Raw genomic sequence first — 57,671 nt, 5'->3', positions numbered from 1 at the left:
GTAAATGGTCTATAAATAATCGGTTCAAGAAAACACACCGCTATAAGTGATACTGTATTTTTTCTTGTAGTGTATTCGTCGTAGGTAAGTTTTTCAAAAATAACTGCAAATAAAGTCTGAAATACCCCGTACAGATATGCCATTATAAATACCAGGGCAACCATATATGTAAGGTCATAGTATAAAAGAAGAAGTATAAATATTATATATCCAAAACCTTCTATTACAGGTCCACACATTTCGACGAAAAACTGCTGCGGAAATGATAGCATTCCTATTTTTCCGTACCTTGGGTTCAGAAGCATCTGTCTGTGTTTCCATAGAGATTCTATAAGTCCTTTGTGCCATCTCTTTCTCTGAGTTCTCAGGTCTCTGTATGATGACGGAAGCTGAGTCCAGCACACAGCATCTGAAGCCATACCTATATAGTATTTTATACCGTTGTCTCTGTAATATTCCTGCATTCTGACAACAAGTTCCATATCTTCACCGAGACCTTTTTTATATCCGCCACTTATTATTACTGCATCTTTTTTAAACATTCCAAATGCACCTGAAATTATAAGCGTACTGTTGTTGTCATTCCATGTAAATCTGTTTGTAAGAAATGCTCTCAGATATTCCAGCACCTGAACTTTTTCTATAAATTTTTTAGGAAGTCTTTTTTCTATTACTTTGCCGTCCGATATCACACATCCATTTGCAGCTTTGACCATTCCGCCAATAGCAATTGTCTCTTTTCTCCTTGCAAAATGTCTTGATATTTTTTTCAGTGCATTTTCTTCAAGAATACAGTCAGCATCAATACAGCATATATAAGGATATCTGCTTATATTTATTGCCGCGTTCAAAGAATCCGCCTTTCCTCCGTTTTCCTTATCTATTACCGTTATTTTATTTGAGTTAAGATCTGTATATATCCGCCTTATCTCCTCACATTCCAACTGATGATTATATGTTATAGGAAGTTTTGAAAGTCCAAAATGTGAAACTACCTTCTCACACGTATCATCACTGGAACCGTCATTCACTACAATTATTTCGTATTCATCATAATCAAGTCTTGTAAGAGAGGTTATGCTGTCTATTATTGTTTCTGATTCGTTATAAGCAGGAACAAGTATTGACACCGCTGACAATGATTCACTTTCAAGATCTATATTTGAATTTACAACTTTCATATCTGTCTTGAGTCTGAAAAACGCATTGACTATTATTGCACAGTAACTTATAACTATCACAAAAAAGTATATGAATATTATTGTACTTACATACATTGCTATTTTTATTATAAGATTCAATTTTGCCCCTCCCTTCTATATATTTATATTCAGACGAAGATTCGCCATTTCGCCTGCAGAAGATATATTATCGTGTTCAAATTCATCTTTCAGATAATCTCTTCCTTCTTCGCCATAACTTAGAATTGCAACTGCTGCATTGTATTTCACATCCCAGTCCTCACTGTGAAGAAGTATCTTTAGAAGATTAAATCCTTTTTTAGATTTATATACAGCAAGTCTATTAGCTATATGTGCCTGAAGTATAGGATCCCTTTTTTCTATTACCAGAGATTCTATATGATTAAATGCATTTTTACTTTTTGACATAAGAAAAGAGTCTACAATGCCTATTTCAAGCTCTGTATTGTATCTCGTTATCTCCTTTATCTTCTCTATCTGCCGTTCTGAAAGCTTATTTCCATCTATACTGTAAAGCATAACTGATTTTGAAGTATCCGACTGTTTTCTGTTTATAATGTCTATGATAACATCATTTTCTATTTCAAGAATTTTTATCATCTCTATTTTTCTATCGTCGCTGAATCCGGCTCCTAGAATCGTATCTATTATTTCCATAGTATATTTTTTCTTTTTAAGAAGTGCAATTGTATAATACATACTGAAATATCTCTCATCAAAATCATCAGAATTCCAGTATTCCTTCAGAATATCGTACGCACCGTCTATATTTGATATTCCTATATTTTTTATAGCGAGTATTTTATTGTCGTTTTTTTTCAGATTTTCCTTAAGAACCGAGTCCAGTCCCAGACTTTCTATAATTTCGCCACAGTCTATTTTCCCATTTTCCGAATAATCAAGTATTATATTCAAGACTGTATTTTTACTAAGCCTACTTGCCATCAGATTTTTTATTCTATCTGATTTTCCATTTATATAGTCCATTACATCAGGCTTTAATTTTTCATATTCCTCATTTTCCATTCTTCTATTTCTCTTTTTTATATTTACTGTTATATAAAACACTACTAGCATAAATAATATAGCCACAATAAGTACAACTATATTTATAATTATTATATTTGTTAAAATCTTCCCCTCCATGTTATTTCCTCCCGATAACTGTTCTGTTATATACATTTTAACACTTAAGTTTATAAATAGATACAAAAATAAAGTACCGGCATATACCGGTACTTTATTTATTCTATATTATTCTTCTTCTATATTTTTCTTAAGTAATCCAAGTACAAACATTCCTACAACAGAACCTATAACAATTGCTGCCATATATCCAAGAGGATTTGTTATTGTAGGTATTACGAATACTCCACCATGAGGAGCTCTAAGTCCGCATCCAAAGAACATTGATAATGCACCTGCAACTGCAGAACCTGCTACACAAGAAGGTATAACTCTTAGTGGATCCTGAGCCGCAAATGGTATTGCACCCTCTGTTATGAATGAAAGTCCCATTATATAGTTTGTAACACCAGACTGTCTTTCTCTCTTTGTGAATTTCTTTTTGAATACTGTTGTACAAAGTGCTATTGCTAGAGGAGGAACCATTCCACCTGCCATTACTGCTGCCATGAATTCAAACTGTCCACTTGCAAGAGATGCAGTTCCGAATACATATGCCGCTTTATTTATAGGACCACCCATATCTATAGCCATCATTCCTCCAAGAAGTGCTCCAAGAAGCATTTTACTGCTTGATCCAAGTCCGTTAAGGAATTCAAATATAGCGTTGTTTATATATGCAACAGGAGGATTTACAACAAATGTTATTATTGCACCTATTAAAAGTATTCCAAAGAAAGGATAAAGAAGTACAGGTTTTAAACCTTCAAGACTCTGAGGAAGTTTATCAAATACCTTTTTCATTCCAAGTACAAGATATCCTGCTATAAATCCTGCAACAAGTGCACCAAGGAAGCCTGAACCGCCGTTATTGGCAAGCATACCACCGACAAAACCTACAGCAAGAGCCGGTCTATCAGCTATACTCATAGCTATATATCCAGCAAGTATCGGAAGCATAAATCCAAATGCTGTTCCACCTACAGTTTTAAGGAATGCTGCAAAAGGTGTATTCATACCGAAGTTAGAAGGATCTATTGTATAATCATCAAATAGGAAAGCAAGTGCTATAAGTATACCTCCACCTATTACGAACGGAAGCATGTGAGATACACCGTTCATAAGATGCTTGTATATCTGTCTTCCTATACTTTCATTTTCTGTAGATGTATCAGAAGCTTCACCGCCACCTACATGGTGATATACTGATGCAGTTCCATCTGTTGCCTTTTTAAGAAGTTCTTCTGTTTTGTGTATTCCGTCCGCAACCTTTGTCTGTATCATTTTTTTGCCGTCAAATCTAGCCATTTCAACATTTTTATCTGCTGCTATTATTATACATTCAGCATTTTCTATTTCTTCTTTTGTAAGAACATTTTTAGCTCCACCAGATCCGTTTGTCTCTACTTTTATGCTTATTCCCATTTCAGCTGCTTTGTTTTCAAGTGCTTCAGCTGCCATAAATGTATGAGCTATTCCTGTTGGGCATGCAGTTACTGCAAGAACTCTATATCCATTTTCAGATACTTTTTCTTCTGTATTTTTACTTTCAAGTTTTTCATTTTCTTTTTTATCCACTATATCAAGAAACTCTTCCACAGATTCAGCTGCTATAAGTCTGTCTCTGAAATCAGTGTCCATAAGCATTGCTGAAAGTCTTGCAAGTACATCAAGATGTACGTTGTTTCCACCTTCTGGAGCAGCTATCATAAAGAATAGTTTTGATGGCTGTCCATCCATAGAGTCATAATCAACACCATCTTTTAAAACCATCGCTGCAAGACCTGCTTTTTTAACAGCTTCTGTCTTTGCATGAGGTATTGCTATATTATCACCTATACCTGTTGTACATATTTCTTCTCTTGCAAGAATTGCTTTTTTGTATTCTTCTCTATCGTTAAGATTGCCCGCTTTTTCCATAAGATCTACAAGCTTGTCTATAGCACCAGATTTATCTGATACTTCAGGATTTATTTCTATACCTTTTACACTAAGTAAGTCTGTTATTTTCATTGTGTCCTCCATTTTTACCCTTTATTTTATCTATCCAAAATTCCTGATACTTTTTATTTTATCTGTTCCAGAAGTTCCATTACCTTTTCTTCTGTTGCAAGTCCCTCAGAAAATGCAGATGCACTTCCTGTGGCAACACCCATTTTAAATCCATCTTTCAGGTTTCCTGTCTTCAGATAACCACATATAAATCCGGCAACCAGTGAGTCTCCTGCTCCTACAGAGTTTTTGACTTCACCTTTTGGTACATCACTTATTTCTACATTTCCATCTGAATCAACAAGAACTGCACCATCTCCTGCCATTGATATTATTACGTTTTCAGCACCCATCTCTCTAAGCTTCTTCGCATATGTTACTATGTCATCCATTCCATTTAGATCAACTCCAAAAAGCTCAGCAAGCTCGTGATGATTCGGCTTTATCATAAATGGTTTATATTTCAGTACATTGAGTAAAAGTTTTCCTGTAGTGTCTACTATACTCTTTACTCCTTTAGCCTGAATATATTCCATTATTCTTTCGTATATATCCTCTGGTAGAGTTGAAGGTATACTTCCTGCAAGAACAAGAATATCTCCTTCTTTTAGGTTATCCAGCTTTTTGTATAATTCATTCAGCGCATCTTTAGAGATTTCCGGACCTCTTCCATTTATTTCACTTTCAACACCTGCCTTTACTTTTACATTGATTCTAGACATTCCGTTTTCAAGTTTTATAAAATCTGTACTGCATCCAGCTTCTCTTACTCTTCTTTCTATTTCTTCTCCGGTAAATCCGGCTATATATCCAAGAGCTATGTTGTCTATTCCCAGATTTCTAAGGACTATAGATACATTTATACCTTTTCCTCCCGCATATACATCCTCTGACTTTGTCCTGTTTACACACCCAGGATTGAAATCATCCATTTTCACAATATAATCCAAAGCCGGATTAAATGTTATTGTATAAATCAATTCTACATATCCCCTTTCATATTTTTATAATTTAGAACTGTTTTTTATTTATATTTAATTTTTGTGATAAGGTTTTCACATTTCTTTCTTAAACATATAATATTCCATTTTCTTTCATATGTCAATATATTTCTTTCATAATCTGTCATTTTCTTTTATATTTTTCCATAAAATTCCATTTTATACCGTAATTTTCGCATAAAACCTTATTGTCAAGCCAGTAAATCAGATAAGTAATATATTCCATAATCTTTCATTATATGCCAAAAGGTGTTTCATATATTCATGAAACACCTTTCAAAATCTGCAATATGTATAATTGTTTTTAATAGTTTATCTGTATTCTATGGAATTTTTTATACAGCAATCTTCTATACTTCAATTATTTTTATCTTTTCATATGATTTATATTCTTCTTTATCAGTTGTAATTACTTTTGCATCAGAAGTTTCTGCAAAACAGACCGAGCTTATTTTTGAAAATTTTGATTTATCAGCAAGCACAAAAGCTTCTTTTGATCTTTTTATTGCTTCCTCTTTTACAAGTGCCTCTCTTATATCCGGTGTTGTAAACCCTCTATACTCGTCTATACCATTGGTTCCAAAAAATCCCTTTGTAAAATTATATTTTTTGAGAGAGTTTACAGCTTCAACACCTATAATAGCTTCAGTCAACGGCTTTAATTCTCCACCGATTATATATGTTGTAAATCCTCTTTCTATAAGTTTTTTTGCATGAACTATTCCATTTGTTACAAATACCGCTTTTCTTTCATTTATAAAATTTATCATAAGTTCTGTAGTTGTTCCAGCATCTATATATACAAAATCTTCGGCATCTATAAGTCCAGCTGCTGCCCTTGCTATTTTTAATTTATCATCCATATGAAGACTCTGTCTTATTTCTACTTTCTCATCTTTTGTGTTTATCGGATCTGAATCTATTTTTACAGCTCCACCATGAACCTTTTTCAAAAGTCCTGCCTCATGCAGATAGTTAAGGTCTCTTCTTATTGTAGACTCTGATGTTTTCAGATAATCTACAAGTTCGCTCTGGTATACTACAGAATCAATATTCAGTTTTTCAAGTATAAGCTTATGTCTTTCCTCAGCCAGCATTAAATCACGTCCTTATCTGATTTATAATATTTATTTATATCATAGCATATATTATATGAAATCTTATATTTTTTATTGATATAACAACAATATTCCATATATATCATATATATTCAAATATAACATATCTAATATCTTTTATGGTATAATATTCTGTATATCTCAGGAAAGGACTAATGTTTATGACTACAATCAAAGATAAAATCATTTCAAATTTTGATTCATTTTCAAAAAACGAAAAAAATATAGCAACATTCATAATAGAAAACTACGATACTATATCACACTACAATGGAAATGATATAGCCCTTAAATCAGGTACAAGCAAGGCTACCCTTGTAAGATTCAGTCAGAAGATAGGCTACAAAGGATTTATAGAACTTAAACGAGAAATAAACGATGAACAGTTATCTTCCATAAGACATAGTCCATACGAAACTTTTTTATCAACTCCGGGAAAAGATTTTCTGTTTAATAACCTGATAAATGATATAAACAGTTTCGAAAAAAGACTTTCTCTTTCCAAAGTAAAGACTATAGTCGAATATATTGCATCTGCATCAACTGTATATCTTATTGGTTTTGGTACTGATTCAATAGCTATGAAATATCTTTATAACTATTTACCAATCTGCGGGATAAACTGTGTTTATACTGACGATCAGGGTGTTAGTCTCAGAGAAAAAATCCTTCCCATGACAGAAAAAGATCTTGTTATAATGTCCAACTTTTCTGATATGGAAGATGACGATTATATGGTTGCACGCTATGCTAAAAAAGTCGGAGCAAAATTTGTATCGATGACAAATTCCGATATAGTCGGTAAATCAGTGGAAGCGGATGTGTATATAATAACAAGAGAAACAGCTGAAACTTTTTATAATTCACCTATTTTATCTATTCTTCTATGCAATATAATACTGTCAGAGCTAAGACATACTTATCCGGATAAAATAGAATCTGAACTGAAAAAATACAACGATGCTATAAATTTCATGAAAAATAAACTATAATCATATATCCTGTATTTTGTATTAAATAAAACTTCAATATATATTTTATAGGATTTAAAAAAATAAAACCAGCAAAAGCTGGTTTTATTTTAATGTATATAGTTTTCTTTTTATACATTTATTTTGCATATAAGCTATAAACTATTTGTCTTTTATATGGATATCCATACTTCCAGACCTGAATCCCTCAAGGTCCAGAGTTATATAATCATATCCAAGTTTTTTCAGATATTCTGTAATTTCATCTTTTTTATCTATAACAAGGTTCATATCCTTCTTATCGACTTCTATTCTGGCAATGTTTCCATGTACGCGTATTCTTACGTTATAAAATCCATTTTCTCTGAGCCATATTTCACCATCTTCAACTTTTCTTATACTTTCATAGTCAAGTTTTACTCCATATGGAAATCTCGTAGCCATACATGGTGTAGAAGGTCTTTCTGATACAGATATCCCGAATTCCGCTGCAAATTTTCTTACTTCTTCTTTTGTAAATCCGGCTTCAGCAAGCGGACTTTTTATTCCAAGTTCCCTGATTGCACGTATTCCAGGTCTGTACATTCCCAGATCATCAGAATTTGTACCCTCTGCAACAGTATATATTCCCTCGTCATTTGCAAGCTGTATTATTTTATTGAATATACTCTTTTTACAGCGATAACATCTATCTACGGGATTATTTTCTATTCCTGCTTCCTGAAGTTCGTCAATTGTAACTATTCTGTGTTCAGCTCCCATTTCATCTGCAACACGCGATGCTATTTCTATATCTTTTACTGGATGTATTTTTGTATTTGCAGTTACAGCGCATACTCTGTTTCCACTTTTTTTAGATGCTTCAGAAAAAAGCTTTAGAAGAAGACTACTGTCAACACCCCCGGAAAAAGCTACAACAACATCATTTTCAGATATTCTCTCTATTATTTCCATGAGATTTCTTTTTTTATCATTGTAGTTCATCTTACTTGCACTCCTCAAGAATCTGGCGATATACATCCTGCCAAGTTCTTCCTGTTTCTCTACATATTTTCACTATACAATCGTGCTCAGGATAAACTCTATCACCTGATGGAAGAGAACATACTTTGACCTGAACTTTTCCCATAGAAGTATCTCTCATTTCTATTCTTCTTTTTAGTATTCTTCTGTCCATATGCTGAACTCTGATTCCTATACTTGTAGTTTCCTCAAATATTATATTCCGAAGTTCATCTATTTTTTCTTCTTTGCAGACTACATTAAGCTGATATCCAGGTCTGTTTTTCTTCATAAATACAGGAGAATAGTGTACATCTCTAGCTCCTGATTCCATAAGTCTCTGCATTACATATCCAAGTGCCTCACCTGAGCAATCATCTATATTAGATTCCATTTTTACTATTTTGTCGCTTTCATTTTCTTCCGCATCCTCTATTATCATGGCTCTAAGAAGACTTGCTCTTTCATAATTTCTCTTTCCTGCACCTATACCTGTTTTTACTACTCTGAATTTTTCCGGAAGTTTTTTGTCAGTGCATATAGCTGCAGCTATTGCAGCACCTGTAGGAGTTACAAACTCTCCTTTTATTCCTGTTATACTAAGTGTAAGATTTTCCGCATCTATTATATTAAGTACTGCTGGAACTGGAACAGGTAAAACTCCGTGCTGACATCTTACAGTTCCTATCCCTTCATAAAGTGCCGGAACTACAGCTTCTTCTATTCCAAGATTATCTATACATACGGCAGCTGCTGCAATATCTACTATTGAATCTACTGCTCCAACCTCGTGGAAATGTACTTCTGTTTTTGGCTTTCCATGGGCCTTTGCTTCTGCATCTGCAAGTATATCAAATATTCTTATAGCTATCTTCTTGGCATTATCTGTAAGTCCACTATTATTTATTATTTCCTGTATCTGTATAAGTCCCACATGTTCGTGGTGATGTTCATGACTGTGTTCATGGCTATGTTCATGGTCATGATGGTGTGAGTGGTCATGAGTATGGCTGTGATCATGATGATGTGAATGATCGTGATGATGTTCATGTTCTCCGTGGTGATGTGAGTGATCATGAGAGTGGTCATGATTATGTTCCCCATGTAGATAATCCATATCGTGGTCGTGATTATCCTGCTCAAGTATTACAGAGAAATCACATGCATCAAGCCCCGACTTCACAACTCTATCTATTTTTATCTGGAATTTTCCCTTTATCATTTCAAGGCTATTAAGTGATTTTTCAAGTACTTCTCTATCAGCACCAAGATCAAGAAGCGATGCTACAAACATATCCCCGCTTATTCCAGCATAACATTCAAGATATAATTTCTTTTTACTCATGTTCTCCAACCCCCATTTTATTTATCTGTGAAGCTATATATCCTGCTCCATATCCATTATCTATATTTACAGTAGCAATTCCGTTTGCACATGAATTCAGCATTGTAAGAAGTGCTGAAATTCCATTCATACTAGCTCCGTATCCTACAGATGTAGGAACTGCTATTACAGGCTTGTCTACTAATCCTCCTATTACGCTTGCAAGTGCTCCCTCCATACCGGCAACCGCTATAACACAGTTACAATCCTGTATCATCTCAAGTCTTGATAAAAGTCTATGAAGTCCACTTACACCTACATCATATAATCTTTCGACATTGTTTCCGAAAAATTCAGCTGTCTGAGCAGCCTCTTCAGCAACCGGTATATCAGCTGTACCTGCTGTACAAACAGCTATTTTCCCTACACGTTTTTTGTCCTTTTTCTCTATTTTTAGTATTCTCGAAAGAGGATCGTACTCAACATCAGGTATAGCTGCCTTCACAATTTCAGCCTGCTCTTTTGAAGCTCTTGTTCCTAAAACCTCGCCCTCTGAATTATACAGATTCTCGTAAATTTTAAGCAGATGACTATCGGCCTTTCCACTGCAGAATACAACCTCAGCACATCCAGAACGGAGTTTTCTATGGGTATCAAGTTTTGCATATCCCAGCTCCTTAAACGGTTTTCTTCTGAAAAATTTCTCAGCTTCCTCAACTGAAACCTCTCCGTTTTTTACTTTTTTAAGCATTTCTTTAGTATCCATATCAAACCCTCCGATTTATATCTCTTAAATCTATTATTCTAGTACATATTCTTTCTGCAAGATGCATATTATGTGTTATTATTAGCATCCCATAATCTTTTTCATCAGCTATTTCAATCAATGCCTTCCAAATCTGAGCCTGTGAAATAACATCCAGCATTGTCGTAATTTCATCACATATCAGAAATTTTGTATCCGGACTCAAAACCCTTGCAATGCAGAATCTCTGAAGTTCTCCCCCAGAAAGTTCTGCCGGCCATCTTTTCAGCCATTCTTTTTCTATTCCTAATTTTTCAAGCATTTTATCGTCCGGATTCCAGCATTCATTTAATACTTTCTCCATTTTCCATCTTGGATTTACGGAAAGCTCCGGATGCTGATGAATCATCTGAACTGGGCAGAATCCATTTTTATTGATTTCTTTTCCATCGATCAATATTTTTCCACAAGTCGGATTTTCATATCCTGCAATAATTTTTGCAAGTGTACTTTTTCCGTATCCAGATGGAGCGATTATACCTACCCTTTCCCCGGATTCTATTTTCATGTTTATATCCTTTAGAATCCACGGTGATTTATCGTTATATCTGAAGCTTATATTTTCTATCTTAAGTTGCATTTATACATCTCACCTTTCCGCTTCTGAGACTTCTTATAGGTATTTCTCCACAGCATTTATCTGTCGCCTTAGGACATCTATTTGCAAATGAGCATCCATCTTTTACGATACCTGCATAAGGCTGCACACCTTCTATCGCTCTAAACTCGTTTTGTGGAAGAGCCGATATAAATGCCCTGCTGTACGGATGTCTTAATTCTATTCCACCATTTATAAAATCTCTGGTATCTGCTATTTCTATTATAGTTCCAGCATAGAACACAGCTATTTTATCAGCTACATTAAGCGCAAGATCTATATCATGTGTTATAAGAAGAACTCCAGCTCCATTGTCAGCCATTTCTCTGAAATGATTTAATGTCTCCATTGCCATTTCCACGCTAAGACCTGGTGTAGGTTCGTCCGCAATTATAAGCTCCGGAGATTCCATCATTGCCGATGAAACAAGAACTCTTCTTGCCATTCCTCCAGAAAGCTGAAATGGATACATCTCTTCAACATTTTTATCCAAGTGATATTTTCCAAACAAATCTTCCTGCCTTTTCTTTGTCGAATATACCCCCTGAACCTGTTTACCTACTTTCATAACAGGATCCAGATAATCAACTGACTGAGGTACAAAAGATATCTTTCTTCCAAGAAGCTCACTTCTTTTTATTTCATCGAGTTTCTCACCACGATATGTTATATTCCCACTCATATGTGCATTTTTAGGAAGAAGTCCCATAACTGCATGAGCGAGTATACTTTTTCCTGAACCACTCGAACCGACTACAGCCACCACTTCTCCTGAATTTACCTCAAGAGAAAGAGAATGTACAACTTCAAGATTTTCTTTTTTAAAAAATCCCTTATACATACTGAAAGATACAGAAAGATTATCGACCTTTAAAATATTTTTTTCATTCATAATGATCACCTTATTCATTTCCACTATATGGATTCAAAAGTTTTTTTAGATTTTCTCCGATTACATCAAATAATAATACAGCTATAAGAAGCATTAAACCTGGGAATAACGCAAGCCACCACTTTCCTGTTGCAATATGATTCATCGCCTCAGAAAGAATTACTCCTATTGCCGGCATTTCAGACGGCATTCCAAATCCAAGAAAAGTAATCGCTGCTTCATGCATAATTGCATGTGGAAACAAAAGTACCAATCCTATGAAATATGCAGGAATAACATGTGGAAGAATATGCTGTATAGCCACCTGATATTTTGTTTTTCCCATTTTATATGCTGCTTTTACATACTGTGATGAACGAATCTGCATTACCTCTGCTCTTACTATTCTTGTAAGCGATGGCCAATGTGTCAGTGCAACCGCAACAGTAACCCCTTTTATTCCCTTCCCCATCATAAATGATATAAGGATAAGAAGTACTATATGTGGAAGTCCCATGCACAAATCAACACACCAGTTTACAAATTTATCAACCCATCCACCGAATACTGCCGATGCTATCCCGGCTATAAGAGCGATTATCGAACTGACTATTGAAGCAAGAACTCCTATAATAAGGCTGTTTGATAGACCTTTTATAGTTCTATAAAACATATCTCTTCCTAAAAAATCAGTTCCAAACAGATGCCCCAAACCCGGTGGAAGAAACTTATTGCTGTAATTTACTTCATAACATGATGCGTCCATAGATAATCCCCATATAAATATTCCAAACAGATATACAACGGCTACTGTACTGAGGATAACTGTATTTATTCTTCTATTCATAAACTTTTCCCTATTCACGATTATCCCCCTCTCTTATTACAGGGTTGAACACACCATATAAAATATTTGCTATAACATTTCCTGCAAAAACGAATAACGCACTGAAAACCGATATACCAAGCAACAACGGAACATCCGCATTTGTTGCCGCAGCGGTTATAGCTGTTCCTATACCCGGATATGCAAACACAGTTTCTGCAAGTGCCATTCCACCAAACAATTCACTAAACGATGAGAACTGAACTGTTACTGCCGGTAGAAGTACATTTTTTAAAACATGTCTTTTTATAATCTGCTTCTGATTTTCTCCTCTTACCTTTGCGTATAGTATAAAGTTGCTGTTCATAGTCTCTATAACTTTCCGTCTTGTATATAGAACAACCTCACTTATACTTACAATAGTCAATGTAAGTACAGGAAGTATCAGATGATGTATTCTGCTCCATATACTTACCTCTGATGCAAGTGTACCCGCTGGTACTGCCATTCCTATAGGGAACCATCCAAGCTGTACTGCAAATACAGAAAGTACAAGAAGACCTATCCAGAATACCGGTGCTGATTTTACTCCGAGACAGAAAACTTTTGTAGCTCTGTCAAACAGACTTCCTTCCTTTATACCGCAGATTACTCCCAGTATAAATCCGATAACACCCGAAAGTATCCACGAAAGAGCCATAAGCACTATAGAGTATGAAAATCTTGTTTTTATAACTTCGCTGACAGGTTTTTTGTATGTAATAGACATTCCAAGATCCCCTTTGAGTGCATGCTCTCCCCAAGTTATAAAACGTTCAGGAAGAGGATCGTTAAGCCCCCATTCATCCGCTATTTCCTGTCTGGCCTCTTCTGAAATTGTAGAGTTTGTTCCTATATATGAAACCAGTGGATCTATAGGTGCCTTTACAATCAGCACAAAAGACATAATACTCACTGCAATCAGAAGCATCATCATCCTTATACATTCACTGATTATTTTTTTCCAATTTTTCATAATAACTCTCCAGTTTATTTCAATTTCCAATCTGCCATATTACATATAACAGGTGTTCCATGTCCATGTGGATGTGGTATCTGAGTATCAAGTGATATATCCAGATTGTCAGATACAAAATAGCAGTGCTGTATATTTACTATAAATAGATTTGTATAGTCCTCATCAGATATTTTCTGAACTTCTTTCCATGCTTCAACTGCTTTTTCCTGAGAATTTGAAGATATTGCCTCATCAATCTTTGCATCTACATCCACATTGTCATAACCTACTACATTATCATAGCCACCACTTAAGAATAAATCTGATTTATAAAGAGATGATAATACTGTAGGAGAATACTGTCCCCATCCCCATAATATAGCTGAAGTATTCTGAAGTGTAGTTATCTCGTCCCATGTAGCTGTTTTTACTGTTATTTCTATTCCAAGTTTTTTTGCATTTTCTGCAACTGCAACAGCAAGATTGTATCTATCTGTATCTCCCGCTGTACTATAAAGTTCAAATGCACATTTCTGACCGTTCTTTTCTCTTATGCCTGTCTCTTCTGACATTTTCCATCCTGCCTCATCGAGAAGTTTTTCGGCTTCTTCAACCTGATTATCCTCATATGTATCAGTATTTGCCCATATAAGATTATCTGTAAAATTAACTGCAGGCAGCCCTATTCCATTAGATGAATTTTCTATTATTTCTTTTCTGTTCAGTCCTATCGAAAGCGCTTTCCTTACAGCTATATCAGATGTAACATTGTTACCTACTGTTACTGTTTTTCCTGAAGAATCCTTCATTTCTGATACTTTTCTTACTGGAAGGCTTATATTTCTTACATCCATTGTTTCTAGTTTTTCAAGATGCATTCCTGATATTTCTTCATTTGCATAATTTGTTCCAACCATAACCACATCAAGATCTCCGGCTTTTGCTGCTGCAAATGCAGAATCAGGCTCCATATTTACTATAGTAACTTTTGAAACATCCGGCTTTTCTCCAGAGTACTTATCATTTTCTGAAAGTATAATCTGCTGATTGCTGTCATATTGAACCACTTTATACGCACCTGTCCCTATAGGTTCAGTATCAAATTTCCGGCTGTCGTATGAGTCAGAAGGAACTATCTGAAGCATTGCCGTAGTATCTAAAAATGGAGAATATGGTTTTTCAAGTTTAAACTCAACAGTATTCTCATCTATCGCCTTTACTGATTCAAGATATGTTAAATCAACTTTCTCATTGTCAGCCTGATTTTTGTGTACAGTTTCATATGTAAATACTACATCTTCCGCGTCAAAATCACTTCCGTCACTGAATTTTATTCCTTCATTCAAGTTGAATGTATATGTTAAAGCATCATCGCTTACTTTCCAATCCTTAGCTAAATCTCCTATATAATTTGAATCACTTCCAACTTTAAGAAGTGCGTTATTTATAAAAGGATACCCATACGAAAGTCCTCCTTTTATCGGATCCAGACTTTCTTCAAAAATTGAACTTCCTATATATATTTTTATTCCATCTTCTTTTGAATCACTTTTTTTCTTTTGACTGCATCCGCCAAGAGCCATAGGAAGCAGTGCAATTACACATAATAAACTCACAATTCTCTTTTTCATATTTTCCTCTCTTTCAATAAAAAAAGCATACGGACTCTCCTTCTGGAGTGTCATATGCCTTCTGACATCGATCCTATTTTACATATTAACTTATTAAATATGCTTTTTATATTACTTTTTAATATTAAATCAATATTATTGAAAGCTTCATGCTTAAATTTATGACTCTTATTTTTTCAGCTTTCTAGCTGTTAAAACACTTTTTTAGTTCTTCTATTGCTGCCGAAATGAAAAAGGTCATTTTCTGATTCTCCACGCCAACAATAACATTGTTGCAGTGATTTACAGGGATAAGCAGTTTTTTTGCACTGCTCTGTCCTATAGCTTCTGCCATCTTTGGTGTTATTTCCCCGTACATTGAATCTGCTATTACAATTCCAACCGGCCCTATTATAATATCTGCTTTTCTACAGCCTACTACAACAGCATTTTCACCAGTTGCCGCACAGTCAGCTCCAGCTTTCAACATATTTGTTGTAGATACTGAGTTTGTTCCGACTGCCGTTATATTAACATTTTTAAAGTTTTTATTGATTTCCAGCACCAGCTGTTTTCCTATACCGCCACCCTGCGCATCTATAATTAATATCTCCATATTTTTTCCTCATTTCTGAATTAGTAATTATCTTATACTAGGATAGCAGAAAATTTTTTCTCTTTCAAGTACAGGCAAATCATATCGGCGATATGATAATCGCCGATATTTTATCTGCCTTATCATACTAATTAATTAGCTTGCAATTTTTTCTGGTTTCTTTTTCTTAAGGAATGATAATTGAGTCTCAGCTATTATTATAGCAAGGAACATCAATGTAAATCCTAGGATAGAACGTGGTGTGAATGTTTCATTAAAGAATATAGCTCCGAATACAAGTCCGAATATGTTTTCAAAGCTAAGTATGATAGAAACACTTGTAGGATCTTCTGTTTTCTGTGCAATTGTCTGTAATAAGAAACATATTCCAGAACATACTATACCAAGATATAATACTCCTCCAACTGCACTCATATTCCACTGTATTGAACCTGGATCTTCCATTGTTAGTGTGAATACCCATGCAAGAACTGCACATACAGCGAACTCAAGTATTGTTATTAATACAGGATCCTTGTCATTACCCCATTTTGCGATTGCTATAATCTGTGAAGCCCAGAATACTGAACTGATTATTGATATACTGTCACCATAGCTTATACTTAGACTTCCGGCTATAGAAACAAGTATTATACCAGTAGCACACATTACAGCTGCAATTATATGGTAAATCTTTGGTCTTTCCTTTAAGAAAAGCCATCCAAGAAATGGTACAAATACACAGTATGCTGAAGATAGGAAATGACTCTTTCCTGGCATTTCAAGCATAACTCCAAGAGTCTGTGTAAAATATGCCATAAACAGACATACACCTATAAAGATACCACTCTTGATATATTCCTTATCTATCATCTTAAGTTTCTTTATATTAACTAGTCCTAATACCAATGCTGCAATCGTAAAACGCCATGCAAGAAGAGAACCCGCAGGAAGTATATCAGTTGATCCTTTTATAACAACCATAGAACTTCCCCATGCAACGGCTACAAATAATAATGCTAATTTTCCAGATACACTCTTTTTCATAACAGTCTCTCCATTTACCGTATTAAACTGATTTAAAAGATTCAGAATACTATTTTATTACATCAAGTCCTTTAGCAACACGAGTAATAAAGTCCTGAACGTTAGTTACCATAGTTGTAGCTGATAAACTTCCTCTATCTAGAAGTTTGTTTACAACGAATTCGTCAGCATCAACTGTGTATAGATATACAGGACGTATTGTTCCATCTTTTAATACACGGAATGATGGTGTCATATTTCCTACTGCTATTGTATGAAGCATTGTTGCAAGACATATAACAGTAGTTGCATCCTTAACTATATTTCTCATTGCATTCGCTGCTTCATAAACATTTCCATATACTTCTGGAAGTGGTCCGTCGTCACGGATAGATCCTGCAAGTACTATTGGAACATTATTGTTTACACAGCTGCATATTATACCATCGTTTAGGTTATAGTCTTTCATAAACTGTGGTATAGATCCGCTTCTTCTAACCTTATTTAAAACATCAAGGTGGTTGTAATGTCCATTAGGCTGTGATTTCTGAGTATATATATCCTGTCCAAGAGCAGTGTGTAATAAAGCTCCCTCAAGGTCATGAGTTGCAAGTGCATTTCCTGCTAGAAGACCATGTGCATATCCATTCTCAACAAGTGCCTGCATAGCAGCTCTTGCAGTAGCGTCGAATGCAAAAGCAGGTCCCATTACCCATACTATTTTTCCACCGTTTTCTTTTTCATATTTTAATAACTCGAAAAGTTTGTCATAATCTTTTGCATATGAAGTTTCACGGCTTCTTCCCTGACGGAAAACAAACTGATCATCTAAATCATCTGTTGCTTCTTCAAAACCGTTACAGTGCATGTATACTCCTTCTTCGCATCTTTCAGTTCTTCCAAGCATTACTTTGTCGCCTTTTTTTATGTTTCTAGACTCTACAACATCAAGAGTACCATCTTCACGAAGAACTACACATGAGTCCATACGGCTCTCCTCTGCAAGTCTCCACTCTCCATCTATCTTGAAATATTCAGGATACATAGATGTACTGTGATAGTTTTCTGGAACTACTCCATCTTTTTCCGCTTCCTCATATTTAGCATTTGGTGCATTTACAAAAACTTCTTCTGTAAAGTCAGGATGTCTATATTTAGGCATTTCAAAAACTGACATAACGTTTCCTCCTTAGATATTATATATACAGGCCTATATCTTGTTTATAATATAACATAATTTATTTTATCTGTAAACATTTTCCCGTTATTTTCCGAAAAAAATTTTTCATTTTATTTTTATAAATTAACTGAAATTTCATAATTTCACTTTAATAAACTATTTTAGGCTATATAGCTAAAAAAAATAACTCAGTCGATGTAAAATTCGACTGAGTATACTAAATCAGATAATTATTTTATTCACATAGTAATTTGTTGTAAACGATTAATTTTCCCTATTTTCCAGAAAAGAAAATACTGACATGTCTGGAAACCCTACAATTATAATATTTGAATTATCCTTCATACGAAAACTGAAACCATCATCTCTAAATTTTTCTATCTTTTTAACTCTATCAAAAGGGAATGAAACATATACTTCATTATTTTTTGAAACATAAATTTCAGAATCAGATATTGTACACTCATAAATATCATCAGAATTAATTTCCCTGAAATTATCCATTATATATCTTATATAATTTGAAATTTTCCTGTATACAAAAAGTATAAATGATATAAATAAAATGAAAAAAGGTATTTCCATAAAACCAGATCTGAAATATTTAAAATAACATAATACAAACAATAATAAAACCAGAAAAGAAGGTATTACTATAGATATAACGAACATGGGTATAGACAGATAAAGTACATCTTTCCTATGTTTGTTTATAGAGTCAGTATTGAGAAAAAAATTCATAAATTCACCTCTTTATAAAAAATATTTGATATTTTATTATATCTCTTAATATAGATCTATAATGTTATAATATAAAAAATTTATGATTTTATATTTATTTTTAACTGCAATTGTGATAAAAATAAAAAAATACCAGCCCAAAAGCCAGTATTTTCAATCCATCTAATTTAATTGGTGGAGATGAGGGGAGTCGAACCCCTGTCCGAAAGCTCTTTCCCCGCTGCATCTACGTGTGTAGTTGTCTCTACTATAATCTCACCTCATGCATCGCCGAGCAACAGGCTATACAATCAGCCAGCCTCAGTTAGTCCGCTTCAGGTCAAGGCAACCCTAAAGTAGTTCCCTGCATAGATGATGTCCAGTCTTAACCGGCAGGAGGGCTAAGAGGGACAAGCTGCAATTAGGCAGCTAATGCGTAATTATCGTTTGCGTTTATTTTAAGTTCCCCAGTTTTTACGTGACCCAGAGTAACACGACACGCAACCTCAGGTTCTAAACCCCCGTCGAAACCTTTACACCCCCGTGTAAAAGAAATTTTCATACGCAAACTGCATTTCATATTGTAGATAATATTATATCATAAAACAGAGAATTAACCAAACAAATTAATATTTCCCTGTCATTTCCCTTTCTATACGTCTCTGGGCATCTTTCTTTGCCATATCCTGACGTTTATCGTAAAGTTTCTTACCTTTTGCAAGAGCAAGTTCAACCTTTACCTTTCCATTTTTAAGATACATACTAAGTGGTATCAGAGAATAACCTTTTATAGTTGTTGCTCCTATAAGTTTTCTTATTTCATGTTTATGTAAAAGAAGCTTTCTAACTCTTAAAGGATCGACATTGAATATATTTCCCTGTTCATAGGGACTTATATGTACCTGCTTCATGAATACTTCTCCATTATCTACAGAACAATATCCTTCCTTAAGGTTCACTTTTCCCTGTCTTATAGACTTGACTTCTGTACCTTTAAGCTCTATTCCACACTCATAAGTTTCCTCTATAAAATACTCATGTCTGGCTTTTCTGTTTGTTGCAAGAACCTTAACACCTGCCATATCCTTTCACCTACTTCCCTACATTACTGAGTTCTACTATATCATAACTGAATTTTCATGTCAATATAAGCATTTTTATTAAATACGCTGTAATTTATTAAATTTTCTTAATATTATTGATTTAATATATATCATATAGTAAACTTTAAGTAATACAACGTAAAGGAGTGATTTTATGATACTTGATGAAAAGGCAAAAGTAATAAAGACTACAAGTGATGGAAAGAATAAATTTGAAGTACTTGAATTTGAAAACCTTGATGGAGCTACAGATCCTACAATGGCAATGGCACTTTATTTTGCAAAGAAAGCTGGACTTAAATCAAGAATTGTAAGAGTATCTCTTGATAACTCTTCCATAAAAACAGAAGCCGGTGCACTTTATTTCTACAAAGGAAATATTTCAAGCGATACAAAAGTAGGTGGAGCTGGTGGATTTTTCAAAAAAAGTATTTCCGGTGCTCTTACAGGTGAATCTATACTTAAACCATCTTACACAGGAAGTGGAGAAGTATATCTTGAACCTTCATTTAAACACTACTGTGCAATGACTCTTGACAACGAATCTATAATTGTAGACAAAGGTGTTTTCTATTGTTGCTCAGACAGTATCGAACTTTCTGCTGTATCTCAGAAAAACATTTCTTCTGCCGTTATGGGTGGCGAAGGAATTTTCCAGCTTCAGCTTAAAGGAAGCGGTGTTGTAATACTTGAACTTCCTGTTCCTGAATCTGAAATAGTAAAATGTACACTTAACGGAGATGAAGAACTAAAAGTAGATGGAAACTTTGCTATAGCAAGAACTTCAGGTGTAAACTTCTCTGTTACAAAATCTCAGAAATCTCTTTTCCGTTCTGCAATGGGCGGTGAAGGATTCCTTAATACATATACAGGAAGCGGAAGTGTATGGATTGCTCCTACAGCACCTGTTTACAATGATTTATCTTTTGGTTTCCTTGGAAGCAACGATTCAATGGACAATGAAGAATAAAAATAGTCTTATGATTTTGTTCAGATAAATATAATTTGTAAAAGATAGTATTATTTTTATATAATACTATCTTTTTTACTATACATCTTCTTTTTTAATCTTTATTCTATTTATATTTTGTATAGTATAGTTTTCTGACATTTGTTATTTTTATAACCCTGTTATATAATTGTCTTGCCTATATATTATGTGAGGGGTGATATCTTGAAAAAATACTTCAATAAAGAAAATATAAATGATGCTCTGAAAGCATCCATACCTATTTTTATAGCATATCTTCCAATAGGAGTTGTTGGCGGAATACTTCTGAAAGCTTCCGGTGTATCAATACCTTATATACTTCTTATGTCGCTTCTTGTTTTCGGTGGAAGTGCTCAGTATATAGCTGCTTCAATGATTGCAGTAAATGCAGGTATATCATCTATAGTACTTACAACATTTATAATAAATCTGAGACATTTTCTGATGAGTTCAAACCTTAATATGGTTATAAAAAACAAGAAACTTAAATATATACTTCCATTTGGACTTGGACTTACAGATGAAACTTTCGCGGTAAACTACGAAAAATATATAAGTGGTAAATGGTCCGATGAAAAAGCAATTCTTGTAAACTTTATGTGTCTTGGAATATGGCTTATAAGCTTTTTTATAGGTGCGCTTCTTGGAAATTTCATACAGATTGATACTTATATATCTGGATTTATAATAACAGCACTTTTCACAACACTTGTTGCCGGATCTGTAAAAAACTTTGTATACATACTAGTTGCTATTATATCAGTTATTTCTTTTATAGTTCTTTACAGTATTACATCAAGCAGCCTTATCATTGTTGTGGCACCTGTAATAGCCTGTGCATCAGGTCTTTTAATTGAAAGAACTATTCTTGCTGAAAGAAAGGAGAAATGCAGTGAGTAATACATATATTTTTCTGATATGTCTTGGAATGGGAATCGTAACATATATACCGAGAGTTCTTCCTCTGATTCTTTTTTCAGACAGAGAAATGCCCGATGGACTTAAAGAGGCTCTTAAATTTGTTCCTGTAGCAATGCTTAGTGCTCTTATTGCAAAGGACGTTTTTTTCAGAGATGATACACTTTTTCTGAGCCTATCAAATCCAAAACTTCTTGCATTTCTGATTGTTATATTTGTAGCTGCAAAATTCAAATCAATAATGGCTTCACTTGTTGTAGGAACTGCAGCTGTATTTATATTTTCACTTATACTGTAATCGTAATAAATATAATATATTACCTATATAAAAAGGAATCGCATTTATAAATATGCGATTCCTTTTTTCTACCATAATTTATGTACGTCTTCTCTTATATATCTATCGTATATATCTCTTACACCTTTCATCTGCTCATCTGTAAGCGGATTCATCTGTGCAGCTCTTATATTTTCAACAAGCTGAGAACTTCTGCTCGCTCCTGGAATTACAGTTGTAACTGCATCGTTCATAAGTATCCATCTAAGTGCATACGGAGCTATATCATCAGTACCAAAAAGTTTTTTAAGCTCTTCAACTGCCTTAAGCCCTTTTTCATAGTTTACACCAGAGAAAGTTTCTCCCTTGTCAAAAGCCTCTCCATTTCTGTTGTATGATCTATGGTCGTCTTTTCCAAATACTGTATTTATATTGTATTTACCTGTAAGTAATCCACTTGCAAGCGGAACTCTACAGATTATACCTATATCATTTTTCTTTGCTGATTTGAATAATTCCTCTTCAGGTTTAAGTCTGAACATGTTGTATATTACCTCTATACCTGATATTCCGTACTCCATAGCGGCAAGTCCTTCTTCAACCTTCTCTATACTCACACCGTATGAAGTGATTTTACCAGATTTTTTCATTTTATCCATAGCTGTAAATATCTCATCTTTTCTATATACTGAAGTTGGAGGACAGTGAAGAAGTATCATATCAAGCTTTTCTACTCCCATTCTTTTTATGCTTCCATCGACAAATTTTTCCATCGCTTCCGGAGTATACATCTCATCTGTATGTGGGTTTAATGCTCTACCACATTTTGTAACTATATAGAATTTATCCTCTTTGCCTTTTATAAACTTTCCTATCGCCTTTTCACTGTTTCCATCGTTGTATATATCAGCTGTATCTATCATGTTTATTCCATTTTCTTCAGCAGCTTCAAGTATTTTCTGAGCTTCAACTGGATTGAACTCGTCTCCCCATCTTGTTCCAAGCTGCCATGTTCCAAGTCCTATCTCAGTAACTGATTTTTTTGTATTTCCCATTATTCTTTTATTTATATTCATATTAATCCCCTTTCTGGCATATTTATTTATAATGCTGTACTTTTTTAATGTATAATATAATTATCATTTATATTTTTACTTTGTACAAGAATGCACAAATTTTTCAGTTGGTGAACTTTTTTTCACTATGGAGGTTTATATGGATAAAATCAAAGTTGTATGCGAAATAGAAGTTACTATAAAAATGATTGGTGGAAAATACAAAGCCCTTATACTTGAGTATCTGATAAAAAACAGAAGTCAGAGATTTAGTGAAATACATAGATATATAAACAACGTTTCCCAGAGAACTCTGACAAATCAGTTGAGAGAACTCGAGGCCGATGGACTTATAAAAAGAACTGTATTCCCCGAAGTTCCGCCGAGAGTTGAATATTCGATAACAGAAAAGGGCGATTCTCTTTCTGAAATACTTGAACTCATGTGTACATGGGGAGCAGAAAATCTCGACGAAAGATTTGAACTTACAGATCCTCAGTGCTCTGAATGCTAAAAAAATACCGACCTTTATAAGTCTTATTCTGACTTTAAGGTCGGTAATTATTTTTTAATTTATTTCTTTTCTAAAAGCTGTCCTCTTAAGATATATCACAAGTATTATAAAACTTGCCGTCCATGATATCGGATATCCCAGAAATACAGCTGCTATATCGTGATATACTCTGGTAGATGCTGCTATCCACGCCATTCTAAGTCCGCACCAACAGCTTATTATAACTGCCATAGGAACTACTGATTTTCCCATTCCTCTAAGAGATCCCGCTATTGCATCTGATGCCGATACAAAAAGATATCCTGGAACAAGAAAACTCATCATTCTTACACCGTAGTACACAACTCCCGAATCATTGTTAAATACTGCTATAAGCTCTGATACTGTAGCATAAAGAACAACTGACACTATAGCCATTGAAGTAACACTCATAAGAGTTCCGGTTATAATTCCTTTTCTTACTCTGTCGTGTTTTCCTGCACCTGTATTCTGACCTGCAAAAGTAGCCATTGCCATAGAAAAACTTGTTGTAGATAATACCGCAAATCCCTCTATTTTCTGATATGCACTGCATCCAGCCATAGCTATTGCCCCGAAACTGTTTATATGACTCTGAACTACTATATTAGACATTGAAACAGCAGTGTTCTGTATTCCACCGGGAAGCCCTATTGCGAATATCCTTCCCAATGTTTTCATATGAATCCTTATATTTCTGAATCTGAATTCATACTTATCGTGTGATTTTCTGATTTTGAGTATTGCAAGTACAGCACTCAATGTCTGAGAAATTATTGTTGCAAGTGCTGCTCCTTCTATTCCCATGCTCATATATTTTACAAACACGACATCCAGAATTATATTTGTTACGGATGCTGTCATAAGTATATATAGAGGACTTTTAGAATCTCCGGTAGCCTGTATTATTGAAGCACCCATGTTATAAATCATTGTAGAAAGCATTCCTGTAAAATATATCTTCAGATATACAGATGATTCATCAAATACAGACTCCGGAACCCCCATCATTTTAAGTATAGAGTCTGTCGATATTATTCCTATAGCTGTTATTATAACTCCAAACACTATTCCTATTCCCAGTGATGTATGTATCGCCTCTTTCGTAGCCTCTTTATTTTTTGCTCCATACTCCTGTGCTACTACTACCCCTGCCCCGGCAGCAAGTCCTATGAAAAATCCCGTTATAAGATATATTATAGAACCGCTTGAACCAACCGCGGCAAGTGCTTCAGCACCGACAAAATTTCCAACTATTATAGAGTCGACGGTATTATAAAGCTGCTGAAAAAGATTGCTGAGAAGCATTGGAAGGGAAAAATACAGAATCGCCTTCCATATAGTTCCCTCTGTCATTCTGTTTATAGTCGTGGAATTATTGCCCGACATTTTCTCTCCCCCATAAATCAAAGTTACTAGTCTTCATTTTTTCTTAGAATTTTAAAGTCTATCTCTTTTCTATCTACATCGGCATTTATTACCTTTATTCTTACTGAATCTCCTATTCTGTAGGTTTTCTTTGTTCTTTCTCCTATTACACAGAAAGTTTCCTCAAAGTAGTCATAGTAATCGTCATTCATATCTGCAAGTCTTGCAAGCCCTTCTACACTGTTTTCAAGCTCTACAAATATTCCAAAGTTTGTTACACCTGATATTACACCGTTGTATTCCTTTCCGATTCTTTTTTCCATATATACTGCTTTGTAGTAATCGTCAACTTCTCTTTCCGCAACTTCGGCGGCTCTTTCCTGCTCAGATGAATGGTCTGATATATAAGAAACTACGCTCTCAAAATGAGCCTTTGCCTTGTCGTCCATTCTTCCATTTATAACTTCTTTTATTATTCTATGTATCTGAAGGTCCGGATATCTTCTTATCGGTGATGTAAAGTGTGAGTAATATTTTGCTGCAAGTCCGAAATGTCCTTCACATACTGGAGAATATCTCGCCTGTCTAAGAGATCTAAGCATTATCGCACTTATAGCATGTTCCTCTTTTGTACCTGCAATCTGTTTTATTACCTTCTGAAGTGCCTTTGGATGAATTTCCTCATCTTTTCCGTTGTTTACCTTGTATCCAAATGTAGCGATGAATTTTCCAAGTGTCTCCATTTTTTCAGTTGCAGGATTTTCATGTATTCTGTAGACAAACGGCATTGTCATCCAATAGAAATGTTCTGCTACAGTTTCATTTGTAACAAGCATGAACTCCTCTATCATTCTGTTTGCTATTCTTCTTTCATATGGCTCTATATCTACAGGTATACCTTCTGAATCGAGAACTATCTTTGACTCAGGGAAGTTGAAATCTATAGCTCCCCTTCTATCCCTTTTATCCATAAGTATTCTGGCAAGTTCTTCAGCTGTTCTGAAATCATCTACCAGATGAGCAAATGTTTTGCATAATTTTTCGTCGTTTTTCTCAAGTATATCTGACACCTCTGTATATGTCATTCTAGCCTTTGATCTTATTACAGATTCTGTTATTTCATGGTCTACAACATTACCTTTTCTGTCTATTTCCATTATTACAGAAAGTGTAAGCTTATCCTCACCCCGGTTAAGACTGCATACACCATTTGAAAGTTCTTTTGGAAGCATCGGTATAACCTTGTCTACAAGATATACGGATGTCGCTCTTTTTATAGCTTCCTTGTCTATTTTACTTCCTTCTTTTACATAATGTGTTACATCCGCTATATGTACTCCCAGTCTGTAGTGACCGTTTGGAAGTTTAGATACTGATACCGCATCATCAAGGTCTTTGGCATCTGAACCATCTATAGTAAATATATTCCAATCTCTGTAATCTGCTCTTTTTTCTATATGCTCTTTTTCAAATGGAACTGCAACAGCCTGAGCCTCCTTCAGAACTTTTTTAGGGAAATCATCAGGAAGATTGTTTGCTCTTACTATAGAATCTATTTCAACATATCTATCTCCTTTTTTCCCTATAACCTCTCTGATTACTCCTTCTGCTTTTTTACCATTTTTAGGCCATACAGTAAGTTTACACACTACCTTATCGCCCTCTGATGCTCCATTGAATCCTGCTTTTGGAACGTATACATCTCCATTTACTCTTTTATTGTCCGGTATTACAAAACCAAACTGTCTGTTGCTTTTCTGGAATGTACCCACAACCTCAGTTATTTCTCTTTTTATTATTCTTATTATCTTACCTTCAGCACGTTTTTCTTCAGTAGCCTCTTTTATTATCTCGGCAACTACTCTATCTCCGTGCATTGCTGTGTTTACATCATCTGCCGGTATAAAAAGATCCTGCACAAATTCCTCATCAGATTCAACAAATCCAAATCCCTTTTCATGTGATATGAACTTTCCTACAAAAAGTCCTGCTCTCTGAGCTGACATTATTTTTCCTTTTTTGGATTTTACAATATATCCATCTTCCTCAAGTTCATCTATGTACGTATAAAATAATGGACGCTCTGTTTTGTGAACCATAAATATTTTTGCCAGTTCCTCTTTTGTTAGTGGAGCATAGCCTGGTTCATTTACAAGTCCTATTAAATGCTCTTTTACTTTATCTATCATAAATTTACACCTCTTTCCCTTTTTTAATATCTATAAATCTGCATATATACTTCTATTTTTTCTATTTAGATACATTATACCATATTAAGTTAAAAGAGGGCTGACTCACAGGAATTTAACCTGATTATCAGCCCTCTTCATTCACAACTTTAACATTAAATTTAATTTTAAAATTATGTAGTCGATTGACAATTGGCCTGTTGTCCGACTATTTACTTACCATTAGTAATGCTATTGCATTTATAAAGAATAAAACTGCTACTATTTTTGTAACTTTGTTAAGAAAAGCCTGTTTTCCTTTTGGTTTAAAGTAAGACTGGTTCCCTTCTCCACCGTACTGTGAAGGCATAGCTGTTTTATTTTCCTGTGGCATTATAGCTATTACAAGAGCTATCCCTAGTATTACCTGAGTAGCCATTAGTATATTTACAATGTTGCCCATTCAGATTTCCCCCTATTATAATATGTTTTCCATTTTCATTACATTTCAGTATACCATATCAAAGAATAAATCTCAATATATTGATGCAAAAGACCTGATTCATATTTGAATCAGGTCTTTTTCGATATCTAAATCCTAATACGATATACGCTTTTAAATTTATTTGATGGATAAATTCTAAAAGTATTTTTTATATTATTTTACATATATACGCATCTCGGATTATTTTACTATCTTATTATTAATGAATGTCCTGTCATTTCTGCAGGCTGTTCCATGTGCATCATATCAAGAACTGTTGGAGCTATGTCAGAAAGTCTTCCATCGTCCATAAGTTTAAGTCCTTTGAATTCCTCTCCTGCCACTATAAATGGAACAGGGTTTGTTGAGTGTGCAGTTACAACTTTTCCTGTTTCAGGATCAGTCATAAGTTCAGCGTTTCCGTGGTCAGCAGTTATTATTGCACTTCCTCCCATAGAAACTATCTTGTCAACTAATTCTCCTACACATTTATCAACAGTTTCAACAGCTTTTACAGCAGCTTCCATGCTTCCTGTATGACCAACCATATCAGGGTTAGCAAAGTTTATAGCTATAAAATCGTATTTATCTTCAGCAAGTTTCTCTTCTGTTTTTTCAAGAAGTTCAAACGCTGACATTTCAGGCTGAAGATCGTATGTTGCAACTTTTGGAGATGGTATAAGAAGTCTGTCCTCATTTTCGTTAGGCTCTTCTACACCACCATTGAAGAAGAATGTAACGTGTGCATACTTCTCAGTTTCTGCAGCTCTAAGCTGAGTTTTTCCATTTTTTGCAAGATACTCACCAAGAGTATTTACAAGAGACTGTGGCTTATATGCTACATTTACATCTTTTTCTATTGAAGCATCGTACTCTGTAAGACATACAAAGTATGTATTGAAGAATTCTCTCTTGAATCCATCAAAATCTTCAACCGCTATTGCTCTTGTTATCTGTCTGGCTCTGTCTGGTCTGAAGTTGAAGAATATAACAGAGTCATTTTCTTTTATTGTTCCGACTGGTTTTCCATCCTTCATTATAACTGTAGGAATTATAAACTCGTCGTTTTTGTCATCTGCATAAGAAGCCTCTATCGCGTCTATTATACACTCAGATTTATTTCCTTCTCCTCTTACCATTGCATTGTAGGCAAGTTCTGTTCTTTCCCATCTCTTGTCTCTATCCATTGCATAGTATCTTCCAGAAACAGAAGCAAATTCACCTGTAGTTTCCTTCATAGCTTCAAGTGTTTCTTTTGCATATCCTATTGCACTTCTAGGATCTGTATCTCTACCATCTGTGAAAGCGTGAACGTATACTCTTTCAACACCTTTCATCTCAGCCATTTTAAGTATAGCTTTAAGATGATCTATGTGAGAGTGAACTCCACCATCTGATAGAAGTCCCATTATGTGAAGTGCATGTTCTTTTGCATTTTCCATAGCATGGCAAAGAACTTCATTTTCAAAGAAATCTCCGTCAGCTATTGATTTTGTTACTCTTGTAAGGTCCTGATAAACTATTCTACCTGCACCTATATTAGTGTGCCCAACCTCAGAGTTACCCATCTGTCCATCTGGAAGACCTACATCAAGTCCGCTTGCTCTCATTAGAGTTGATGGGTATTCATTTGATATTCTATCTATGTTAGGTGTTTCGGCAGTGAAAACGGCATTTCCGTTTTCACTTTTTGAATATCCGAAACCATCCATTATTATTAATGCTACTGGTTTTTTCATTTTGTACTCTCCTTAGAAATTAAGTAAAGCAAGGTAATCTTCAGCTTTTAAGCTTGCTCCACCAACTAATGCTCCATCTATATCGCTCTGTGCCATTATTTCTGAAACATTTGCAGGTTTTACAGATCCACCGTACTGTATTCTTACTTCTTCAGCAAGTTCTCCGTATAATCCTTTAACAACTTCTCTTATGTATGCTATTACATCGTTAGCCTGCTCTGCAGTTGCAGTTTTTCCAGTTCCTATAGCCCATATTGGTTCATAAGCTATAACAACTTTTGCAAGATCTTCTTTAGCTACATTTTTAAGTCCTTCTTCAACCTGTACTTTAACTACATCTTTAGTTTTGTCAGCTTCTCTTTCTTCAAGAGTTTCTCCACAGCAAAGTATTGGATCTATTCCAACTTCTAAAGCCTTTAAAACTTTTTTGTTTACTGTTTCATCAGTTTCGTTGAAGTATTCTCTTCTTTCAGAATGTCCTATTACTACGTAGTCTATGTCAAGTTCTTTAAGCATTAATGGAGATACTTCTCCTGTGAATGCTCCACTTTCTTCAAAGTGCATGTTCTGAGCACCTATTTTTATGTCAGTTCCTTTAGTTGCTTCTTTAAGGTCTTTTAATAATGTAAAAGGAGCACATATAACTGCTTCAGCTTTATCCGGACAAGTATTTCCTTTTACTGCTTCAGCAAATTCTAAAGCTTCTTTTATAGTTTTGTTCATTTTCCAGTTTCCTGCTATTATAGGTTTTCTCATTTTAGATTCCTCCATAATTTATCATTTATAAATCATATGTTAAATGTTCTTATTTTTCGTCAAGGCATGCTATACCTGGAAGTTCTTTTCCTTCAAGGAACTCAAGTGATGCTCCACCACCTGTAGAAACGTGAGTCATCTTATCTCCGAATCCCATCTGGTTAACTGCAGCTGCAGAGTCTCCTCCACCTATTATTGTAACTGCATCTGTTTCAGCCATAGCTTTTGCAACAGCTTCAGTACCTTTTGCGAAGTTCTTGAATTCGAATACTCCCATTGGTCCGTTCCATATAACTGTTTTTGCTGATTTTACAGCATCTGCATACATTTCAGCAGTTTTTGGTCCTATATCAAGACCTTCGTGATCTGATGGTATGTCTCTTCCTTCAGATATTATAGGAGTTTCATTTTCACCGAACTGAGCAGCGTAAGTTATATCTATTGGAAGTAAAAGTTTAACACCTTTCTCTTCAGCTTTTGCCATCATTTCTTTAGTGTATTCTATTTTATCTTCTTCAAGAAGAGAATTTCCTATTTCATGTCCCATAGCTTTTAGAAAAGTATATCCCATACCTCCACCTATTATAAGTGTATCAACTTTATCAAGAAGGTTGTTTATAACGCCTAATTTATCAGAAACCTTAGCTCCACCTAATATTGCAACAAATGGTCTGTCTGGAGTTTCAACAGCTTCACCTAAGAATTTAAGTTCTTTCTGTATTAGGTATCCACATACTCTTTCCTCTAAGAACTGTCCTGCACCAACAGTTGAGCAGTGAGCTCTGTGTGCAGTACCGAATGCATCGTTTACAAATATTTCAGCAAGAGATGCTAGTTCTTTTGAGAAGTTTTCTTCGTTTTTAGTTTCTTCTTTTCTATATCTTGTATTTTCAAGAAGCATTACTTCTCCGTCTTTTAATTCTGCAGCAGCTTTTTTAGCATTTTCACCAACTACACAATCATCAGCAGCAAATACAACTTCCTGTCCAAGCATTTCAGATAATCTCTTTGCAACTGGAGCAAGAGATAATTCAGGTTTAGCTTCTCCTTTTGGTTTACCTAAGTGAGAGCAAAGTATAACTCTTGCATTGTGGTCTATAAGGTATTTTATTGTTGGAAGAGCTCCGTTTAATCTGTTTTCATCAGTTATAACACCGTCTTTTAGAGGTACATTGAAGTCACATCTTACAAGTACTCTTTTTCCGGCAACCTGTATATCTTCTATTGTTTTTTTGTTTAGCATTGACATATTCAATATCTCCTTTAAAAATATTTGTATTTATGTTAATAGGATGATTACCTTTCATCCGTTTATGTCCGTATTCTTATCGTATATCTGAAAAAAAGTCCTGAGTCCGTAGCGAAAAACTACAAACCAGGACTTTTTCTGAAGTACATTAATATTATAGGTTATGTATGGGGGTACATAACGAAGGTTATTAATTGAATGTATTCATTTATATACAAGGATTGCAGTTATGGAGAATATGCAATTCCAGTGTATCGTTATATATTTGCAGTTTATCTACTTATTATTCTACTGTTGTTCAGCAATTATGTAAATAGCTGCAGATATTACTTTTGTCATTATTATTTGCTTAATCCAGCAAAGTATCCTAATGTTCTTATTAACTGAGAAGTATAAGACATTTCGTTGTCATACCAAGAAACAACTTTAACTAACTGCTCTCCGTTTACTTCCATTACTCTTGTCTGAGTAGCATCGAATAATGATCCGTAGCTCATACCAACTATATCAGATGATACTATCATATCTTCGTTGTATCCGAAAGACTCGTTAGCTGCTTCTTTCATAGCTGCGTTTACTTCTTCTACAGTTACTTTTTTACCTAATGTACAAACAAGTTCAGTTAATGAACCAGTTACTACTGGAACCCTCTGAGCAGCTCCGTCTAATTTACCGTTTAATTCTGGTATAACAAGACCTATAGCTTTTGCAGCACCAGTTGTGTTAGGAACTATGTTTCCTGCAGCAGCTCTTGCTCTTCTTAAGTCACCTTTTGGATGAGGACCATCTAGTGTATTCTGGTCATTTGTGTAAGCGTGTATAGTAGTCATTAATCCTTTTTCTAGACCGAATTTATCGTTTAATGCTTTAGCCATTGGAGCTAGACAGTTTGTAGTACAAGATGCACCAGATATAACTGTTTCAGTTCCGTCAAGTATGTCACTGTTTACGTTGAATACTACTGTTTTAAGATCTCCTGTTGCTGGAGCTGATATAACAACTTTTTTAGCTCCTGCTTTTATATGAGCTTCAGCTTTTTCTCTTGAAGTGAAGAATCCTGTACACTCAAGAACTATATCTATTCCTAATTCTGCCCAAGGTAGGTTTTCTGGGTTTCTTTCTGCTGTTACTTTTATTTCTTTTCCGTTAACTATGAAAGCACCTTCTTCAACAACTATTTCACCGTTGAATCTTCCCTGTGCTGTATCATATTTGAATAAGTGAGCAAGCATTTTTGCATCTGTTAAGTCGTTTATTGCAACAACCTCGAATTTTTCTGGCTGTTCCATCATTTTTCTTAATGCTAATCTACCTATTCTACCAAAACCATTTATAGCTACTTTTACCATGTCGCTACCTCCTGAAAATTTAATTATCATTTTTATTTTTTCGGCTTTCACCGTTTGTTTGTTATGTCATTTCTTACTGTCCAAGTATGTGGTGTGCACTCTGTTCATCTGTAACAAGCACAAGATTTTTATTTGTTTCCGCTACAGCCATGAACGCTTCAACTTTTTCATCTCCTGCAAATATAAGGATACTCTCCTTTATTTTTCTGAATGTGTCAAAGTCGATTCCTACTGTATTAATCTTGTACACTACATTACCTTCTTTATCAAAGTAATGTCCAAATGCTTCTCCCACAGCGTGATTTTTAAGAATTTCCTCTTTCTGTTCTTCTGAAAGATTTCTTCTTTCAAGCATCACGTCAGCTCTTCCTATACTGAATACTAAAATATCTGTTTCTGATATATGATCCAGTGTATTTTTAATTTCCGGTACTCTTGTAAGTGTCTTCATAGCACTTTTATCAAGTTCATCCGGTATGTGCAGAAGTTCAAAATCGGAATGTATCCGTCTTCCAAGTTTTGCCACTATGCTATTTGACTGAGTCTCAACTTCTGTTCCCATACTTCCTCTTGCCGGTATGACAAGTGTGTTTTCGTATTTCTTGTCTGTTTTGACTGCATTTGCAAATTCAAGCATTGTAGTCCCACCTGTAATTGCCACTGTATTTCCATCCTTTAATATACTTAGGAAATACTCTGCACCATCTCTTGCTACATCTCTTAGAAGTGTTTCATTCTCTTCGCAGCTTCCGGGAACGAGAATAACCTTTTTTATTCCAAGTTTTTCTTTTACTCGATCCCGAAGATTGCTTATTCCCATTATATCGGCCATTACATCTTTCAGTTTTTCAAGAAGTTCTTCACCTTCTTCTGTGACAGTCATACCCGAAACAGCAACATCTATAAGTCCCTGTTCCTTCAGAAACTCTGTTTCTGTTCTGGCAACTCTTTCGCTTATTCCAAGCTGATTTGAAAGAGATCTTCTTCCTATCGGCTGACTAAGCGATATCTGTCTCAGAACTGAATATCTTCTTTCCATGAGTTCAATAGCCTGAGGGATAAGTTTTTTCTGTAATTCTATCAGGTCTCTCATAAAATTCTCCTTCTTGCATTCAAGGGACTTTTCGTGTCCCGTATGTTATTTTCAGTCCCACAAGATAATTTTATTTTATAGTATTTCAGTTCACTTTTCAATACCTTTTTTGAAAAAATTTTAAAATAAAGCATATTTTACATAGTCTTAAAATTGTTTATATATCTTTATTACAGGGTTTTATTGATATTCATTATAGATAAATCGTTTGCACAGATTGCACACTATAGTAACTATCAATAAATCTATATTTTGAAAAATTATTTTAACTTATACATATCAAAAAATACAAATAACCTCTGATTCAAAACAATCAGAGGTTATTTAAACGTTAAAATATCTAATTTTTATTCTGAATTATAGATTTCCCATCTAAAATTCTTTTCTTCTGCTTGATGATGGAATACCAAGTTCTTCTCTATATTTGGCAACAGTCCTTCTTGCTATATTTATACCTGAAACTTTTAGCATTTTTGAAATAGCCTCATCACTCATAGGTTTTTTCCTATTTTCAGAAGCAATTATATCCCGTATCCGACTTTTTATACCTGTACTTGATGTTCCCTCTTCATTTCCGGCAGTTTCTATAGCATTAGTAAAGAAGTATCTGAATTCATACATTCCAAAAGGAGTCAGCATATACTTTCCATTCACTCCTCTACTTATTGTAGATTCATGGAATCCCAGTTCATCCGCCAGATCCTTCATTTTCATAGGTTTAAGATATCTGCTTCCGCCAAGCATAAACTCTCTTTGCTTACTGGCAATCTCCAAGGCTATTTTCATAACTGTATTTTTTCTGCTCTCTATATTTTTCATAAGATTTACAGCTGAGTTAAGTTTTTCCTTTACAAATTCCTTTGCTTTGTCATCACTTTCACCGTTTTTTATTATATCGCTGTAGAATGTATTTATTTTAAGAGTATATAAATCCTTATCATTTTCCACCACAACCGGCTCACCATCTTCTATTCTTATAATTACATCCGGTTGTACATATACACTGCTTTCTGATGAACAGACTCTTCCCGGTCTTGGATCGAGTCTTCTTATTATATCTATATATTCTTTGCATTTTTCCAGACTTATTTTATATTTTTTTGATATATCTCTAAGTTTATTTTTTCCTATAAGTTCCAAATCATATTCTATTATATTTTTTAGTACTTCATCGTCTTCTCCCATAGATTCTATCTGTATAAGAAGACATTCAGATAGGTTTCTGGCACCAATTCCTGCCGGTTCAAGCTGCTGAACTATTCTAAGGCAGTCTATGTACTCCTTGAACGAACATCCTGCTTCCTTTGCAAGTTCTCTTTCATTTTCTCTTAAATATCCATCTTCATCAAGACTATCTATAATATAACTGCATATTTTTCTTTCTTTTTCACTTAAATCAAAACACCCTATCTCTTCCATAAGATAATCATACATAGTACCGGAATATTTCACCATATTCTCAAAATCTACTTCATTATCGGCATTGTATGCTATTTCATTTTTATCCTTTATCTCGGGAGTTCTGTCCATGTCTTTTATATATTTTTCCCAATCTATACCATCTTCATTTTTTTCAGCATCAAGAATAGGATTACTCTCGGCTTCATTTTTTATTTCCTCCTCAATTTCCGCTCTGCTCATATTGAGAATAGAAAGAGACTGTTTAATCCGCATATTCATTACAAGCTTTTGTGACTGATTTATTTCCAATCTGTTTTCAAAATACATTTCTATTCCCTCCGTATACAAATTCTTTGTGTTTTCAACATATTCACTATGATATTATTATATATTATTTTTTATTTGTACGGTATATTTTTTATTTATAAATCCTATAGATATAATATTTTATTTAATATAAAAGGCAGCAATATACATTGTATAATGCTGCCTTTTTATTATAGATTTTTAAATTCACATATCCTGTTTTTAAAAGATGATATATATTTGAATCCACACTCTCTTAACAATTCATATGTTTTTTCTATATTTTCTCCAACTCTATCAAATTTATGCGAATCTGATCCAACTGTTATTATTTCTCCTCCAAGCTCTTTATACATTTTTATAACTTCTATTCTTGGAAGAGTTATATTTCTATCTGGTTTTATAAACGATGTATTTATCTCTATTCCAAAACCTCTATCTATTATTTTCTTCAGAGTTTCGAATATATAATCACTGTATTTTGATATATCGTACTGTTTTTCCACGCCTTCAATCCATGAATACCTCTGGGCAAGATCAAGATGCCCAAGAACATCAAAATCTGCAGTACAAACCATTTTATACAGTTCTTCAAAATACATTTCATACATCGCATCGTACCCATGTTTTCTAAAAGTCATTCTAAGTGTATCAGAACCCAGATTATGAAGAGAACCTATTATAAAATCAAAATTTTTATCCTTTATAAATTCGTCTATATCTTCTTTTTTTCTGTGGCCCTCACCTATTTCAAGACCTTTTTTTATCTTTATTCCGTACTTTTCCGAAGCTTTTTTTATAGCATCTGAATACCCATTGTAATCAAAATACCCATAACTTGGGTCCTCTTCAAGTACGCTGAAATGTTCTGTCATATATATTTCAGATAAATTTTTTTCTTTTGCCGCCATAGCTATATTTTCTATTTTCTCATTTGAGTCAAATGAAAATCCAGAATGTATATGGCAGTCTGCTATATATTTTTCCACATTATCACCTTCCTACATATCAGAAAGTATCTCTCTAAGTTCATCCTCGTTGTAGTGATATTTTTCGCTACAGAACTGGCATGTTACCTCTGCCTGATGATCTTCCTCTATTATTTCAGAAAGTGCTTTTTTTCCCATCGCTATAAACGCTTTTTTGACTCTTTCTTTTGAACATACACATCTGAATCCAACTTCAAGTTTGTCAAGTATAACAGGATTAAGTCCTTCAAGTACAAGCTCAAGTACATCTTCAGGTGTAAGACCTTCTCTGTACATCTCTGTTATTGATTTTATTTTTCCTATGTTCTTTTCAAGCTGTGCTATAGTAGCTTCTGTAGCATCAGGCATAAGCTGAACTATAAATCCTCCAGCATGCTCTACATTATAATGAGTAGTATATACCCCAAGCGAAACAGCTGATGGAGTCTGCTCTGATACTGTAAAATAGTATGTAAAATCTTCAGCTATTTCTCCCGTGACTATAGGTGACATTCCGTTTACTGGCTCTCTAAGTCCAAGGTCTTTTATTACCTTTATAGTACCGTCGTTTCCTACAGCTCCTGCTACATTAAGTTTTCCATTTGGATAATTTTCAACTTCCACATCAGGATTTGTAACATATCCTCTTACATATCCCTGTGCATCTGAAGTGGCAAGTATTGTACCTATAGGGCCACCACCTTTTACTATTGCAGTAAGTTCATCGCCTTTGTTTTTCATCATAAGCCCCATCATAGATGTTGCTGTAAGTGTTCTTCCAAGTGCCGCTGTAGCAACCTTTGTAGTATTATGAGCTTTTCTTGCATCCTCAACCATATTAGTTGTGCGGGCAACAAATGCTCTTACCTCACCGTTTTCAGATGTGGCTCTTATAACATAATCTTTCATGTTTACCTCCATAATAACTTTTAGTATTTATAATCCTATCGATTGTTTATTTTCTGCAGACAAAGAACAGTCTTTCTGAATCCTCTTTTGGAGATTCAAATTCAAAATCAGAGTATACTTTTATATCTTCAAATCCTGAATCAGAAAGTATATCGATTATTTCCTCCTCAGTGTATGCTCTTTGCTGATGTATTTCCTCAAATCTATCGAATTTTCCATCTTCGTCCTTTACAAAGAAGGCCAGTTCCATTTCCACAAGATTTTCTTCCGGATCAAAACAGTTTCTCCACATATATGCCACGTCTTCTCTGTTTTCTCCGTATATATTGTTTCCAAGTATTTCAGACAACTTGTAGTATGAACTTATATCGAATATAAATATTCCACCTGGTTTTAGCAGTTCGTGCACCTTTGTAAATACATTTTCAAGATCGTCGTCGTATGTAATATAGTTGAAACCATCACATGCACAAAGCACACAGTCAAGATTTTCAACATCAAAGTCAAGTTCTGCTATGTCCTGCTGAAGAAGTACAAGTTCCACTCCTTCTTTTTCAGCTTTTTCAAGTGCAACTTCAAGCATTTCCCGAGAAATATCTATTCCGGCTATATCGTATCCCTTTTTAGTAAGAGGAATTGTCATATTTCCTGTTCCACACGCAAGTTCAAGTATATTCTGTACCTGTGCACCTTCTTTTTTTATTATTTCTTCTACATAATCGACCCATTTGTCGTAGTCTACATCGTTCATCAGTTCATCGTATATAAAAGCAAAATCTCTGTACTGTTCCATAAATTCAGCCGCTCCTATCTTTATTGAATATTAATCCCAAATAGTTATTATATCATAAATACAGCCATATATGAAAGCTACTACATATCAAGTGTTCCTTTGTATATAAGAAGTGTTCTATAAACATCTATTGCATTTAAAAGTATTTTTTCATCGAAATTAAATCCTATATTGTGAAGACCTTCAACATATCCTTTTTCCACATTTCTTGTTCCTATATTGAAGAAAAATCCGGGTACAGCTCTCTGGAAACATGAAAAATCCTCTGAACCCATCTGGGGCTGAACATCTACAACATCGTATTCAGAAAGCGCCTTTTTAAACTCTCTGTACATATCGCTGTCATTTATTACAGAAAGACAGTCGCTGTATATATCAACACTTACACTGCATCCGTATTTCATCTCGGTTGCACTGCATATAGCTCTTATCCTAGATACTATCTTGTCGAATACCTCATCTGTAAAACATCTGATGGTTCCCTCAAGTTTTACACTCTCTGCAACTATGTTTCTTCTCGCTCCACCTGTAACCTTTCCTATACTTATTACTCCGTTATCTATTGGACTTATATTTCTGGAAATTACTGTCTGAAGTGATGATATTATATCGGCTGCTATTATAATTCCATCTATACCATTCTGTGGCATAGCTCCATGTGCACTCTTTGATTTTATTTCTATATCAAGCTCTCCTATCTTTGACATAAAGAATCCATCTCTTACTCCTACTTTCCCCTCATCTATCTCGGGGCTTACATGAAGACCGTATATCTCATCTATTCCATAAAATTTCATTATTCCCTTATCTACCATTTCTTTGGCTCCACCAGGACCTTCTTCCGCAGGCTGGAATATGAAAACAAAATCATTTACAAGCTTATCTCTATTATCGTTTATGTATTCTATAAGTCCAAGAAGTATACTTGTGTGTCCATCATGCCCACAAAGATGCTGTACACTTCCATCTGGAGCTGTAAGTCCATCTATATCGGCTCTAAATGCAGATGTTTTTTTGGAATCTCTTCCCTTTATTATTCCCGCAACACCTGTTTCAAGCCAGCAGTCGTACTCTATTCCCATTTCTTCAAGGCATTTTTTTATATACGCAGATGTTTTAAATTCCTTTCTTCCTTCTTCTGCTATTTTATGAAGTTCTTTTCTATGATTATAAACTCTGTCTTTCAGATACATTATTTCTTCCATTCGCATATCCTCCTTTTAGATTTTTAACTTTTCTGTATTTTATTTTATAGATCCCTTGTATTCAAGAAGTGATATATACATATCAAGGGCATTCATAAATATTTTCTCATCAAAGTTGAATTTAAGGTTATGAAGTCCGTTTGTATATCCTTTTTCCTCGTTTCTGGATCCAAGCATAAAGAATATTCCCGGAACTTCCTCCTGATAATATGAAAAGTCCTCTGATATCATAAGAGGATCAAGTATCACCGCTCTATCTCCTGCAGCCTCCATGAACTCCTGATAAAGTTTTTTGTCATTGTTTACAGGATGATAGTCATCTCTTATGGTAACTTTTATCTCGCAGTCGTATGCATCTGCAACTCCTTTTGATATAGTGTTAAGTCTTTCTTTCATTAATTTATATATTTCAGGCTTGAAACATCTTATTGTACCTTCCATATGTACATGCTCAGCTACGATGTTTCTTCTTGAACCACCGTCCACTTTTCCTATACTTAAAACTCCATTTTCAAGTGGTCCAACATTTCTCGATACCACACTCTGAAGTGCCTGTATCAGAGTGGAAAATATTACAACTGCATCTTTTCCATTCTGTGGATATGCACCATGTGCACTTTTCCCATATATATCTATTTCAAAATCTCCTATCTGAGAAAGGAAGTATCCCTCTCTTATTCCTACTTTTCCCTCTGGTATTTCAGGATATATATGAAGACCATATATCTGATCAACGCCATAATGTTTAAGTATTCCCTCTTTTACGAGTGCCTCTGCTCCTCCAGGACCTTCTTCTGCAGGCTGGAATATAAACACTATATTGTCGTTTAAGTTCTCTTTATGATCATTTACATACTCTATAAGTCCAAGAAGTATGCTTGTATGACCATCATGTCCACAAAGATGCTGAACTCCATTTTCTGTCATAAGTCCATCTATATCGGCTCTGAATGCTATAGTCCTTTTTGGATTTTTTCCTTTTATCATTCCCGCAGTTCCTGTTTCAAGCCATTTATCATATTCAACACCCATTTCATCAAGTTTTTTTCTTATATAGGCTGCTGTTTTTACTTCCTTTCGTCCAAGTTCCGCTATTTCATGAAGTACCTTTCTGTGATTTGTAACCTTTTTGTCTAAATATAAATGTTCACTCAAAAGTACAACCCCCTTTTTATGTTAGTTTTTCTAATTGGTTAGTTTATATAATAGCACTATTTTTTTTGAAAATAAAGAATTTTATATACTATAAGACATTGAAACACTGATATTTAGCCGATTGATAAGCTCCTCAGAAAAATATATTATATATTTATAAAAAAAATAAAACTTTTTTAGCTTCCTATTACGTCTTATATATGAGAGGTGAATAAAAACATGAAATTGCTAAGCTTGGCCGCCAGAAAAAAAGAAAAAGCAGTCAGGGAATTCATTGTAGAAAACAGAGAATCCCTTTACCGCTTTGCATATACATACGTAAAAAACGAGCATGATGCACTTGATGTCGTCCATGACGCCATCTGCAGAATACTCGATAATATAGATTCTCTTAATGATATAGAAAATATAAAGCCATGGATATACAAAATCGTATCAAATACAGCAATAGACAATATCAGAAAAAATAATAAGTATATTACTGCTGTTGATAATATCGAAGAATCAGTTGAATATGATAAATATAAGGATATAGATCTTCATAGAGCTGTCGGGGAACTTCCTGACAAATACAAAATTATAATTATTCTCAGATACTTCGAGGATATGAAAATATCTGAGATATCCGATATTCTGGATGAAAACGAAAGTACTATAAAAACGAGATTATATAAAGCTTTATCAATATTGAGAAATAACAACTACATGAAAATATATAAGGAGTGATTGTTATGAGAGAACATAAAAGATTAGATAACATAAAAAAAGAATATATGAATATAGAAATTCCTGAAAATCTTGATTTTGTAGTAGATAAAGCTCTTAACAAAAACAAAAAGACTTCCAATAGAAAAATAATAAAATATATATCTACTGCAGCTGCATGTTTTGCTATAGTTGTGGCAACTGTTAATTTCAGCCCTACTGTTGCAGATGCACTTGAAGATATACCTGTAGTCGATAACATAATAAATGTTATTACATTTAAAAACTATAGAATAAATGAAGAGGGAGTTGACGTTTCAATAAAGGTTCCTCATATAGACGGACTTGAAGACAAAGAGCTTCAATACAAAATGAACTCTGAATTTGAAAAGCAGGGCAAAGAAATATATAACCAGTATCTTGATGAAATATCTAGACTAAAAGCTGAAAATAAAAAAGGCAATGAATCATTCAGCAGCTGGTATGAAATCAAAAATGAAAACAAGGATGTTATTTCACTTGTAGTATATAACTACAGTTCATCAGGATCCAGCAATACAGAAAGAACATTCTACAATATAGATAAAAATACAAAAACAGCGCTTACTCTTGAGGGTATGTTCGCTGGAACTGATTATATAGATGCAATAAGTGCAAATATAAAAGAACAGATGAGAAACAGAATGAAAACTGAAAATACAGCATTTTATTTTGTAGATACAGAGGATGGTTTCAAGTCAATAGATAAAAATCAGGACTTCTACATAAATGCTGACGGCGAAATTGTAATATGTTTCGACAAATACGAGGTGGCTCCTGGTTCTCAGGGTGTTTCTGAATTTACAATTCCATCATCTGTTACAGACAAACTGTTAAAATAAACGAAAGGAAATAAATATCATGAAAAACAAAAAACTTATAATTCTGATCCTGGCTCTTATTGTTCTTATCGGAGGAACAGGAAAAACAATATCTTATATGCAGGAACAGAAAAGAATAAAAATTGAGCAGGAAAAACAGGCCAAAATAGAGGCGGAAAAAAGAAAATATATGATAGGATGCAGCAATGATGCAAAACAGTTTTCCTATGATGCAAAAGAAATCGGTAAAAGACTTGATAGCTATAAATATTCAAATGACGGTAAAAAAATGGTATTCCTTACATTTGATGACGGAACTTCTACTACTGTAACTCCACAGGTGTTAAAAACACTTAAGGAGAATGATGTTCATGCTACATTCTTTGTTACAGGTTCAAATATAGAAAAAGGTGGAGAAAAGGCAAAAGATCTTCTTAAGCAGGAACTTGCTGAAGGCCATGCCATAGCAAACCATTCATATTCTCATGACTATAAAACACTTTATCCAAACAGAACACTTGATTTCAATGCATTCAAGGCTGATTTTGATAAAAACGATAAACTTCTTAAAGACATACTTGGAAAATATTTTTCTACAAGAGTTATAAGATGTCCTGGTGGACATATGTCATGGAAAGGTATGGATACTCTTGATACTTATCTTGAAAAAAATAACATGGTTTCAATAGACTGGAACTCTCTTAATCAGGATGCTGAAGGGCCAAAAAAGGTTGCTTCTCAGTTATCTGATATAGCTATAAAAGAGTCTAAAGATAAAGACATCGTAGTTTTACTTATGCATGATACATATGGAAAAGAAGAAACTGCAAAAGCTCTTCCACAGATAATAAAATACTTCAAGGATAACGGATATGAGTTCAAAACTCTGAGATAGCTTTCCGGCCTGATTATTCAGGTTTCTATATATCAATATTAATACCCACTTGTAAAGGGCTATGTACAAAAAGTACATAGCCCTTTACTTTTTTATTTGTCCTTAAATTTGAATTATCTATGAATTTATACTATAATATTCATGTAAATGATATTCACTAATATTTTATAAGGAAAGGTAGTCTTTTTATGAATAAAAAAATAATAATTGCAGCACTGGCAGTAGTTCTTGTTGCCGGCGGAATAAAAACTGCTTCATATCTTCATGAACAAAAGATGATTAAAATTGAACAGGAAAGAATTGAAGCTGAAAAGAAAAAATATATGATTGGATGCAAAAATGACGCAAAACAGTATTCATATGATGCTAAGAAAATAAATGAAAAACTTTCTAAGTTCGATTATTCTAATGATGGAAAAAAAATGGTATTTCTTACATTTGACGATGGACCTTCTACTACAGTAACACCTGAAATACTTGAAACACTTAAAGAGAACGACGTACATGCAACATTTTTTGTTACTGGAAAAGCTTTAAAGGATGGCGGAAAAACTTCTGAAGAACTTCTTAAACAGGAACTTGAAGATGGTCATGCTATAGCAAGTCATTCGTATTCTCATGACTACAGCAAGTTATACCCTAAAAGAACTCTTAACCTGAATAATTTTACTTCGGATTTTGAGCAGGCCAATCAGGAAATGAAAAGAATACTTGGAAAATATTTTTCTACAAGAGTTATAAGATGCCCTGGTGGTCATATGTCATGGAAAGGTATGGATGCTCTTGATGAATATCTTCAGGAAAACAATATGGTTTCAATAGACTGGAACTCCCTTAATAAAGATGCTGAAGGACCAAAGAAAAATGCAGCCCAGCTTGTTGAAGTTGCAAAACAGCAGTCAAAGGATAAGGAAATTGTAGTTCTTCTTATGCACGATACATATGGAAAAGAGGAAACTGCAAAAGCTCTTCCTGATATAATAAAATACTTCAAAGATAACGGATATGAGTTTAAGACTCTAAGATAAAAAAACTGTGTATCATATTTATGATACACAGTTTTTTATTTATTCTTTCATGTTTAAGATAAGACTTATTGACATCCTATCATTTTCCTTTTCGAGTTTTTTAATAATATTATCTACATCACTGTTTTCTGCAATATATGCAGCACATAGATATCTTACTTTTATGTCCTTATCTTTCAACATATCTATTATTTTTGTTTCATAATCATAAGACTTATTTTTTATCAGCCTCAATGCATCAACTGCCGCTGCTCTTACATCTGAGGATTCATCAGAAAGTAACTCTCCTATCCTTTCAACAGATTTTTTGTCTTCGAGTTTTCCAAGAGATATAACCGCTGATTCCCTTATATTACTATTTTCAGAGAATGAACACTCTCTTATATAGTCGATCATCTCATACATCTTATATTCTCCACATAAAATTATAATGTCTTCTATAAGTTTTTCATTTTCTGTATTTATTATACTTCTAAACAGTTTCTCCCTATCTCCTTTATATTTTGAAAGTATTTTTATAACTGTTCTTTTGTCGCCATAACCTCTTCTGATATATTCAAAAAGAAGCTCTGAAAGAAGTTTTTCCTTAGAATATATAGAAAGAAGTTCAATACTTCTGATAAATATCTCCTCGCTGTCATAATGAAGTGTATATTCGGCTATATCATCACACATTTCTTCAAACCCGCAGTATATAGCTATTTCTACAGGCATAACCGTATTATATTTATATATATTCTTTTTAAGGTATCCTGAAAAATCAACTTTTTTCAGGAATTCTACAAGTTCTTCTGCATAAACTGTATTTTCTGTTATAAGCCCATAAAGAGCATAAACACCCGCCATACTTTTCATTTTATATGCTGGTAGGCTCACATTTTTCTTAAGTTCTGTTTTATACTTATCTATTCTGTAATACATATGTTTTACCCTTATGAAAGATATTCCATATTTCAGAAGCAGATATATAAAAAATACAGCAACAAGAATATATATAGACGATATCACAGGTGTTTTTTCAAAAGATGCTTTTATAGGCACATTTACATATGTGTTATATGCAGATAAAACATTATCTCCAAATCCGTCTTTGGCTACAAAATTACCAGGCAAAGTTTTAAAATAATCTTTCAGTATATAGTATGAATCTTTCAGCCTTTCCGAATACTCCGGTTCATACCACAGTCTAAGTGTATATAAACCATTTTGACTGTTGTTTCCGATTGTTATTTTATCAGTCTGTTTCCATGATATTTTGTTATTCTTATAGAAATCATCCAGAATAAGTCCTGTTGAAGGATCTGATATATTTAACATTAGATATGGAATTCTAATTTCACAGAATCCATCACCTATATAAAAATCTGAAAGCGAATTATCTTTTTCTTTTCCATGTACAAGTTTTCCAGCATCAAAAAGCTTGGCTTTAACAGTTTCTCCTGATCCTGGAAGTAATATTTCATCACTTGTAAGCTGAGTCATCGATACAAAATATTTTGAATCAGGTTTTTCATATTCAGGATTTCTTCCAAGTATATCATGCGTATATGAGTACATATAGTACGTTGTATCGTAATATGAATGCACCAGAACCTCGGAATTATCCTTTCCATCAAGTACTATTATAAAATCGGCATCACATCCAAGGTCTACTCCATTGTAGTATCGGTATCCCTGATTATCTATTATATCTATTCCTATATATTCTCTATTCTCGCCTGTATATCCATCAACCATAAAATACAGGTATCCCTCATCATTGCACATATACACAGTATATTCATCATTTTCAAGAACTTTCTTTTTATCCCAATCTTTCTTATCTCCATCTATCTCTATATTTTCAGAGTCCGGGTCAAAAGAAAGAAGACCGTAATTTTCCTCACTTGTCATATAGTCTATCCATAACGGTCTGTGATCAGGGTAGTCAAAATCCATAGTATTCCATGCTCTTTTGAACCATTCATCCTGCCAGCTGAATACAAGTGCTCCCATACATTTCTCATCATATATGCTCTGTATAAGATATGATAGTACTTCCCCCTGTTCTTTTTCACTTATATATCCCTGATTATAATCTGTATAAGGGTTCTCATGTGTCTGCCCCCTTGATGTAGGTATTCCTACTTCTGATATAAGCACGGGTATATCATGGCAATTATTCAGCTCTTTTATATATTCTCTGTATGGATTTTCCGATTCTGTGTATTCCTTCTGATATACTATTCCCTCTGGATAATATGGGTACACATGGTATGAAGCAAAGAATCCCGCCTTGAAATTTTCTGTTGCCTTTATATTATCAACATCAAGAGTCTCCATATCTTCCCTTGGATCAGGTTCATTTGGATGACTCAGCGGATCAAGCGTTACCCAGTTGCAGAATGCCACAGGTACCTGTCTGTCGTATTTGTCTGTTTCGTATGTTATAAGTTCATCTGCTGAATGAGCAAGAAATGCTTCAAATGCTGTTGCATTTTCTGTCTTCACATATTTGCCGCTATAGCTGTTTCTGTTTTTATGTGTATTTGTATTTTGAACAAGTTCAGGCTCCCACTCTATTCCAAGAATATATCCAGTCAGATATTCTGATACATCGTATATATTATCATCACTTTTTCCATGAACTACATCACACTGTTCTTTTATGTCTCTTATAAAATGTTTTTCTATTTTGCTTCCTTTTTCATATACATCATTGTATTGAGATATATCCTTATCATTAAGATAAACACCCTGCATAAAGTAAAGTTTTTTACTGCTCTTTGAATTGAATTTTGCAAGTGCTTTATAGAAAGATTCCGGTTGCAGAGTATAGACACGTATAGTATTTACATTCATATCAGAAATCTGTTTAAACCATCTCATATACTCTTTTTCTGTAATAGCTTTATCTCCAGGAAAACTTCCAGGCTTACCAAGTCCTATGTTTACTCCTGTTACAAACATCTCCGACCATTTTCCATTGTCGTATATTTTAAAACTTTTATCTTCTGTTTTAGTAAGTATATCTACCCCATCTTCATTGTAATATATATCATCCCGATTTACTTTATATATACCATCCAACGAATAAAACAATATCGATAGTATAATCGAAAATATAAGATAACCTGTCAGTATTTTTTTCATAACTTATCTCCCATCACGGCTGCTTTATTTAAATTAACAGCTCTAAGCTAATTTTATACCCCTTTTTAATATAAAGCAACTTGTGTAAATATATATTCTATGATTTCATAAAAAAAGACTGCTGTAAAAGCAGTCCTTTTTATCAAATATTAATTCTTTTAGCAAGAGAAGAAATGTTTTGCAAGTCCACCCTTTGCAGTTTCTCTGTATTTTTCATTCATATCAAGACCAGTTTCTTTCATTGTTTCAACAACCTGATCAAGAGATACACTGTGTTCTCCATCTGTAAGAAGTGAGTATTTAGCAGCATCAAATGCTCTCTGCGCTGCCATGGCATTTCTTTCTATACAAGGTATCTGAACGTATCCATATACAGGGTCACATGTCATTCCAAGATGATGCTCAAGTGCTATTTCAGCAGCATATTCTATATGATCTATATTTCCGCCCTGAAGATATGCAACTGCAGCTGCTGCCATTGAACATGCAGCTCCTACTTCACCCTGACATCCAACTTCAGCTCCAGATATAGATGCATTTGTTTTTATTATATTTCCGATTATACCTGCAACTATTATAGCCTCATTTATCTGCTCATCAGTAAGCTTGTAGTAGTCCTTCATAGCAAAGAATATTCCAGGAAGAACCCCTGCAGAACCACATGTAGGTGCAGTTACTATTATATTTCCTGATGCATTCTGCTCAGATGCAGCTAGTGCATAAGCATATACTAAAGTTGAAAAATCTTTGTTTTCCTGATATTTTCTAAAGAAGTTTCCTGCTCTTCTCTTAAGGAAAAGTTTACCTGGTATTACTTCTTCTGTAGCAAGCCCCTCGTCTATTGAATTTCTCATTGCTTCTCTTATTGTGTTTATATGATCCATTATATCTGAATCCTCGTTTTCAAGAGCAAAATCTACAAGTGTTTTGTTATTTTCCTTGCACCATTTTACTATATCGTCCATAGTTGATAAAGGATATGTTTCTTTCACAGCTGACGTATTTCTCTTTCCTTCTTCAGCAAGTGATCCTCCACCAACAGAAAATACTTCCCACTCAGCAGTTACATTTCCATCTTTATCAAGCGCTTCAAGTTTCATACCGTTTGGATGGAATTCTTTTATTATATCTTCTCTCCAAACTATTTCAACGTTTTTAGGAGCTATAGTCTTTTTGATTATATAATCTGTAAGATGTCCCTCTCCAGTTGCAGCAAGAGAACCGTATAATACTGCTCTGAAACTATCTGCATCCGGATTTTCATTTTTAAATCTTTCTGCAGCTCTCTGAGGTCCCATTGTATGAGAACTAGATGGTCCGTTTCCTATTTTGTAAAGCTCTTTTAAAGTATCCATAAAACATTTTCCTCCTATATGTTCTAAGTTTTTTAAAATACATATTTCACTATTTAATCCTATAATACTATTATACCTAATTTTATCTCTAAAATCACTTTATTTAATATCACTTCTTTTATTCTTTTTTTTCCAAATTATCAAACAAATTTGTATATTTATATTGATTTTTTTCTTAATATGTATTATTCTTTTAGTTAACAAATTTAATATACTATGACCTGGGTAGAGGCGCCCGTATTATCAGTATTCAGCTTTAGTCGGCGGACTTTGAGGGCTGATGAAAGGAGTTCGGGCCGAAGAGCTGAGACTGCATATCTCATCTCTGGGACATCGGATAATATCCGTTGTACTGTCACTATCATTTAGTGTTGAGCTACAAGGTTTACTTTGGCATGAAAGTTTCCTGGACGTACAGAGTATTCCTTTGTACGTCTTTTATATTTGCTGAAATAAATATGCTTATATAACATGATTTCGGGATAGAATATTAAAAATATTGTATAATATTAACGAGGTGATTTTTAATGAAAAAAATAAATTTAGCAGTAGTTGGTGCTACAGGGATGGTTGGGAGAACATTCCTTAAAGTATTAGAAGAAAGAAACTTCCCAATAGAAAATCTATATCTTTTCTCTTCTAAAAAATCTGCCGGTTCAAAGGTTACTTTTGCCGGAAAAGAATACACAGTTGAAGAGCTTACAGAAGATTCTTTCACAGGAAGAAATATACAGATTGCTCTATTCTCAGCAGGAGGAGGAACAAGTGCCAAATTTGCTCCTATAGCAGCTGCAAACGGTGCTTTAGTTGTAGATAACTCAAGCCAGTGGAGAATGGACCCTGAGGTTCCGCTTGTAGTTCCAGAGGTAAACCCTGAAGCTATAAAAGAACACAAAAAAGGAATAATAGCAAACCCTAACTGTTCTACAATACAGGCTATGCTTCCACTTAAACCATTACACGATAAATATACAATAAAAAGAATAGTTTACTCTACATATCAGGCTGTTTCTGGTTCTGGTGTAAAAGGAGTTGAAGACCTTGAAGAAGGTATAAAAGGAAATCCTACAGGATTCTATCCTCATCAGATTTCATACAACTGCCTTCCTCATATAGATGTATTCCTTGAAAACGGATATACAAAAGAGGAAATGAAGATGGTAAACGAAACAAGAAAAATATTCGGCGACGATTCTATAAGAATAACAGCTACAACAGTAAGAGTTCCTGTTAAAAACGGACACAGTGAGTCTATAAACCTTGAATTTGAAAAAGAGTTTGACCTTGACGAACTTAAAGAAGCTATGGCTGCACAGGAAGGTGTTATAGTAATGGACGATCCTGCAAACAATGTATATCCTACAGCTGTTGAATGTGCAGGAAACGATGAAGTATTCGTTGGTAGAATAAGAAGAGACTTCAGCGTTGAAAATGGTGTAAACCTTTGGGTTGTTGCTGACAACATAAGAAAAGGTGCTGCTACAAATGCAGTTCAGATAGCCGAAAAAGCTATGGAAATGGGACTTGTATAATATCTCATTAATACAATAAATTTAAATTATAACATTCACCATAAACACCCTTATATACGATATAATATATACAGGGTAAATCCTTTCAAAGGCTTTTACCTTTGAAAATAAATATGAAAAGAGGTTGATTTTATGTTATTTAAAGGTTCTGCAGTTGCACTTGTAACTCCATTTACAGAAGACAATAAAGTGAATTTTGATAAACTTGGAGAACTTATCGAATACCATATAGAAAATGGTACAGATGCAATAGTTTCTTGCGGTACTACAGGTGAAGCAACTACAATGTCTGATTCAGAAATATTAGCTACACTTGAATATACAGTAAAAAAAGTTAACGGAAGAATACCTGTTATAGCAGGTACAGGTTCAAACAACACTATGCATTCAGTTGAGCTTAGCCAGAAAGCTGAAGAAATAGGTGTTGATGGACTTCTTATAATAACTCCTTACTACAACAAAGCCAACAAGTCAGGGCTTAAAAAACACTTCCTTACGATAGCTGAAAGTGTAAAACTTCCAATAATACTTTACAACGTACCTGGAAGAACAAATATGAATATACCTCCTGCACTTATAGCTGAACTTGCACAGGTTCCAAATATAGTTGCAGTTAAAGAGGCAAGCGGAGATCTTGGTCAGGTTGCTGAAATAGCATCTCTTGTTCCAGATGATTTCGCTATATATTCAGGAAACGACGACTCTATAGTTCCTCTTCTTTCAGTTGGAGGACATGGGGTAATATCAGTTCTTGCCAATGTATGCCCAAGAGAAACTCATGACCTTGTTATGAAATTCCTTGAAGGAGATGTAGAAGGTTCAAGAAAAATACAGCTTGAACTTGATGCTCTTATAGCTGCATTATTTATAGAGGTAAACCCAATACCAGTAAAAACAGCTATGAATCTTCTTGGATTTGAAGTAGGAAATCTTAGACTACCTCTTGATGAAATGGCACCTGCAAATCTTGAAGTTCTTAAGTCAGAACTTATAAAAGCAGGACTTAAAGTACAGGCTTAATTTATAGGAGGATATATAATGCTTAGAATAATGTCTACCGGATATGACGGTAAAATGGGTAAAATCGTAGCTGACACAGTAAGAGCTGACGAATCATGCGAACTTGCCTTTACTCAGGCAAGAGAGGCTGCCATCTGTGCTCAGGATGTAAAAATATATGAAAACCTTGCTGACTGCAATGAAAAGGCTGATGCAATAATAGACTTTTCTCATCACGCAAATCTTGATAACGTACTTGGATATGCGCTTAGAACAAAAACTCCTATAGTAATTGCTACTACTGGATTTAACGATGAAGAACTACAGACTATAAAAGATGCATCAAAAGAGATACCTGTATTCTTTTCATACAATATGTCACTTGGTGTAAATATACTTGTAAAACTTGTAAAAGAAGCTGCAAAACTTCTTGATGGATTTGATATAGAAATAATCGAAAAACACCACAACAGAAAAGTCGACGCTCCAAGCGGTACTGCTATAATGATAGCAAACGCAGTAAAAGAAGTTCTTCCTGAGTCAAACTTTGTAAACGGAAGATCTGGAAGAAGCTGCAAAAGACAGCCTGGAGATATCGGTATAAGTGCTGTCAGAGGCGGTACAATAGTTGGCGAACACGACGCTTTATTTGCAGGAGACAGCGAGACTATAACTATAAGTCATCAGGCACAGTCAAGACAGATATTCGCAAACGGTGCTCTTGCAGCTGCTAAATTTATAGCAGACAAAGAACCTGGATTCTATAATATGGACGATATGCTTAACAGATAATTTAAGATAGCATTTCTGTTTTAAATGTAGATTTTTCGGGTATAAAACAGGAATATTAATTAATATTCGATATGAAAGATAAGGAGATTTATACATGGTAAATTTAAATGACGCTTATGAAATAGCAAGATACATAAAAGAAGTTACTAAAAAAACACCTGTAAAGGCTTATGTAAATACAACTTCTGAAGTTGAATTCTCAGCTTCTGAAGACTACACAGTTTTCGGTTCAGGAAGCTCAGTTATAATAATAGGAGATTATGACGCTGTTCAGGCTGAACTTGACAGACTTGGAGATGCAGTTAAAGATGTTCATATGGAATATGACAGAAGAAACTCTGCTATACCTCTAAAAAATACTCTTCATGAATCTGCAAGAATAGAGCCAGGTTCTATAATAAGAGATATGGTTACTATAGAGAAAAACGCTGTTGTTATGATGGGTGCTGTTATAAACATAGGTGCTGTTGTAGGTGAAGGATCTATGGTTGATATGAACGCTGTTATAGGAGCAAGAGGAACTCTTGGTAAAAACGTACACCTTGGAGCAGGTGCAGTAGTTGCAGGTGTTCTTGAGCCACCTTCAGCAGATCCTGTTATAGTTGAAGACAATGTTATGATAGGTGCAAATGCTGTTATACTTGAAGGAGTAAGAATAGGTGAAGGTGCTGTTGTTGCAGCAGGTGCTGTTGTTACTCAGAACGTTCCAGCAGGTGCTGTTGTTGCAGGTTCTCCAGCTAAAGTTATAAAAATGAAGGATGAAAAAACTGCAGAAAAAACTAAACTTATGGACGATTTAAGACAGCTTGACTAATCGTACAAAATATAGCATAGAATTATTTATCCCGGCATGGAATATTTATATCCCAGCCGGGATTTTTATTATCTATCTCAACTAACTCTTTTTATAGCCTTTTTAATTCAATGATGATAAAATATTATTTAGGAGATATTTTCCGATTATTCTAATTTTTTGGAGGTATTTAAAATGCTTAAACTTATAGTATGTGGATATAATGGAGCAATGGGTAAAATGCTTAAAGAATGCATAGAAAAAACTTCAGATACTGTTTTAGTTGCTGGGGTTGCACGTTCTGCTCAGACAGGTACATGTGATGGAGATGTAAAACTTTTCCATACTTTTGACGACTGTGATGTAGAAGCTGATGCTGTAATAGACTTCTCTCATCCGGGAAATCTTGATGCAATGCTTAGATATGTAAAAAGAACAAAAACTCCTGTTGTGATAGCCACTACAGGATTCGATGAAGAACAGAACAAAGCAATTGAAGAAACTTCAAAGGAAGTTCCGGTACTTCTTTCTCACAATACTGCTGTAGGTGTAAATGTAGTTATAGAGCTTGTAAAAGAAGCCGCAAAACTTCTTGAAGGATTTGATATAGAAATTATAGAAAAACATCACAACAGAAAGGAAGATGCACCAAGCGGTACTGCAAAAATGCTTATATCTGCAATCAAAGAAGTTCTTCCTGAATCTCATGAAGTATATGGAAGATCTGGAAGAAGCTGTAAAAGACAGCCTGGAGATATAGGTGTAAGTTCTGTAAGAGCAGGAAATATAATATCAGACCACGATGTACTTTTCTGCAGTGACAGCGAAACTGTTACAATAGCTCACCATTCTCAGTCTAATGCAATATTTGCAGATGGCTCTATACAGGCTGCAAAATTCCTTATCGAAAGCCCTGCTGGACTATATGAAATGAAGGATATACTTAAATTCTAATATAAAAAAATCCCGCCTTAAAAGGCGGGTTATTTTATTATCTATCCTCGTCTGTTACATTGAATATATATGGTACATTTCTGAAATAATCACCACAGTCAAATCCGTATCCAACGACAAACTTATCCTCTACTTCAAAACCTACATAATCAGCTTCAAGCTCAACCTTTCTTCTTGAAGGTTTATCAAGAAGCACACAGCTCTTTATACTCTTTGGATTTTTGCCTTTAAGATATTTAAGTACAAAGTCCATTGTTGTTGCAGTATCAGTTATATCATCTACAACAAGTACGTCATATCCCTCTATATCTACTGTTACATCAGATGAAACTTTTACAGAACCGCTGCTTTCCTCTGAATTTCCATAGCTTGATGTAGTCATAAAATTAACTCTAAGTGGAAGATCTATACTTCTTACAAGATCCGCACAGAATATAAAACTACCTCTAAGAAGCGCAACTACCATAAGATTTTTATCTTTGTAATCTTTTTCTATCTGTTTCCCAAGTTCTTTTATTCTTGAAGCTATTTCTTCCTCTGTAAACATCGTTTCCCATTTTTTAGTTGTTATATCCATTTTTATTCCTCCGTATATTATATATAAAGAATATTTTATATTAATAAATATATTTTTTCAATAATATATCAAAAATATCACAATTATTCTCTATATTATTTTCACATGATTATTTATCAGATTATCTATATATTCTGTAATAAAAATCGGCCCGATGCCGAGTATATCATTCAGCACCGGACCGTTTATATAAATGAATATGCTCAGTAGTTATTACTGAACTTTATTCATTTCGTTCATTACATTAAGTATTACTTCATCTGTTACAGACATTCCTGCATCTCCAACACAACCTAAAGCTCTTACACTTTCGTCAACACTTCTACCAACTATACCGTTTAATGCTGGAACTATACATCCTCTCTTAGCTAAAAGAGCATTCTGAACTGCCGCTGATGAAGCTGTTGCTAGTTTACATGCACATCCTGGTTTTGCACCGTCGCATATCATTCCACTAAGGTCTGCTATCATATTTTCCATAGCTCCTTCTATCTGAGACTGCTCAGCACCCATTAACCATGAAAGACCTGCTGTACATCCTATTGCAGCTGCAACACCGCATCCACACATTGGAGAAAGTCTTCCTGTAAAGTTTTTGATATATGCAGTTATAAGGTGAGATATAGCAAGTGCTCTTGCTGTTTTATCATCTTCCTGTGGGCATCTTTCAACATATGCAGCTATTGGAAGTATCGCTGTAAGTCCGTGGTTACCACTTCCATTTGAACTCATAACAGGCATTTTTACACCTGACATTCTCGCATCTGAAGCAGCTGAAGTAAGCATCATAGCGTAGTTTACAAGGTCATCTCCAAGCTCACCATCTTTAACAGCTGTTTTTATTCCATATCCCATACCTACACCAGTTTTTTCTTTAAGACCAACTTCTGCCATAGCTCTGTTCATTTTTATACCTTCAAGAAGGAATTTTATATCTTCAAACTCCATACCTTCTACATTGTGAACTATTTCAGCAACTGTAGCATTGTCCATTAGAGTTTCTTTTCTTTCTTCTGCTGCGTTTTCTGAAGTCTGTTTCGGTTCGTTGTCCATTATAACTTCTCCGTCTTTTTCAAGATAAGTGAAGTTGTCATGTCTTCCTCTAACTTTTACAGTTACTTCGTGATTTTCACCTTTAAGATTTACTTCAAGGAATATTTTGTCAGTTGATTCAACTGGTTCAACTGATATTGCATTTTCCTCAAGATATTTTTCAGACTCTCTTACCTGCTCTTCTGATAAACCTTCAAGAACACTAAGTCCATCTTCTGATTTACCACCTACTATACCCATACATGCAGCAACTTTAAGTCCTAGTATTTTACTTCCTGGGATACCAACTCCCATACCATTTTTATATATGTTATGACTTACGTACATTCTGTTTTCTTTTACATCTTCTCCAAGAAGTTCTTTAGCTTTTGCACATGCAAGTGCTAATGCAACCGGCTCAGTACATCCAACAGCTGGTTTAACTTCATTTTTAAGCATTTCAACTAATTCTTTTCTTATATCTCTCATTGTGTACCTCCCAAAATAATAATCCGTTATATTTTACACTTATTAATAAAGCAATATATATGCCAATTTTGAAACAGTTTGAATATTTTTTGAACCAATTGAAAATACTATATTTCAGATCAACTTGTAAAATATAACTATATAAATCTATTATAAATTTTATATATTTTCTCTTTTTGATACAAAAAAATCTCAATATGAGATTATTGTCTCATATTGAGATTTCCTATTCTGTATTTTTCTATTTTTCTATATAGAGTTGCTCTGGATATTCCCAGCGCCTCAGCCGCAAGTTCCTTATCTTTTTTATAGCCGGAATACTTCTTCAAAGCCTTCATTATTTCATGTTTTTCAAGATCATCAAGTTTAACAACAATGTCATCATTATCTGATACATCAGAACTCTTTTTCTCAAACATATTTTGTGGAAGTATTTCCGCTGTTATAATATTCTTCTGAGCCATATTTACACAGTATTCTATTATATTCTGAAGTTCTCTTACGTTTCCTGGCCAACTGTAGTTTTCAAGAATTACAAGTGCTTCATTTTCTATTCCATCTACATCCTTGCCGAGTTTTTTTGCATAATCTTTTATCATGTGATTTATAAGAAGTGGTATATCTCCCTTTCGCTCTCTCAGACTTGGAAGTTCTATAGGTATAACATTCAATCTATAGTATAAATCCTCTCTGAATTTTCCTTCTCTTACCATCTTTTCAAGATTTCTGTTTGTAGCCGCTATCACTCTTACATCGATATATACATTGGATTTTGAACCTATTTTGTTAAGCTCTCTCTCCTGAAGAACTCTAAGCAGTTTTGATTGAAGATGAAGGCTCATATCTCCTATTTCATCCAGAAATATACTTCCTTTATGTGCAATCTCAAACATTCCCAGCTTTCCACCTTTTCTCGCTCCTGTAAATGCACCTTCCTCATATCCGAAAAGTTCACTTTCAAGAAGACTATCCGGTATCGCAGCACAGTTTACTGCTATAAAAGGATTGTCAACTCTATCGCTGTGATTATGTATGGCTCTTGCAAACAATTCTTTTCCTGTACCACTTTCACCTGTTATAAGAACTGTTGAAGTACCTTTCGCCGCTATAAGTGTTTCATTTTTTACCTTCTTCATTATGTCACTTTCGCCTATGATACTATCTATCATTATTCTATAGTCTTTATTCATCCTGTTATAGTTTTTTATGGTCTCTTTTTTATCTGTAAAGTCTATTACATATCCTTTAAGCTCTCCATTCAAAGTTATTCTGCTTATGTTGTATATGCCTTTTACAGTTTTTCCATTTGAAGTCTGAAACAATGAACTCATTTTTCCATTCTTCATTCTATCCGGTTCAGGTTTTTTTATAAATTCAAGTACAGAAAATACATTTTTACCAGTGATATCGGAATTTATCTCAAACATCTTTTCAAATTTTCTGTTGTACTTTTCTATTTTTCCTGTAATATCTATAGATACAACAGCCTTGTCCATATTGTCTACAAGTGTTTCCAGTTTTTTCTTTTCAAGATCAAGTTCATACGATTTTATAGCTGCCTTCAGCTTTCCTGATAAAAGATCCGCCATTCTATTAAGAAAATTAACCATTTCTTCTCCATTTTTTTCCATCATGGCTCTCTGATTTTCTGAAAAAGCTATAAGTCCAATAACTCCATACGCCTTTTCATCACACACAATCGGGCAACATATTTCTCCATATTCATTGCATCTTGAAAATCTATTG

The 57,671-nt window shown here is 34.3% G+C and carries 52 protein-coding genes, 1 other RNA gene and 1 riboswitch (2 of these 54 cut by a window edge); of the genes, 14 read left to right on the top strand and 39 right to left on the bottom strand.

What is annotated here, in order from left to right; genetic code table 11:
* From EXD82_RS02030 to EXD82_RS02010, 5 genes are all read right to left on the bottom strand, one after another.
* A protein-coding gene (locus EXD82_RS02030) for a glycosyltransferase family 2 protein (protein WP_142535251.1) crosses the window boundary here: on the bottom strand, window positions 1-1,301 show its 5' portion. 82 nt of this gene lie to the left of the window's left edge; 1,301 of the gene's 1,383 nt are visible here — the first part of the coding sequence; it begins with the start codon at window positions 1,299-1,301; its stop codon lies off the left edge, out of view.
* A 15-nt stretch (window positions 1,302-1,316) separates the two neighbouring features.
* The gene (locus EXD82_RS02025) at window positions 1,317-2,348 is read right to left on the bottom strand and encodes a HEAT repeat domain-containing protein (protein ID WP_142535250.1); all 1,032 of its coding nucleotides are present in this window, start codon (window positions 2,346-2,348) and stop codon (window positions 1,317-1,319) included.
* 108 nt (window positions 2,349-2,456) lie between these two features.
* Window positions 2,457-4,340 (bottom strand): PTS fructose transporter subunit IIABC, encoded by a 1,884-nt coding sequence (locus EXD82_RS02020; RefSeq protein WP_142535249.1) that lies wholly within the window; start codon window positions 4,338-4,340, stop codon window positions 2,457-2,459.
* Window positions 4,341-4,393: 53 nt separating this feature from the next.
* Entirely contained in the window at window positions 4,394-5,299 is a 906-nt protein-coding gene (pfkB, locus tag EXD82_RS02015) for a 1-phosphofructokinase (protein WP_142535248.1), read from the bottom strand.
* A 371-nt stretch (window positions 5,300-5,670) separates the two neighbouring features.
* Complete coding sequence (locus tag EXD82_RS02010; protein ID WP_142535247.1) at window positions 5,671-6,417, bottom strand: DeoR/GlpR family DNA-binding transcription regulator; 747 nt, start codon at window positions 6,415-6,417, stop codon at window positions 5,671-5,673.
* 182 nt (window positions 6,418-6,599) lie between these two features.
* On the opposite strand from EXD82_RS02010, the gene EXD82_RS02005 reads away from it, so the two are divergent.
* Window positions 6,600-7,430: a MurR/RpiR family transcriptional regulator gene (locus EXD82_RS02005; RefSeq protein ID WP_174919131.1), complete on the top strand. Its 831-nt coding sequence runs from the start codon at window positions 6,600-6,602 to the stop codon at window positions 7,428-7,430.
* Window positions 7,431-7,571: 141 nt separating this feature from the next.
* Here EXD82_RS02005 and larE read toward each other — a convergent pair whose 3' ends face one another.
* The 14 genes from larE to smpB form a co-directional block, all read right to left on the bottom strand.
* Entirely contained in the window at window positions 7,572-8,393 is an 822-nt protein-coding gene (gene larE, locus EXD82_RS02000; protein ID WP_142535245.1) for an ATP-dependent sacrificial sulfur transferase LarE, read from the bottom strand.
* Between the two features lies 1 nt (window position 8,394).
* Window positions 8,395-9,756 (bottom strand): nickel pincer cofactor biosynthesis protein LarC, encoded by a 1,362-nt coding sequence (gene larC / locus EXD82_RS01995; protein ID WP_142535244.1) that lies wholly within the window; start codon window positions 9,754-9,756, stop codon window positions 8,395-8,397.
* Window positions 9,749-10,501 carry a nickel pincer cofactor biosynthesis protein LarB gene (larB, locus tag EXD82_RS01990; protein WP_142535243.1) on the bottom strand — a complete coding sequence of 251 codons (753 nt, stop codon included), beginning with the start codon at window positions 10,499-10,501 and terminating at the stop codon, window positions 9,749-9,751. The genes larC and larB overlap by 8 nt, the downstream gene beginning before the upstream one ends.
* Window position 10,502: 1 nt before the next feature.
* Window positions 10,503-11,120: an ABC transporter ATP-binding protein gene (locus tag EXD82_RS01985; RefSeq protein ID WP_142535242.1), complete on the bottom strand. Its 618-nt coding sequence runs from the start codon at window positions 11,118-11,120 to the stop codon at window positions 10,503-10,505.
* Window positions 11,110-12,030 (bottom strand): ABC transporter ATP-binding protein, encoded by a 921-nt coding sequence (locus EXD82_RS01980; RefSeq protein ID WP_142535241.1) that lies wholly within the window; start codon window positions 12,028-12,030, stop codon window positions 11,110-11,112. Before EXD82_RS01980 ends, EXD82_RS01985 begins: the two co-directional genes overlap by 11 nt.
* Window positions 12,031-12,040: 10 nt before the next feature.
* Entirely contained in the window at window positions 12,041-12,874 is an 834-nt protein-coding gene (locus EXD82_RS01975) for an ABC transporter permease (protein ID WP_330573679.1), read from the bottom strand.
* Complete coding sequence (locus EXD82_RS01970; protein ID WP_142535240.1) at window positions 12,867-13,850, bottom strand: ABC transporter permease; 984 nt, start codon at window positions 13,848-13,850, stop codon at window positions 12,867-12,869. The genes EXD82_RS01975 and EXD82_RS01970 overlap by 8 nt, the downstream gene beginning before the upstream one ends.
* A gap of 14 nt (window positions 13,851-13,864) precedes the next feature.
* Window positions 13,865-15,463 carry an ABC transporter substrate-binding protein gene (locus EXD82_RS01965; RefSeq protein WP_142535239.1) on the bottom strand — a complete coding sequence of 533 codons (1,599 nt, stop codon included), beginning with the start codon at window positions 15,461-15,463 and terminating at the stop codon, window positions 13,865-13,867.
* Window positions 15,464-15,647: 184 nt separating this feature from the next.
* Window positions 15,648-16,058: a DUF3842 family protein gene (locus EXD82_RS01960; RefSeq protein ID WP_142535238.1), complete on the bottom strand. Its 411-nt coding sequence runs from the start codon at window positions 16,056-16,058 to the stop codon at window positions 15,648-15,650.
* 135 nt (window positions 16,059-16,193) lie between these two features.
* A complete protein-coding gene (locus EXD82_RS01955; protein ID WP_142535237.1) occupies window positions 16,194-17,084 on the bottom strand; it encodes a DMT family transporter in 891 nt (296 codons plus the stop codon).
* A 49-nt stretch (window positions 17,085-17,133) separates the two neighbouring features.
* Window positions 17,134-18,240, bottom strand: coding sequence for a putative NPN-dependent ornithine cyclodeaminase (locus EXD82_RS01950; RefSeq protein ID WP_142535236.1), 1,107 nt, complete (start codon window positions 18,238-18,240; stop codon window positions 17,134-17,136).
* A gap of 267 nt (window positions 18,241-18,507) precedes the next feature.
* The gene (locus EXD82_RS01945) at window positions 18,508-18,747 is read right to left on the bottom strand and encodes a hypothetical protein (protein WP_142535235.1); all 240 of its coding nucleotides are present in this window, start codon (window positions 18,745-18,747) and stop codon (window positions 18,508-18,510) included.
* Between the two features lie 409 nt (window positions 18,748-19,156).
* Window positions 19,157-19,506, bottom strand: a transfer-messenger RNA (tmRNA) gene (gene ssrA / locus EXD82_RS01940).
* A gap of 83 nt (window positions 19,507-19,589) precedes the next feature.
* Window positions 19,590-20,045: an SsrA-binding protein SmpB gene (gene smpB / locus EXD82_RS01935; protein WP_142535234.1), complete on the bottom strand. Its 456-nt coding sequence runs from the start codon at window positions 20,043-20,045 to the stop codon at window positions 19,590-19,592.
* Between the two features lie 175 nt (window positions 20,046-20,220).
* Between smpB and EXD82_RS01930 the strand changes: the two genes are divergently transcribed.
* The 3 genes from EXD82_RS01930 (at window position 20,221) to EXD82_RS01920 (ending at window position 22,273) form a co-directional block, all read left to right on the top strand.
* Window positions 20,221-21,036 carry an AIM24 family protein gene (locus EXD82_RS01930; RefSeq protein ID WP_142535233.1) on the top strand — a complete coding sequence of 272 codons (816 nt, stop codon included), beginning with the start codon at window positions 20,221-20,223 and terminating at the stop codon, window positions 21,034-21,036.
* Between the two features lie 204 nt (window positions 21,037-21,240).
* The gene (locus EXD82_RS01925) at window positions 21,241-21,957 is read left to right on the top strand and encodes an AzlC family ABC transporter permease (protein WP_142535232.1); all 717 of its coding nucleotides are present in this window, start codon (window positions 21,241-21,243) and stop codon (window positions 21,955-21,957) included.
* Window positions 21,950-22,273 carry an AzlD domain-containing protein gene (locus EXD82_RS01920; protein ID WP_142535231.1) on the top strand — a complete coding sequence of 108 codons (324 nt, stop codon included), beginning with the start codon at window positions 21,950-21,952 and terminating at the stop codon, window positions 22,271-22,273. The genes EXD82_RS01925 and EXD82_RS01920 overlap by 8 nt, the downstream gene beginning before the upstream one ends.
* A 68-nt stretch (window positions 22,274-22,341) precedes the next feature.
* On the opposite strand, the gene EXD82_RS01915 is transcribed toward EXD82_RS01920, so the two are convergent.
* Window positions 22,342-23,328: an aldo/keto reductase gene (locus EXD82_RS01915; protein ID WP_206668143.1), complete on the bottom strand. Its 987-nt coding sequence runs from the start codon at window positions 23,326-23,328 to the stop codon at window positions 22,342-22,344.
* Window positions 23,329-23,467: 139 nt separating this feature from the next.
* On the opposite strand from EXD82_RS01915, the gene EXD82_RS01910 reads away from it, so the two are divergent.
* Window positions 23,468-23,821, top strand: coding sequence for a winged helix-turn-helix transcriptional regulator (locus EXD82_RS01910; RefSeq protein WP_142535230.1), 354 nt, complete (start codon window positions 23,468-23,470; stop codon window positions 23,819-23,821).
* A 54-nt stretch (window positions 23,822-23,875) separates the two neighbouring features.
* Here EXD82_RS01910 and EXD82_RS01905 read toward each other — a convergent pair whose 3' ends face one another.
* From EXD82_RS01905 to EXD82_RS01840, 14 genes are all read right to left on the bottom strand, one after another.
* The gene (locus tag EXD82_RS01905) at window positions 23,876-25,228 is read right to left on the bottom strand and encodes an MATE family efflux transporter (protein ID WP_206668142.1); all 1,353 of its coding nucleotides are present in this window, start codon (window positions 25,226-25,228) and stop codon (window positions 23,876-23,878) included.
* A gap of 26 nt (window positions 25,229-25,254) precedes the next feature.
* The gene (gene rnr, locus EXD82_RS01900) at window positions 25,255-27,396 is read right to left on the bottom strand and encodes a ribonuclease R (protein WP_142535229.1); all 2,142 of its coding nucleotides are present in this window, start codon (window positions 27,394-27,396) and stop codon (window positions 25,255-25,257) included.
* Window positions 27,397-27,604: 208 nt separating this feature from the next.
* Complete coding sequence (gene secG, locus EXD82_RS01895; protein WP_142535255.1) at window positions 27,605-27,829, bottom strand: preprotein translocase subunit SecG; 225 nt, start codon at window positions 27,827-27,829, stop codon at window positions 27,605-27,607.
* Between the two features lie 239 nt (window positions 27,830-28,068).
* The gene (gene gpmI / locus EXD82_RS01890) at window positions 28,069-29,598 is read right to left on the bottom strand and encodes a 2,3-bisphosphoglycerate-independent phosphoglycerate mutase (RefSeq protein WP_142535228.1); all 1,530 of its coding nucleotides are present in this window, start codon (window positions 29,596-29,598) and stop codon (window positions 28,069-28,071) included.
* Between the two features lie 12 nt (window positions 29,599-29,610).
* On the bottom strand, window positions 29,611-30,354 hold the full coding sequence (tpiA, locus tag EXD82_RS01885; protein WP_142535227.1) for a triose-phosphate isomerase: 744 nt from the start codon (window positions 30,352-30,354) through the stop codon (window positions 29,611-29,613).
* A 49-nt stretch (window positions 30,355-30,403) separates the two neighbouring features.
* Window positions 30,404-31,603 carry a phosphoglycerate kinase gene (locus EXD82_RS01880; protein ID WP_142535226.1) on the bottom strand — a complete coding sequence of 400 codons (1,200 nt, stop codon included), beginning with the start codon at window positions 31,601-31,603 and terminating at the stop codon, window positions 30,404-30,406.
* Window positions 31,604-31,944: 341 nt separating this feature from the next.
* Complete coding sequence (gap, locus tag EXD82_RS01875) at window positions 31,945-32,952, bottom strand: type I glyceraldehyde-3-phosphate dehydrogenase (protein WP_142535225.1); 1,008 nt, start codon at window positions 32,950-32,952, stop codon at window positions 31,945-31,947.
* 73 nt (window positions 32,953-33,025) lie between these two features.
* Entirely contained in the window at window positions 33,026-34,045 is a 1,020-nt protein-coding gene (locus EXD82_RS01870) for a sugar-binding transcriptional regulator (RefSeq protein ID WP_142535224.1), read from the bottom strand.
* 372 nt (window positions 34,046-34,417) lie between these two features.
* Window positions 34,418-35,773 carry an RNA polymerase factor sigma-54 gene (gene rpoN / locus EXD82_RS01865; protein WP_142535223.1) on the bottom strand — a complete coding sequence of 452 codons (1,356 nt, stop codon included), beginning with the start codon at window positions 35,771-35,773 and terminating at the stop codon, window positions 34,418-34,420.
* Between the two features lie 170 nt (window positions 35,774-35,943).
* Window positions 35,944-36,741, bottom strand: coding sequence for a histidinol-phosphatase HisJ family protein (locus tag EXD82_RS01860; RefSeq protein WP_142535222.1), 798 nt, complete (start codon window positions 36,739-36,741; stop codon window positions 35,944-35,946).
* A 12-nt stretch (window positions 36,742-36,753) separates the two neighbouring features.
* Entirely contained in the window at window positions 36,754-37,629 is an 876-nt protein-coding gene (gene hslO, locus EXD82_RS01855) for an Hsp33 family molecular chaperone HslO (RefSeq protein WP_142535221.1), read from the bottom strand.
* A 46-nt stretch (window positions 37,630-37,675) separates the two neighbouring features.
* Window positions 37,676-38,422: a class I SAM-dependent methyltransferase gene (locus EXD82_RS01850; protein ID WP_142535220.1), complete on the bottom strand. Its 747-nt coding sequence runs from the start codon at window positions 38,420-38,422 to the stop codon at window positions 37,676-37,678.
* An 80-nt stretch (window positions 38,423-38,502) separates the two neighbouring features.
* The gene (locus tag EXD82_RS01845) at window positions 38,503-39,627 is read right to left on the bottom strand and encodes an amidohydrolase (RefSeq protein ID WP_142535219.1); all 1,125 of its coding nucleotides are present in this window, start codon (window positions 39,625-39,627) and stop codon (window positions 38,503-38,505) included.
* Window positions 39,628-39,666: 39 nt separating this feature from the next.
* A complete protein-coding gene (locus tag EXD82_RS01840) occupies window positions 39,667-40,782 on the bottom strand; it encodes an amidohydrolase (RefSeq protein WP_142535218.1) in 1,116 nt (371 codons plus the stop codon).
* Between the two features lie 219 nt (window positions 40,783-41,001).
* On the opposite strand from EXD82_RS01840, the gene EXD82_RS01835 reads away from it, so the two are divergent.
* The 4 genes from EXD82_RS01835 to EXD82_RS01820 all read left to right on the top strand — a co-directional run bounded on the left by EXD82_RS01835 (window position 41,002) and on the right by EXD82_RS01820 (window position 44,270).
* A complete protein-coding gene (locus tag EXD82_RS01835) occupies window positions 41,002-41,508 on the top strand; it encodes an RNA polymerase sigma factor (protein ID WP_142535217.1) in 507 nt (168 codons plus the stop codon).
* Window positions 41,509-41,513: 5 nt separating this feature from the next.
* Window positions 41,514-42,368, top strand: coding sequence for an anti-sigma-V factor rsiV (locus tag EXD82_RS01830; protein WP_142535216.1), 855 nt, complete (start codon window positions 41,514-41,516; stop codon window positions 42,366-42,368).
* A gap of 19 nt (window positions 42,369-42,387) precedes the next feature.
* Window positions 42,388-43,242: a polysaccharide deacetylase family protein gene (locus EXD82_RS01825; RefSeq protein WP_142535215.1), complete on the top strand. Its 855-nt coding sequence runs from the start codon at window positions 42,388-42,390 to the stop codon at window positions 43,240-43,242.
* A gap of 188 nt (window positions 43,243-43,430) precedes the next feature.
* Window positions 43,431-44,270 carry a polysaccharide deacetylase family protein gene (locus tag EXD82_RS01820; protein WP_142535214.1) on the top strand — a complete coding sequence of 280 codons (840 nt, stop codon included), beginning with the start codon at window positions 43,431-43,433 and terminating at the stop codon, window positions 44,268-44,270.
* Between the two features lie 39 nt (window positions 44,271-44,309).
* Here the strand turns inward: EXD82_RS01820 and EXD82_RS01815 are convergent, their stop codons facing one another.
* Window positions 44,310-47,402, bottom strand: coding sequence for a HEAT repeat domain-containing protein (locus tag EXD82_RS01815; RefSeq protein ID WP_142535213.1), 3,093 nt, complete (start codon window positions 47,400-47,402; stop codon window positions 44,310-44,312).
* Window positions 47,403-47,560: 158 nt separating this feature from the next.
* Window positions 47,561-48,757: an L-serine ammonia-lyase gene (locus tag EXD82_RS01810; protein ID WP_142535212.1), complete on the bottom strand. Its 1,197-nt coding sequence runs from the start codon at window positions 48,755-48,757 to the stop codon at window positions 47,561-47,563.
* A 218-nt stretch (window positions 48,758-48,975) separates the two neighbouring features.
* Window positions 48,976-49,144, top strand: a riboswitch (Lysine riboswitch).
* A gap of 140 nt (window positions 49,145-49,284) precedes the next feature.
* Between EXD82_RS01810 and EXD82_RS01805 the strand changes: the two genes are divergently transcribed.
* The 5 genes from EXD82_RS01805 to dapB (EXD82_RS01785) all read left to right on the top strand — a co-directional run bounded on the left by EXD82_RS01805 (window position 49,285) and on the right by dapB (EXD82_RS01785) (window position 53,827).
* A complete protein-coding gene (locus EXD82_RS01805; protein ID WP_142535211.1) occupies window positions 49,285-50,289 on the top strand; it encodes an aspartate-semialdehyde dehydrogenase in 1,005 nt (334 codons plus the stop codon).
* A 132-nt stretch (window positions 50,290-50,421) separates the two neighbouring features.
* Window positions 50,422-51,309 (top strand): 4-hydroxy-tetrahydrodipicolinate synthase, encoded by an 888-nt coding sequence (gene dapA / locus EXD82_RS01800; protein ID WP_142535210.1) that lies wholly within the window; start codon window positions 50,422-50,424, stop codon window positions 51,307-51,309.
* Window positions 51,310-51,327: 18 nt separating this feature from the next.
* Window positions 51,328-52,080 (top strand): 4-hydroxy-tetrahydrodipicolinate reductase, encoded by a 753-nt coding sequence (dapB, locus tag EXD82_RS01795; RefSeq protein WP_142535209.1) that lies wholly within the window; start codon window positions 51,328-51,330, stop codon window positions 52,078-52,080.
* Between the two features lie 94 nt (window positions 52,081-52,174).
* Window positions 52,175-52,894: a 2,3,4,5-tetrahydropyridine-2,6-dicarboxylate N-acetyltransferase gene (gene dapD, locus EXD82_RS01790; protein ID WP_142535208.1), complete on the top strand. Its 720-nt coding sequence runs from the start codon at window positions 52,175-52,177 to the stop codon at window positions 52,892-52,894.
* Between the two features lie 174 nt (window positions 52,895-53,068).
* Window positions 53,069-53,827: a 4-hydroxy-tetrahydrodipicolinate reductase gene (gene dapB / locus EXD82_RS01785; RefSeq protein ID WP_142535207.1), complete on the top strand. Its 759-nt coding sequence runs from the start codon at window positions 53,069-53,071 to the stop codon at window positions 53,825-53,827.
* A 37-nt stretch (window positions 53,828-53,864) separates the two neighbouring features.
* Here the strand turns inward: dapB (EXD82_RS01785) and hpt are convergent, their stop codons facing one another.
* The 3 genes from hpt to EXD82_RS01770 form a co-directional block, all read right to left on the bottom strand.
* Window positions 53,865-54,404, bottom strand: a complete 540-nt coding sequence (gene hpt / locus EXD82_RS01780; protein ID WP_142535206.1) for a hypoxanthine phosphoribosyltransferase — start codon at window positions 54,402-54,404, stop codon at window positions 53,865-53,867.
* A gap of 213 nt (window positions 54,405-54,617) precedes the next feature.
* A complete protein-coding gene (locus EXD82_RS01775; protein ID WP_142535205.1) occupies window positions 54,618-55,925 on the bottom strand; it encodes an L-cysteine desulfidase family protein in 1,308 nt (435 codons plus the stop codon).
* Window positions 55,926-56,128: 203 nt separating this feature from the next.
* Window positions 56,129-57,671: the 3' portion of a sigma-54 interaction domain-containing protein gene (locus EXD82_RS01770; RefSeq protein WP_142535204.1), read on the bottom strand. 239 nt of this gene lie beyond the right edge of the window; only the last 1,543 of its 1,782 coding nucleotides appear in the window; its start codon lies off the right edge, out of view; its stop codon occupies window positions 56,129-56,131.

The organism is Peptacetobacter hominis, from assembly GCF_006861675.1.
In the GTDB taxonomy this organism is placed as follows: Bacteria; Bacillota; Clostridia; order Peptostreptococcales; family Peptostreptococcaceae; genus Peptacetobacter; species Peptacetobacter hominis.
Note: the sequence above shows the minus strand (reverse complement) of the source record. Positions and strands in the feature narration are given on the sequence as shown.

Bases quoted from the DNA above. Each gene is read 5' to 3' on its own strand.
- EXD82_RS01905 (WP_206668142.1), bottom strand. From the start codon at position 25,228: ATGTCGGGCAATAATTCCACGACTATAAACAGAATGACAGAGGGAACT.
- EXD82_RS01820 (WP_142535214.1), top strand. From the start codon at position 43,431: ATGAATAAAAAAATAATAATTGCAGCACTGGCAGTAGTTCTTGTTGCC.
- dapB (WP_142535207.1), top strand. From the start codon at position 53,069: ATGCTTAAACTTATAGTATGTGGATATAATGGAGCAATGGGTAAAATG.
- EXD82_RS02020 (WP_142535249.1), bottom strand. From the start codon at position 4,340: ATGAAAATAACAGACTTACTTAGTGTAAAAGGTATAGAAATAAATCCT.
- EXD82_RS01955 (WP_142535237.1), bottom strand. From the start codon at position 17,084: ATGAAAAAGAGTGTATCTGGAAAATTAGCATTATTATTTGTAGCCGTT.
- larC (WP_142535244.1), bottom strand. From the start codon at position 9,756: ATGAGTAAAAAGAAATTATATCTTGAATGTTATGCTGGAATAAGCGGG.
- EXD82_RS01830 (WP_142535216.1), top strand. From the start codon at position 41,514: ATGAGAGAACATAAAAGATTAGATAACATAAAAAAAGAATATATGAAT.
- EXD82_RS01775 (WP_142535205.1), bottom strand. From the start codon at position 55,925: ATGAGAGATATAAGAAAAGAATTAGTTGAAATGCTTAAAAATGAAGTT.
- dapB (WP_142535209.1), top strand. From the start codon at position 51,328: ATGCTTAGAATAATGTCTACCGGATATGACGGTAAAATGGGTAAAATC.
- EXD82_RS02005 (WP_174919131.1), top strand. From the start codon at position 6,600: ATGACTACAATCAAAGATAAAATCATTTCAAATTTTGATTCATTTTCA.
- EXD82_RS01930 (WP_142535233.1), top strand. From the start codon at position 20,221: ATGATACTTGATGAAAAGGCAAAAGTAATAAAGACTACAAGTGATGGA.
- EXD82_RS01970 (WP_142535240.1), bottom strand. From the start codon at position 13,850: ATGAAAAATTGGAAAAAAATAATCAGTGAATGTATAAGGATGATGATG.
- hslO (WP_142535221.1), bottom strand. From the start codon at position 37,629: ATGAAAGATTATGTTATAAGAGCCACATCTGAAAACGGTGAGGTAAGA.
- larB (WP_142535243.1), bottom strand. From the start codon at position 10,501: ATGGATACTAAAGAAATGCTTAAAAAAGTAAAAAACGGAGAGGTTTCA.
- EXD82_RS01815 (WP_142535213.1), bottom strand. From the start codon at position 47,402: ATGAAAAAAATACTGACAGGTTATCTTATATTTTCGATTATACTATCG.
- EXD82_RS01950 (WP_142535236.1), bottom strand. From the start codon at position 18,240: ATGTCAGTTTTTGAAATGCCTAAATATAGACATCCTGACTTTACAGAA.
- EXD82_RS01985 (WP_142535242.1), bottom strand. From the start codon at position 11,120: ATGCAACTTAAGATAGAAAATATAAGCTTCAGATATAACGATAAATCA.
- dapA (WP_142535210.1), top strand. From the start codon at position 50,422: ATGTTATTTAAAGGTTCTGCAGTTGCACTTGTAACTCCATTTACAGAA.
- EXD82_RS01805 (WP_142535211.1), top strand. From the start codon at position 49,285: ATGAAAAAAATAAATTTAGCAGTAGTTGGTGCTACAGGGATGGTTGGG.
- EXD82_RS02025 (WP_142535250.1), bottom strand. From the start codon at position 2,348: ATGGAGGGGAAGATTTTAACAAATATAATAATTATAAATATAGTTGTA.
- dapD (WP_142535208.1), top strand. From the start codon at position 52,175: ATGGTAAATTTAAATGACGCTTATGAAATAGCAAGATACATAAAAGAA.
- gpmI (WP_142535228.1), bottom strand. From the start codon at position 29,598: ATGAAAAAACCAGTAGCATTAATAATAATGGATGGTTTCGGATATTCA.
- gap (WP_142535225.1), bottom strand. From the start codon at position 32,952: ATGGTAAAAGTAGCTATAAATGGTTTTGGTAGAATAGGTAGATTAGCA.
- EXD82_RS01825 (WP_142535215.1), top strand. From the start codon at position 42,388: ATGAAAAACAAAAAACTTATAATTCTGATCCTGGCTCTTATTGTTCTT.
- EXD82_RS01835 (WP_142535217.1), top strand. From the start codon at position 41,002: ATGAAATTGCTAAGCTTGGCCGCCAGAAAAAAAGAAAAAGCAGTCAGG.
- EXD82_RS01915 (WP_206668143.1), bottom strand. From the start codon at position 23,328: ATGAATATAAATAAAAGAATAATGGGAAATACAAAAAAATCAGTTACT.
- hpt (WP_142535206.1), bottom strand. From the start codon at position 54,404: ATGGATATAACAACTAAAAAATGGGAAACGATGTTTACAGAGGAAGAA.
- EXD82_RS01880 (WP_142535226.1), bottom strand. From the start codon at position 31,603: ATGTCAATGCTAAACAAAAAAACAATAGAAGATATACAGGTTGCCGGA.
- tpiA (WP_142535227.1), bottom strand. From the start codon at position 30,354: ATGAGAAAACCTATAATAGCAGGAAACTGGAAAATGAACAAAACTATA.
- EXD82_RS01870 (WP_142535224.1), bottom strand. From the start codon at position 34,045: ATGAGAGACCTGATAGAATTACAGAAAAAACTTATCCCTCAGGCTATT.
- rpoN (WP_142535223.1), bottom strand. From the start codon at position 35,773: ATGTATTTTGAAAACAGATTGGAAATAAATCAGTCACAAAAGCTTGTA.
- EXD82_RS01965 (WP_142535239.1), bottom strand. From the start codon at position 15,463: ATGAAAAAGAGAATTGTGAGTTTATTATGTGTAATTGCACTGCTTCCT.
- rnr (WP_142535229.1), bottom strand. From the start codon at position 27,396: ATGATAGATAAAGTAAAAGAGCATTTAATAGGACTTGTAAATGAACCA.
- EXD82_RS01980 (WP_142535241.1), bottom strand. From the start codon at position 12,030: ATGAATGAAAAAAATATTTTAAAGGTCGATAATCTTTCTGTATCTTTC.
- EXD82_RS01910 (WP_142535230.1), top strand. From the start codon at position 23,468: ATGGATAAAATCAAAGTTGTATGCGAAATAGAAGTTACTATAAAAATG.
- EXD82_RS01845 (WP_142535219.1), bottom strand. From the start codon at position 39,627: ATGGAAGAAATAATGTATCTGAAAGACAGAGTTTATAATCATAGAAAA.
- EXD82_RS01960 (WP_142535238.1), bottom strand. From the start codon at position 16,058: ATGGAGATATTAATTATAGATGCGCAGGGTGGCGGTATAGGAAAACAG.
- larE (WP_142535245.1), bottom strand. From the start codon at position 8,393: ATGAACTACAATGATAAAAAAAGAAATCTCATGGAAATAATAGAGAGA.
- smpB (WP_142535234.1), bottom strand. From the start codon at position 20,045: ATGGCAGGTGTTAAGGTTCTTGCAACAAACAGAAAAGCCAGACATGAG.
- EXD82_RS02010 (WP_142535247.1), bottom strand. From the start codon at position 6,417: ATGCTGGCTGAGGAAAGACATAAGCTTATACTTGAAAAACTGAATATT.
- EXD82_RS01850 (WP_142535220.1), bottom strand. From the start codon at position 38,422: ATGGAACAGTACAGAGATTTTGCTTTTATATACGATGAACTGATGAAC.
- EXD82_RS01810 (WP_142535212.1), bottom strand. From the start codon at position 48,757: ATGGATACTTTAAAAGAGCTTTACAAAATAGGAAACGGACCATCTAGT.
- EXD82_RS01945 (WP_142535235.1), bottom strand. From the start codon at position 18,747: ATGGATAATTTCAGGGAAATTAATTCTGATGATATTTATGAGTGTACA.